Raw genomic sequence first — 57,671 nt, forward strand, 5'->3', positions numbered from 1 at the left:
CTAACTTAACGTCTGACATATCAAGCGTACCCGTTTCAACCGTGACGGTGATGTCTTCGCCCTTCGGCGTAATCGCAGCTAACTTGCCCACTGCTTCTACTATTCCTGTAAACATACTATTTCTTATCTAATTTCATTACGTTTTATGGTGGCGGTGATGCGAATGTCTACCCCAACCATACGAACGTCTGTAATGTTTAAATCTATGACGTCAGCCATAGCGCTTAACCCTAAAGCACCGATAAGCCCCCGACCATCGCTGCCCATGAGTTTTGGCGCAAGGTAAACAATGAGCTCATCTACAAGATTAGCCTTTATCATCGCACTCGCTAGCGTAGCTCCAGCTTCAACCCATAAGTGATTGATGTGGTGCTCATCCGAGATACGTTTTAATGTCGTTGATAAGTCAATTTGGTCAGCGCTGTCCAATAGAGGGATACAGTCTCCATCAGAGCGAACAATAACTCGTTCTCCATCGGTATGGAACAGCTTGAGCGCATCAGTTAAATGGTTCTGACGGTCTAAGATTACACGTACTGGTTGACGAAGCTCTTCTTGTAAATACTGCGCTTGAACACTATTAGGTAAGTCATCCCAGCGCACATTGAGTGATGCATTATCATCAATCACCGTTTTGCTAGTAGAAAGAATGCCACCACTTATCGCTCGATAACGCTGCACATCTTGGCGGGCCGCTGGGGAGGTGATCCATTGGCTCTGACCATTACTGAGTGCGCTTTGCCCATCCAAACTGGCTGCCATTTTTAATTGAACAAACGGCATGCCTGTACGCATGTACTTTATAAAACCAGGGTTAAGGGCAAGGGCATCTTGCTCTAACAAGCCGATTTGTACTTCAATTCCGGCATCACGTAACATCTGGATGCCGCGACCTGCAACTTTCGGGTTTGGGTCTACCATGGCGCAAACCACACGTGCCACTTTGGCTTTAATCAGCCCTTCGGCACATGGCGGTGTACGGCCGTAATGAGAGCAAGGTTCTAGCGTCACATAAGCGGTTGCACCAACTGCTTTTTCACCCGCCATGCGCATCGCGTGCACCTCGGCATGCGGCTCACCAGCACGATGGTGATAACCTTCACCGACAATTTCTTCATCACGAACGATGACACACCCTACATTTGGATTAGGGGCGGTGGTATAAATGCCACGTTTCGCTAACTTGATAGCTCGTGACATCATGGCGAAATCTAAATCAGAAAACGCTCTTTCAAGAGTGTGTTGAGTCATGAGCTACTCAGTCTTCTAGGCGGGCAATCTCTTCGCCAAACTCGCGAATATCTTCAAAGCTGCGGTAAACGGAAGCGAAACGAATGTAAGCCACCTTATCGAGCTCTTTGAGCTGGTCCATGACTAAATTACCAATCATTTCACTCGGAACCTCTCGCTCACCCGTCGCACGCAGTTGTGATTTGATCATACTGATCGCTAACTCTATAGAATCGGCACTCACTGGGCGTTTCTCTAAAGCGCGTTGAATACCGCCAACCATTTTATCTTCATCAAATGGTTCACGGTTGCCATTCGATTTGATCACTTTAGGCATCACTAACTCTGCGCTTTCAAACGTAGTGAAACGCTCGCTACACGCCAAGCACTGACGGCGACGTCGAACTTGATGGCCATCAGCCACTAAGCGGGAATCAATAACTTTGGTATCGTTCTCGGAACAAAAAGGACAATGCATATCACCTCCATATCTATACCAAAATAACCTCATGAGCAATCACGGATAACCACGCGTTCATGGTTATACGGACTCTATTAAAGCTATTTGGGTATAACGCTTTCAAACCGAAATAAAAGCTCATGTAGTGTAGCGGAATTGGTATGTTAGACAAAACAAAAAGGGGCGCAAAGGCCCCTTTTTCACTCAAGATCTCGTCGAATGTGTTAACTGCGTGCTAAGTAGTTCGCTTTACCAACCCACTTGTAGCTAGTTAGCTCTTCTAAGCCCATCGGACCGCGTGCATGTAGCTTTTGCGTAGATACTGCGACTTCTGCGCCAAGGCCAAATTGCGCACCGTCTGTAAAGCGCGTTGAAGCATTCACATAAACCGCCGCCGAACCGACAGAATTGATGAACAGCTCTGAGTTTTCCAAGCTATTGGTCATGATCGCATCTGAGTGGCTCGCGTTATGGACACGCATATGATCAATGGCATCTTTCACATCAGACACAACTTTTACACCAAGAGTGTAGCTCAACCATTCCGTATCAAAGTCACCTTCAACAGCATCGCGAATTTGTGTTGCTTGAGGCATCAGTGCTTTTGCCTTAGGCTCTGTCACGAAGGTCACTTTATCGTTCATGCGCTCTACGATCATTGGTAGGAATTGCGCTGCAATTTTTTCATGCACGAGCAGCGTATCTAATGAGTTACACGCAGATGGACGTTGAACTTTAGAGTTCTCAACCACATTCAGGGATTTCTCTAGATCAGCGGATTCGTCGACAAAGATATGACTGATACCAAAGCCACCAATAATCACCGGAATCGTGCTGTTTTCTTTACACATTTTGTGTAGGCCAGCACCACCGCGTGGAATGATCATGTCGACGTAATCGTCCAACTTAAGCAATTGAGAAACAAGCTCACGATCTGGTTTTTCAATGTACTGCACAGAAGCGGCTGGAAGGTTCGCCTTTGCGAGCGCAGACTGAATAACCTTCACTAATTCCATATTCGAGAAAAAGGTCTCTTTGCCACCACGTAAAATGCTTGCGTTGCCGGTTTTCAAGCACAACGCTGCGATATCAATGGTTACGTTTGGACGCGCTTCATAAATTACGCCCACGACACCAAGCGGCACGCGACGACGAGACAGTGACATCCCATTTTCCAGTACCTTACTGTCTATTTCGCTGCCTACAGGATCGTTCAAGCTAATGACGTTGCGAACATCATTCGCAATTGCAGTCAATCGTTCTTCATTAAGCAAAAGGCGATCGAGCAGCGCATCGGTTAAACCCGCTTCACGGCCAAGTTCGATGTCTTTAGCGTTTGCCGCCAAAATAGCAGCAGAGTTTGCTTCTAGCTCATCAGCAATGATGGCTAATGCTTGGTTTTTTTGCGCAGTTGACGCTGTCGCTAATTCGAAAGCTGCATCTTTAGCAGCTTTACCCATATTCGTTAAATCCACTTTGCTTCCCTCTAATTCTATTCCTGAATGACGACCAAATCATCGCGGTGAATCACCTCAGAGCCATAATCATGACCCAAAATAGAGATGATATCTTTACTGTGCTTACCCGTAATTTTAGTTAGGTCATCACTTGAGTAGGCGCTGATGCCACGAGCCACCAACTTACCGTGAGCGTTTGTTACACGCGCCACTTCGCCTCGTGCGAAGTCACCACTAACTTTGATGACCCCTTTAGCAAGTAGGCTACTGCCCTTGCCGACCACAGCATTGACTGCACCATCATCAATAATGATGTCGCCCGATGCCGCAGGTCCCGCTAGAATCCAGCGTTTACGGTTCTCTAAGGCTTCAGCGCAAGGTAGGAAGCGCGTGCCCTGAGGTTCAGCACTTAAAGAGTCAAAGATAACATTCGGCGCACTACCAGCAGCAATAATAACCTCTATACCTGCGCGGCGAGCGATGTCTGCGGCTTGCAGCTTCGTTGCCATACCACCAGTACCCAATGTTGTACCGCTTCCACCTGCGATTTTACGCAGCGTATCGTCGATGGTTTTTACTTCCTTGATAAGCTCTGCGTTCGGATCTCTACGAGGGTCAGCAGTAAACAGACCTTTTTGGTCCGTTAAAAGCAAGAGCTTATCTGCACCACATAAAATGCCTACCAAAGCGGAAAGGTTGTCGTTATCGCCAACTTTAATCTCGCTAGTCGCAACGGCATCATTTTCGTTTACGATAGGAACAATATCGTTCGCAACGAGCGCATTAATAGTGTCACGCGCGTTAAGGAATCGCTCACGATCTTCTAAATCGGCACGGGTTAGTAGCATTTGGCCGATCTTGATACCATAAATACCAAACAAAGACTCCCATGTTTGAATCAAGCGACTCTGCCCCACCGCGGCAAGTAACTGCTTACTCGCCATCTCGTTGGGCAATGCGGGGTAACCAAGATGCTCACGGCCTGCTGCAATCGCACCAGACGAAACCATTACGATTGAATGGCCTTGTTTTTTAAGCTCAGCACACTGGCGTGCTAACTCAACCATGTGTGCACGGTCGAGTGCCAGTGTGCCGCCTGTCAGCACACTTGTACCCAGTTTCACAACGACAGTTTGTGGTTGTGAAACAACTGCATTTTGTTGATTCGTTGTCATGATGTCTTCTGAAGTGAAAAACAAATAAAGAGAGGATGTTTTAACAATCAAATAGGGAATTAACAAGAGAAAAGGTGCGTTTTCGCACCTTTTTGTTTGGTATTAAATGAAAACAACCAAATTAAGCGAAATCGAAAGACTCCGTGTGATATTCGACTTCTAATTTGAAGTGTTCTTCTAAAGTATCAACCAGCTTTTGATGGAATGTGCTCTGCGTGAGATACACTTCCTCTACCACTTTTTTGGGAAGGGCTTCAGATACCCATTGCCCTTCTTTGTTGTACTTGCCAATATGATATTTAGCAGTAAAGCCTCCCTCGATGGATTCCAAATCCATCCACCAGCCCCAAAATTCACGCTTCTCAGGCGATTTTTTGTCGTCTACACATACAGATAAACAATCAAAATAATAGCGCCCTTCTTGCGATTGTGGTTCGCGCAGGTAAGGCCCTATCGCCTTCAACTTTGACATCAAGCGAAAGTGAGTCGGGCCCTGAGTCGTCTCTGACATATGAATCTCCGTTTTCATAGTTAAAAGTAAACACCCAAGAATGATTATTATTTTTAATTATCATGAGCTTATTTTTTGCTCAGATATATCACTTTTAACTAATTTAGGAGAATTGTCACCCTAATAATTCATCTTCTAGCCACTTTATGGCTAAATCGAGGGATTGCTCATATCCTTTTGTAATCGTTTTGGAACTGATTTTTTTCGCTCTGCCATACTGGCTAAACAGCGCGACGAGTTGGTTATCACTGTGTGGAGACACCGGATCGCCTTCAAGGCTCAAAGCTAAAATAGGTACTTTAGTTTTTCTACTGCTCAAGAAGCCCTGAACCTTCAATGACCAGGCCATCATCTGGCCCGCCATGCTATTAATATCAACCGCGCTTTTCCCTAAGCGAGAAGCCAACAGATCCAGATACATCTTCGGCATTTTTTGCAGCTTCTCAGGGGAAGTAAAAATATCATGTACGGGTGCGCCGAGGGCTACACAAGCTTTGATCTTCTCTTGCTCAACAAAAGAGAGTCGGATCATGGCATTACCACCAAAACGAAATCCAACTAACCCCACTTTGTGATGATCCACCCAAGGCAATGAATACAGCTCATTTAGTACCGCTTGGTGCAGACAGCTTGAGTTCTCAGTCAAAGGCCAGTGAGAACTGTGCCCCACCGAAGGCATGTCGACCGTCAACATTGCAATATCTCGCGGTGCAAGATGATTGCGGAACAAACGCCACATGTCGGTTTGTAACGTATCGAGACCAGCGCTCACCATCACCACAGGCAGTTGCTTGTCGGTTCTTGGCAAATGAAGGTTCGCGATGATTTTGCGATTTTGGTAAGGCACTTCAATTTGCTTGATGGTGTACTTGGTCTTCTCTGCGCCGTCAGAGTACGCTTTGTTTGCCAGCACTTGAGCCTGCAAGGCCAAATTATCATTCTTCAGATGTGGGTAGCCTGCGATACTAAAACACAAAGAAGCAGTGAAGAGTTCATCGGCGGCCTCCTCACCTTGCATTTCATTTGAACGCTTCTGATGCTCCATGCCGAGCTTAATCCACTCAAATGTCCAGTTGCCGTTGTGGTATCCCATTACGGTGTCTAACCAATCATCATTGGTTCGAGAGTGGGAAGAAGAAGCGATTTTAGAAAGCACACCTTCCATCTCTATCGGAGACAACCCTTGCCAAGCCCATTGCAAGCGGCGCAAATGACGATACCAAGCACGATCACCCTGCGCCTCTCGCTCATCAAGTATTTTTTGACTGGTCGGCATGTACTGGGTAAGCGCAGAGGTTTCTTTTGCTTGCTTATGTTTCACGAACAAAGTTTCGGAAAGATTTTTACTGACGTCTTCAGACATAGGAAGAACCTTAGGCTATTAGCATGAGTTGTTATGATAATAAAAAAAATGCCCCTATACAGGGGCATTTCTCAATATTCTTTAATAGCGTTTATTTTTGCTTGCGGTTTACAGGCTCAGCGTACTGGATTGACATATCCCAAGGTTGTTCAATCCAAGTGTCTTGCGCGATATCTACCACATAATCATCTAGCAACGCTTTGCCTGAAGGTTTTGCACACACAGCGATCATCTTCGCTTTTGGATACATCTCACGTAGTTTGCGCGCCGTATCACCACTGTCTACTAGGTCTTCAACGATTAGGTAACCTTCACCATCGCCTTCAGGTGCTTTTAGTACCGTCATATCGCGCTGATGATCATGGTCGTAGCTTGAAATACAGATTGTATCAACGTAACGAATACCCAGTTCACGAGCCAAGATAGCGCCAGGAACCAAACCACCGCGGCTTACCGCCCAAATCCCTTTCCATTGCTCAGCTGGCATTTGTTTTTCAGCCAGTTCACGGCAGTAAGTCTGCATTGCATCCCAAGTGATAATGAATTTTTTACTCATTGTAATAACCTAATAATTTGAAAATATGCATCCTCAAAATCTAGTGAACTCACTCAAAAGCGGAATGCTCACTGACCTCTCCAAAAACGTATGGAGATGAGGATTTCAAGCTGCGCAAACGATTATTCTACCGAAACACACCGCTAATACCAACGGTGATATCAAAATTCTCTGCCTATTCCGCAGAAAAACCGTCTTAAGTGAACAACGTGAAAAAAGAAAAAGCCAGCGTGAATAAATCCACACTGGCTTTTTGCTCGAGAAATTAACCGACGAGGTATTTGACGATGAAGATGGCAGACATCACCCACACACTCATCGACACTTCACGGCCCTTGCCGCTGAATAATTTGATCGCCGAGTACGCGATAAAGCCTAACGTAATACCCTCTGCAATCGAGAACGTTAACGGCATCACCAAACAAGTCACAACAACTGGTGATGCTTCCGTTAGGTCACGCCAATCAATGCTTACCAGCCCAGACAACATCAAAATCGCGACATAGAACAGAGCGCCGGATGTTGCATAAGCAGGGATCATACCTGCTAGTGGTGAAAACAATAGAGCAAGTAGGAAGAGCACACCAACAACCACTGCTGTTAGACCAGTACGACCACCAGCCGCCACACCAGAAACACTCTCAATGTAAGATGTGGTGTTTGAGGTACCAAGTAGTGCACCTACTGACGTTGCCGTTGAGTCTGCAAGTAACGCTTTGTTTAAACGCGGGATGTTGCCATTCTCATCCGTGAGGCCTGCTTTTTGAGAAACGCCAACTAGCGTACCTGCGGTATCAAACAAATCGACAAATAGGAAAGCAAACACAACGGAAATCATGCCAACTTCAAACAAACCAGAGAAATCCAGTTGCATGAAAGTGGGTGCAATGCTTGGTGGCGTTGACATAATGCCGCTCCACTGCACATCACCAAATAGAAGGCCAAGCGCTGTAACACCAAGAATGGCGATCATCACCGCACCTTTCACACCACGGTGAACAAGCGCGATAGTAAGGAAGAAACCAATCGCAGCCAATACAGATGGCAATGATGTGATGTCTCCCATAGAAACTAATGTCGCGGGGTTATCAACGACGATGCCTGCATTTTTTAATGCGATAAATGCTAAGAAAAGACCGATACCGGCTGAAATACCAGTTCGAAGAGAATGCGGGATCGAGTTAATAATCCACTCACGGATCTTAAATATACTCAAAAGAATAAACAGCAGGCCTGAAACAAACACCGCCGCTAACGCAACTTGCCACGTATAGCCCATTCCCAACACAACAGAGTAAGTGAAAAATGCGTTCAGCCCCATTCCTGGTGCTTGTGCAATTGGGTAGTTGGCAACAAATCCCATGATGAAACAGCCGATAGCGGCCGCAAGACAAGTTGCAACAAAAATGGCACCACGGTCCATACCGGTATCCGACAGGATCGCTGGGTTTACAAAAATAATGTAAGCCATGGTTAGGAAGGTGGTAACACCTGCAATGATCTCAGTGCGCACATTTGTGCCATTGTCACTGAGCTTAAAAAGCCTCTCGAGCATGATCGAATCCTGTAAAGGTAAAAAGTAAACGGTTGCGTAATCGATTGGCGGGAATTATAAAGTTATCAAATAGCAAATTCTAGATAGAATCTTCACTCTAATGCGATTTTTTTCTTTGGATATGAAACCCATTCGCTAATTCTTAAAAGCAAAACAGAAAATATATTCTTATAAAACAACAACTAATAATTATTGCTCAGAACCCAACAACAGAATAAAAACTGAACAATGTACTAAACTTTCAAATAGAAACTGGGCGTTTTAAGCGTCATATCTAGGTGGATTTGACGGGGAAGTCGATAAAACTGAAGAACAGAGAATAGAACCCAGCCTTGATGGCAGAAATGTGTCAGAAAGAAAAAGTGGAGATAAAAAAACGCCACCCAATTTGGGTGGCGGCGAATCATGTCAGCACTATCACTGAAAAAAAATTCCAATTTATAGGGGTGAACAAACTGTTCGAGTCACATGCGTTGACTTCACTTAGTAGCCAAAGCTTGTTGGGTATACAAAGTTGCCGGTGTAAACAGACTTGCTATTCCAGAACATTGTACTTGGTAAACCTTTCATAACTATCACCTTTTAAATCAATTAAACATTCGTTGATTTCTCGGTTCCTTGGAGGCGATAAAACGGACTCATCCTTTGAGCATTTCATTCTTCTCTCAGAAGCTGGTTACAAATATACCACCAAGAAATTTAATTACAAGTATTTTAGTGACTAGAATCACAAAAAATATATAAATTGACCTTCATCAAAGTTTAAATGTAATTAAATTACAGTTTTGTGAATTAAAAAATAAAGCCACTTTCAGAATGTATGATAAAGAACACATAGTGCCTGTTATTGTGTTCACAAACTGTGACAGTTCTGAGAGAAATCCTTGTGCACGCGACTACTCGTACTCCTTATCTGGTGGTATGCTAAACGGCAATTTGAAGGCCAAATCGTCTAGCATTTAATGCTATCTCGACAATATTTTTACGGTATATATTTGGCAAAGCACATCAAAAGGAGTCCTCCGTGTCTGAGTTCCATTCTGAGATCAGTACCTTATCACCTGCTCCACTTTGGCAGTTTTTCGATAAGATTTGTTCTATCCCTCACCCATCTAAACATGAAGAAGCATTAGCACAGTACATTATCAACTGGGCAACAGAGCAAGGCTTTGACGTTCGCCGTGATCCAACCGGTAACGTGTTCATCAAAAAGCCCGCGACACCTGGAATGGAAAATAAGAAAGCTGTTGTACTTCAAGCACACATCGACATGGTGCCGCAGAAAAACGAAGACACCGAACACGACTTCACCAAAGATCCAATCCAACCTTACATCGATGGCGAATGGGTAACGGCGAAAGGCACGACGCTTGGTGCAGATAACGGGATTGGTATGGCTTCTTGCCTTGCTGTATTGGCATCTAAAGACATTAAGCACGGCCCAATCGAAGTTCTGCTGACGATTGATGAAGAAGCAGGCATGACTGGCGCATTTGGTCTTGAGGCTGGTTGGTTAGAAGGTGAGATCCTTCTAAACACAGACTCTGAACAAGAAGGCGAAGTCTACATGGGTTGCGCCGGTGGTGTTGATGGCACCATGACTTTCGATATTTCTCGAGAAGCAACACCTGCAGGTTTCGTAACACGCCAACTGACGCTGAAAGGCCTAAAAGGTGGTCACTCAGGTTGTGACATTCACACAGGTCGCGGTAATGCCAACAAATTACTTGGTCGTTTCCTCGCCGGTCATGCGCAAGAGCTTGATTTACGTTTGGTAGAATTCCGTGGTGGTAGCTTACGTAATGCAATCCCTCGCGAAGCGTTTGTCACTGTCGCTCTTCCTGCTGAAAACCAAGACAAACTTTCAGAGTTGTTCGATCACTACACTGATCTGCTTAAAACTGAGCTGGGTAAAATCGAAACAGGTATCGTAACCTTTAATGAATTGCTTGCTAGTGACGCACAAGTATTTTCAATCGCCGATCAGCAACGCTTCATTGCCGCACTTAACGCTTGTCCAAATGGTGTCATGCGCATGAGCGACGAAATTGAAGGTGTGGTCGAAACGTCACTGAACGTTGGCGTGATCACTACTGAAGAAAATAAAGTGACAGTTTTGTGTCTGATTCGCTCTTTGATTGACTCTGGCCGCAGCCAAGTTGAGAGTATGCTACGTTCAATTGCTGAATTAGCAGGCGCACAAATTCAGTTCTCAGGTGCTTACCCTGGCTGGAAGCCAGATGCAGATTCCGAGATCATGGCAATTTTCCGTGATATGTATGAAGGCATTTACGGTCATAAGCCGAACATCATGGTCATCCATGCTGGTCTTGAGTGTGGCCTATTTAAAGAACCATACCCACACATGGATATGGTTTCTTTCGGTCCAACAATAAAATTCCCTCACTCACCAGATGAGAAAGTGAAGATTGATACTGTTCAGTTGTACTGGGATCAGATGGTAGCGCTTCTAGAGGCAATTCCAGAGAAAGCGTAATTCAATCACGAAATACAACAAAGGGTGCTTTACGGCACCCTTTTTTGTTTGGCTGGACCAATTTACACGCTATTTTGCGTATAAGCAGCTAGCTCATCCATTGAGGTTTGTGCAACGACCTCGCCATCAATGTAGTAAGTGACAAACTCACCATCGCGCACACCCATGAGTGTCGCCTTCTCGCCGTTATTGTAAGTAATATCCATTTGAACAGTATTCTCATCGATTTGCTGCATATGGCCCTGCTCAATAACACGGTTATTCGCTAACGGTGCAATTGGCGCCGTCGTTAACGATTTATCTAACTGGTGGTTTACATCAATGTAAGTATCCATCTTTGTATCGAAGATATGTGGCTTACCATTTAAAGGGTTCTTACCCGTCCAAAACTCTAGAGAGTTAAACACGATGTAGTCCGCTGCGATTGCGACACCATAAACAGGTGCTAAAAGCATGTTTAGACCACCTCGAGCGTAACGGTTATCTACAGCTTTCAAGTTAAACCCCATGACATAACCTGTCACGGCATTACTGCCAACGCAACCTGAAAGTGAAACTGCTACAGCAGTCAATGCACCAATTTTAGCAATTGCCTTTTTCATCAAAACCTCTAGTTAGAAATGTTAGACCTCAAATTCGGCGCGGATATTATCGGATAAAAAGTAGGGTTAAAAGTCCGTTTTTTTGTCCCTCATTATCAGTATTATTTTTAATACAGTCACATTTTTTAAGCCTATGATTGCTCTTCCTTCTGTACCTCTCGTTATGTATTAAACTGATAGAAAAGATCATATTGAAAACAAAAACTTCACACATGCTGAGGTTTCGCGCATGACGATTAAAGTAATTTGTCGTGTCCTTAATGAGAATGATTAGTGCGATTTTGCAGCAATTGTTACATTGCTGATAACGCATTTGACAGAGATGGTTTATGGCCAGAAGTAAAAAAAGCAAAGTGTTTGAGCTCTTAGGGCATCAAATACAACCAGGACAACGATTAGAGATCGAATTTGAAGCAGCGAAGCTATACACACATTCGCCTTTATCTATTCCCGTGGAAATCATCCATGGGAAACAAGAAGGGCCTGTGTTAATGGTGAATGCTGCTATCCATGGTGATGAGCTTAATGGCGTAGAAATCGTTCGTCAGATCATTAACCAACTGGATCCACAAAAACTGAAAGGCACTGTCATTGCAGTACCTATCGTTAACGTTTTTGGTTTCATCCATAAATCACGGTACTTGCCCGATCGACGAGATCTCAACCGTTGTTTTCCTGGCAGTGAAAAAGGCGCGCTTGCATCTCGAATGGCACACGGCTTCTTTAACAACATAGCCAAACGTTGTGACTACATTTTGGATCTGCACACTGGGGCCATTCACCGCACGAACTTGCCACAGATTCGCGCAAACTTAAGCAACCCAGAAACTCTGCGTATTGCTCAGGCGTTTGCGACGCCAGTGATTGTTGATTCAGCATTGCGTGATGGCTCTTTACGCAGTGAAGCAGAAAAATGTGATATCCCCGTGCTAACCTACGAGGCTGGCGAAGCATTGCGTTTTGATCCACTGTCAATCAGCGCTGGTGTACTCGGGGTTCGGCGTGTAATGCAAGCCATTGGCATGCTGCGCGCTAGCCGAAAAAAGCTGCCTGAGCCTATCATAGCGAAGTCCACCAGCTGGGTTCGTGCGTCAGGTAACGGTATTTTGCGTACTGTCGTTAATCTGGGAGACAAAGTGGAACAGGGTGAAACTCTCGCCTATATCAGCTCTCCTCTTGGACATGATGAGGTAGAGCTCAAAGCGCCAAAGCGTGGCTTGGTGATCGGTCAACAAACTTTGCCACTGGTTAATGAAGGCGATGCGATCTTCCACCTCGCTTACTTCAACCAAGGTGATGATTCGGTAGAACAAGCCGTTGAAAGTTACATTGAAGGACTGACCGAGTTCGATGTCGAGCCACTGACTACCGGACAGATCCCGTTAGAAACTCAGTAATTCCTACCAAGTAGGCGCCTGATTAGCTCAAAAGGAGCAACAGTGCTCGCACTATCTTGTTTAAAGCCAATAAGCTCAGCGTCCATGATGCTGGGCTTTTTGTTTTATGTACGCTAACGATACTTATCGTAGTTTCCACGAATGGATAAAAAACTTTACAATCCGTCGCAAAAACACATTTGATAATTAATCTCATTATCATTTATTAATCGTAATAATGTTCTTATAATCCGAGCTTCATAAAAACACTATAAATCATCAATATGAAACGATTAAAAAGTCATCCACTCAAAGTAAATCTCATTTCACTGGCTTTGCTCTTCCCTCTTTATTCATATGCCGAGACAGCGCCAAATGAAGAGCTTGAAGTCATAGGCGTTCGTTATGCCAAACCTATTACCATTGCTGAGCCTGCGCAAACCACCATTAATTGGTCAGAGATTGAAGAGCAACAGTACTCTAATTTTGCCTCAATGATCGATGCCGTTCCCGGTGCATCAATAGATGGTGGCGGTCGTTCTGGTGGCGAACGTATTAACATTCGTGGTTTTGATGATCCAAGCGATATCGCCGTCTTTGTCGATGGCGCTCCAATCGGCTTTCAACAATACCGCTACGGTACCTTCTTTTTTGATCCGTTCTTAATTGGCGAAGCAGAAATTATCAAGGGCGCGCACGACTATCGAGCACTCAACGGGAAGTTTGGTGGCTCCATTCGCATTAAAACCAAAAGTGTCGATGATCTCCTGTACGGCGAAAGAAACTTTGGTGCTCGCATCTCAAGTGCATACAACACCAACGGCGATGAGAACGCCTACACGCTAACACTCTATGGTAAAAACGATACTGGTTTTTATTTTCTAGCGAATGGCTCGGTAAAAGATTCTGATGACATTAAAGTCGGAGGTGGTGAAACGCTAGATTACTCAGGTTATGAGCAAGAAAACATGCTCGTAAAGGTCGGTTATGAAAATAACGATCACGAGTTTGAAATTAGCCATACTCGCTACAAAGATGAAGGTCGTAAACCTTGGGCTAACCGCCGCGGAAAAATGCCTAACATCACCGAATACAATATCAAGAAATACGGCTCATTAGAAAAAGCCCAATACGCTTACACCGTCGATAACAAATACACGGACAACACCACAACCATCTCTTACCACTACATGCCGACTAACCCGTATATTGATTTCAATATCAAAATGGCACGTTCCGAAAACGATCGTCATTGGGTTCGCCCTGACGTAGCATTCGAGAAAATGTTCGTTTCTGTTGGCAGTTACGGTCATGAGTCATGGCTGAGTTACGAGCGTGACTACGTTGATGTGTTTAACCAAGCGCAATTCGGAGACCACACTCTAGTCACTGGGCTTCAATATCAAAAAACCGATAGAGACTCGTTGGTATTCAACGCATCATACGACAGTAATGAAGCGAAAAACTACGGTTGGTACACCCCTTACTACGAACCATCTGGCACGCAGTCAATTTATGCCGCTTACATTGCTGATCACTATCAAGCAACAGACCGCCTAACAATCACACCTTCTCTGCGTTACGAATACATCAAGAGTGAAGGAAAAGGGAACGCAGCGCCGGATTATAATGATCCAGCTGCCGGACATAACTACGGTGAAACGACGCATAAAGGCTTTAGCCCACGTTTGGATATCGACTTTGATGCGAGCAATAATACGCGTTTAAACGCCTCCTACGCCTACGCTTTAAAAGCACCAACCGTTGATAACATCTACTCAGTGCAATATGCGCGAGCTACCGCTACGGCTACTGCTTTGAATCTGGACGTGTCTCGTATCCATGCTTATCAAGCAAGCGTTATCAACTTAACGGAAGGGCTGGTGAACTCTCGCGATAACCTCGCAACAGAGTTAACTATGTTCTATAACGATGTTAGCGACACAGTTGATATACGAACGGGCGAAAACCTCGACAAAAATACTACTGAGTTACAAAGCTGGAATACAAACCTAGATGGCTTTAAAAACTATGGCTTTGAGCTAATTTCACAATACCGGATTGAAGATTTCTACAGTAATTTCTCAGCAAGTTACATTCGCGGCAAAAACAAAGGTAGCCTATCTGACTCTACAGGTTCAGATGATGATCATCCTGATGTACCGCCATTAAACATTAATCTGGGTTTAGGTTACGAATGGATTCCTGGTTTACGTACGGGCTGGGAAGTCCGTTGGTATGATGCGCAAACCAAAACCAAGGCAAGCGGTAACAATTTAAAAGTGAAATCGCCAAGTGAGCAATACACGCTACAAAACGCTTACGTGGTTTGGGAAATACAACAAGTCGAAGGCTTGAGCGTTGGCGCGGTTGTGAAAAACTTAACCGATCGTTACTACGAAGCATACCTATCTAATGGCGTGCCTTCGCCTGGTCGCGAAGTCAAACTGCACCTCACTTATCAATACTAACCATACCTAAAAGATGCAGGGCAGACATTAACTGCCCTGTTATATCGTATCCAATGGCCATAATTGCACGCCGTTTTATTTATCAGTATTATCATTTCCTTTTGCTTGCATACACATTATGAACAATCTAAAAACACGGCTTCTTCTGATTTGCTTCTTCCCTGTAGGTAGCCTAGCGCAAGCTTCTGAGAACATTGCAGACTACTTACAAGAACAAAGCAAGCACCAAGTTTCAGAAGATTTTTACGCACAGCCAACAGCAAACAACCTGAATCTAGATGCAAAAACTAACTCTTTAACTTGGCACGAAGATGGTAAGCCGGATCACTGTCGTTACGCCAAGCAGCCCAAAGACGTCGCAACACATTTCGACTACGGTGAAGCAAACGATCTATCTGACGGCTTACAACACTTTGATTTACCGGAAAGACATTCTGCAAAGGTCAAATCGACACATCGCACTTATGCTAATAACCCTCACCTTCTTCCTGGCAATAAACAATTTGCAGCCCCTGAAGACGGCACGTTTAGCCTGTCCGTATCATCGGATTGTTTTTAGCCGATATAAATAAAAAATGCCCTGAGACAAAACTCAGGGCATTTTCACTATTTGTTTGATGGGTAACGTCACCATCTCACCGATTTAAACTTATTCTTCGTCAGTGTCTACTTCGGTTTCACGTGCTTTGCGGGCTTCTTCTTTACGAACTTTTGCCGCTAGTTGTTCTGCTTCACGCTCTTGACGTTGCGCTGCTTTACGCTCGTTACGAACCACTTGGTTTTGGATAAACCCAGCCAGTTCTTGTTCAGCCCAAGCTTGTGCTTTCTCTTCGCTGTCAAAGCCTGTTTCACGCTTTGATACTACAGTCTTACGAGATGTCACTTGGCGAGTGATTTCTGCGCTCCAGCCGTTACGTTTTTCAGTGACGCGGATAGCAAATTTTGGATTCTTAGACATTTCTTTCATTTCCTAAGGGATTTAGGGATCAATCAGGGATTCGGTCAACTTGATAACTCCATCTAAGCTGAGCTGTTTAACACCATCCCTTGGTAAGCGCGGTATTAGAGCATAAAAGTAATCTAAACGCTGCAAGTTTTTTACTCTAGATAATAGATGACAAAGAAGAGGCAGAACAAAGCAACGTTTCGCCAAGTCACTAGAAAGAGCGACGAAGAAAAAAGAGTGATAAGAAAAAAGAAAGCGCTGCTCTCTCAACCAACGCTTTACTTAAGCTAGATTAACCTTTGGTTAATTAACCGATATTCTTACGAGCATTTTGGAACATACGCATCCAAGCGCCATTTTCACCCCAACCTTCCGGAGCCCAAGAATTTGCAACTGTGCGGAATACGCGCTCTGGGTGAGGCATCATGATAGTTACGCGACCATCTGCTGTTGTTAAACCGGTAATCGCATTTGGCGAACCATTCGGGTTGTTCGGGTATTGTTGTGTTGGGTTACCGAGGTTATCCACGTAACGAACCGCAACCGTACCTGATGCTTCAATCGCTGCTAGGTGCTCTGCATCACGTACTTCTACACGCCCTTCTCCGTGGGAAACCGCGATTGGCATACGCGAACCAACCATGCCGTCGAAGAATACAGAATCAGATTTCTGAACTTCAACTAGACTAAAGCGCGCTTCAAAACGCTCAGATTCGTTGCGCACAAAACGTGGCCACAAGTCTGCACCTGGGATCAGCTCTTTCAGGTTTGATAGCATCTGACAACCGTTACATACACCTAAAGAGAACGTCTCTTCACGGTTGAAGAAGGCTTGGAACTGTTCACGAGCTTGTGCGTTAAACAGGATAGACTTAGCCCAACCTTCACCCGCACCTAGTACGTCGCCGTAAGAGAAGCCACCACAAGCTACTAGGCCATGGTATTCATCCAGTACCGCTTGGCCTGTTAGGATATCGCTCATATGGATGTCGGTTGCTTCAAAACCAGCTCGGTCAAACGCTGCTGCCATTTCGACGTGGGAGTTAACGCCCTGCTCACGTAGAATTGCCATCTTAGGTTTAGCACCTTTCGCAATGTACGGTGCTGCTACGTCTTCATTTACGTCGAAGCTGAGCTTAACGTTTAGACCAGGGTCAGAGTTGTCTTTCTTAGCTTCGTGCTCTTGGTCTGCACACGCTGGGTTATCACGTAGACCTTGCATCTTATGCGTTGTTTCAGCCCAGATAACGCGTAGTTCGGTACGTGAACGTTCAAGCACAACTGCATCACCAGAAGTGATAACAAAGTCGTCTGAAGCTTCAACAGAACCAATCACATGTGAGCATGCCTCTAAGCCGTTTGCCGCCAGAGTAGATAGAACTGAATCTAGATCATCATTCTTAACTTGAACAACCGCACCTAGCTCTTCGTTAAATAGAACGGCTAGCGCATCGTCACCCAGTTCTGCGATGTTCGCTTTTACGCCACAGTGACCCGCGAACGCCATCTCAGCCAGTGTAACAAACAGACCGCCGTCGCCTTTATCGTGGTAGGCCACTAACTTGTCATCACTTACTAACGCTTGCATTGCATCAAAGAAGCCTTTTAGCTGCTCTGCATTATCTACGTCAGCAGGTTTGTCACCCAGCTGTTTGTATACTTGTGCCAATGCTGTCGCACCTAAGCGGTTTTTGCCGTTACCCAAGTCAACAAGAACTAGAGAAGTATTTCCTTTGTCAGTGCGTAGTTGTGGAGTCACGGTCTTACGTACGTCTTCCACACGACCAAATGCCGTGATAACTAGCGACAGTGGAGATGTGACTTCTTTGCTCTCGCCGTTTTCTTCCCACTTGGTTTTCATCGACATGGAGTCTTTACCAACTGGGATAGTCAAACCTAAAGCAGGACACAATTCTTCACCAACCGCTTTCACTGCTTCGTAAAGACCCGCATCTTCACCTGGGTGACCCGCTGGAGACATCCAGTTCGCAGACAGTTTAATGTGTTTAATATCACCGATGTCTGTTGCCGCAATGTTCGTTAGTGACTCACCAACGGCTAGGCGAGCCGATGCTCCAAAGTCTAGTAATGCCACTGGCGTGCGCTCACCCATCGACATTGCTTCGCCATGGTAAGTGTCGTAGCTTGCCGCTGTTACTGCGCAGTTTGCTACTGGTACCTGCCAAGGACCAACCATTTGATCACGAGCAACCAGACCCGTTACTGTTCGGTCACCGATAGTAATTAGGAATGTTTTTTCTGCAACAGCAGGAAGACGAAGTACGCGATCCACCGCTTCATTAAGCTCAATACCATCACGAACAATGGCAGGGCTTTCCACTTTTAGTGTGGTTGCGTCACGGTGCATCTTCGGTGGCTTACCAAGCAGGATATCCATTGGCATATCGATTGGCGTATTGTCGAAGTGAGAATCTTCTAGCGTTAGATGACGCTCTTCTGTCGCCACACCCACCACTGCATACGGTGCGCGTTCACGCTTACAGATGGCGTCGAATGCTTCCATGTTTTCTGGCGCTACCGCTAGAACGTAACGTTCCTGTGATTCGTTACACCAGATTTCCAGTGGGCTCATGCCCGGCTCATCGTTTGGTACATCGCGTAATTGGAACTTACCGCCACGCTCACCGTCGTCGACAAGTTCAGGCAATGCGTTAGAGATACCGCCTGCACCCACATCGTGGATAAATGCGATTGGGTTATCGTCGCCTAACTGCCAACAACGGTCGATCACTTCCTGACAGCGACGTTCCATCTCTGGGTTTTCACGCTGTACCGAAGCGAAGTCCAGATCTTCTGCTGACTGACCAGATGCCATGGAAGATGCCGCACCACCACCAAGACCGATGTTCATTGCCGGACCACCAAGTACGATTAGGCTCGCACCTACAGGGATCTCTTTCTTCTGTACGTGTTCATCGCGGATGTTACCCATACCACCAGCAATCATGATTGGTTTGTGGTAACCACGAATTTCTTCACCCGCATGAGAAGTGACTTTTTCTTCGTAAGTACGGAAGTAACCCAATAGATTTGGACGACCAAATTCGTTGTTGAATGCCGCGCCGCCAAGAGGACCTTCAAGCATGATGTCTAACGCATTCACAATACGACCCGGCTTGCCGAAGTCGGTTTCCCATGGCTGTTCAAAACCAGGAATACGTAAGTTAGAGGTTGTAAAACCAACCAGACCCGCTTTTGGCTTACCGCCGATACCCGTCGCGCCTTCGTCACGAATTTCACCGCCTGAGCCAGTCGATGCGCCCGGCCACGGAGAGATTGCCGTTGGGTGGTTGTGCGTTTCTACCTTCATCAAGATGTGCGTATCTTCATGGTGGTACGTGTATTGACGAGATTTAGGGTCAGGGAAGAAACGCCCCGCTTTAGAACCTGTCATAACGGCTGCGTTGTCTTTGTATGCAGACAGCACATAGTCAGGTGTCGTTTCAAAAGTGTTTTTGATCATTTTGAACAAAGACTTAGGTTGATCTACCCCGTCGATAGTCCAATCTGCGTTAAAAATTTTGTGGCGACAATGCTCTGAGTTCGCCTGAGCAAACATCATCAATTCAATGTCGTTTGGGTTACGCCCAAGCTTAGTAAAGTTCTCTACCAAGTAATCAATTTCATCTTCTGCGAGTGCCAAGCCAAGGGAAACGTTTGCCTCTTCAAGCGCAAGACGACCGCCAGCTAAGATATCAACATGTGCGACAGGCTTAGGCTCTGCAACAGTAAATAATGCTGATGCGGCTTCAAATTCTGTGAATACTGTTTCCATCATACGGTCGTGAATTAACGCTTTAACAGCGTCAGCTTGAGCTTCTGATAGAACAACTGAAGATTCGACATAATAAGCCGTACCACGCTCTAGACGTTTCACTTTATCCAGACCACAGTTAACAGCGATATCGGTAGATTTAGAAGACCAAGGCGAGATAGTGCCAGGACGAGGCGTGACAAGAAGTAGAAGACCTTCAGGCTCATGCTCTTCGATGGTTGGGCCGTAAGTTAGTAACTTTTCAAGTTTTTCTAACTCTTGGTCATCAAGGTCTGACTTTAGATCGGCAAAGTGCATAAACTCGGCATAAATGCCAGTTACAGGCAGATCTTGTTCACGACAAAGTTCCAGTAGTTTATTAACACGAAACTCAGAAAGAGCTGGGGAGCCACGCAAAATTCTCATGTGCTTAGGTCTCTTATGCAATTGATTAAGGTGATATTGGAATAAATTCAGACACTTAAAATAAGCCCTGTCGAACCTATGCCGATTCCACCTCGTCATTGCGAGCGCATTATATAGTAATTGTTTTTGTGATGTAACACCAAAAGCAACCGTTTGCGTCATTTTTTTTGTCAAATTTGAATTACAACTAAAATGTCGATAAAACACACAATGTCACGTTATAAGTGTGTGATTCACTTTGCCCCATGAGCTCGCTTTGATATAAAGGCAAATAGAAATTTTCCAAGATGTACCTATTAATGCAAATAAGTCACTTCAACCGGCTCAAGCGCAGTGCTCTAATTTTAGTTTCTGTTCTTTTACTCTCTGCTTGCCAGATTGAGTCGGAGCCCAAAAGTGAATTTGAAAAAATTCAAGAACGTGGTGTGCTTCGTGTTGGCACGCTAAACAATCAGCTTTCCTACTACATAGGTCCCGATGGTCCCGCAGGGTTGGATTACGAATTGGCGCGTCAGTTTGCGGAGCAGCTCGGCGTCAAACTCGAGATTAAACCAGCCTTTCGCCAAGCTGAGCTTTTTCCTGCTCTTAAGAAAGGAGATATCGATATCATCGCTACGGGTTTAAATCAAACGTCACAAGCAGTCAAACGATTTAGACCAGGCCCTGCCTATTATTATGTAAGCCAACAAGTGGTATATAAAAAAGGGCAACTTCGACCACGTGATATCGAACAACTCATTGAATACCAAGCCTCGAAAGACGACGAGTCCGACGAAGATACAAATGCAGGCGCTCAAACATTAAAGATCGTTGAACAATCGCAATATGTTCCGACCCTAACAGCGTTAAAGAAGCAGTATCCAGAACTTCAGTTTGAAATTGTTGGTGATGCTGACACGAGAGACTTACTCAAATACGTATCGAAGGGTGAGTTACGTTTTACTGTGACTGATTCGGTGGAACTTTCCCTAGCTCAACGCCTTTACCCCGATCTTGCGCTCGCGTTCGAACTTACAGAAGATCAACCTGTGTCTTGGTTTACTCGACGTTCTGAAGACGAAAGCTTGTATGCAATGCTGATAGAGTTTTTCGGTAACATCAAACAATCAGGAGAACTGTCCACCCTCGAAGAAAAGTACATTGGTCATATTGAAGCATTTGACTACGTTGATACTCGCGCATTCATTCGAGCTCTGGATGACAAATTGCCTAAATGGGCACCTTTATTCCAAAAATACAGCGAAGAGTTCGACTGGCGATTAATTGCAGCATTGGCTTATCAAGAGTCACATTGGAAACCAACAGCAAAATCGCCAACGGGTGTTAGGGGGATGATGATGCTTACTCTGCCAACAGCGAAAAGCGTCGGGGTAACAAACCGTTTAGACCCTGAGCAATCTGTTCGTGGTGGTGTCGAGTACTTACGTCGCATTGTAGGTCGCGTGCCTGATAGCATCAACGAGCATGAAAAAATATGGTTTGCGTTAGCTTCATACAATATTGGTTACGGCCACATGATGGACGCACGACGACTCACCAAAGCACAAGGTGGCGATCCGAACGCTTGGGCCGATGTAAAAGATAGGCTGCCTTTACTGCGTCAGAAGCGCTATTACAGCCAAACTCGCTATGGGTACGCCAGAGGCGATGAAGCGCGTAATTACGTAGAAAATATTCGACGTTACTACCAATCCATCATTGGTCATGTCAGCCAACAGCCAGCGATTGATGAGAATAGCGATGACTTGCAAGTGATTCCGCCGCTCAACCCCGACATTTTGATATCGGGCGCAGTAGAGACCGTCGTAGAACAAGTCTCTGGCGCTTCTGACGTCACGGTTGAAGAAGACACCGAACAAGAAAGCATTGAAGAATAAACCCGCGGTAAACTAAAAAATGACGAGCCTATGAAGCTCGTCATTTTTGTTGAGTCCTAACGAAAACTTATCTAGACTCCAATATTCTGAGTGACACCAACCACACTCAACCATTTCTTTGGTTGGTCGCCTTTTCTTCATCGTTAGTAAAACTGATTGCTTTGTAACAGATTACTTTACAACCACATGGTTTAGCTCACTTGATGAAGCGGCGCTTTCGGCTACACTCTGCCGAAATAACGTCACTCCTATTATTAAGCATCGTATTGAAATTGTTTGCTGGCTCTGTGCAATGCAGAAGTCAAATGAAGAACGTTTAAACCATACAATGTTTAGTGCGATTATCGAGCCTATTGCCAAGCATCGATGAGCCGCACTTTACTGGTAAAAGTCTTGTCTGCAGGAGGTTTTGAATATGAGAAGACGTAGAGTGCAGTCAAAGCGTTTAAATAACACAGTAGCTGCTATCCGACGTAAACGTAAACTGACATGTATGAAAAAGAAAGTAAGTTCACGTAATCGTGTTTTTGTACATTTAGTCAATCACTAGTGCGTCCAAGCAAACATCTACCACGTTGTAGGTGTTTGCTAGCCCTCACTACTCCTACTACCTTGTTCGCTCTCTCCATTTTCTAATGCTTTTTGTGCTTGCTTCTTCGCTTTAATTTCCTTTCGGCGGCGCTTAAAAAACGCTTGTAGCTGAGTACGGCACTCATCTTCTAGCAGCCCCTTTTCAATTAAGGCGTAATGGTAAGCGGCTTGACTTTCAAACAAATTAAGCACTGTTCCTGCTGCTCCAGCTTTTAAATCTGGCGCTCCAAAAACAACCCGCTTAACGCGGCTATGCAATAAGGCTCCGGCACACATTGGGCATGGCTCAAGTGTTACATATAACGTCGTATCCAGAAGGCGGTAATTTTCTAGCTTTTGGCCTGCTTTACGCAGCGTTTGGATCTCAGCATGTGCGGTAGCGTCATTAGTACCAATAGAGCGATTCCACCCCTCAGCGATAATTTCACCATCTTTGACAAGCACTGCGCCAACAGGTACTTCCCCCTCAGCTTCTGCTTGCTCAGCAAGCTCCATCGCTCTGCGCATAAACAATTCATCTTGAGGGGAAAACGGATGGTTAGACAAAGGAGGCTCCAAAGAAACAAAAAACGATTGAAGTCAGGAATTTTATCACCAACTTCGGTTTCACTACAGCAACACATCACGGGACAAAGTCTGCAACTCCAAAAAACTAGTTACAAGACCTATCGATGTTCGTTTTACGAGAACAAAAAAACGCAGATCGAAGACCTGCGCTTTTTGGCTGCCAATTAGCGGCTTTCACACCCTACACGTTTTTACATTGTGTAAGTGTAAGGAGCTTGAATGCCTAGCGGGATACCTACCATCCAATAAGCAACTAGGAAGATAGACCAACCGATCAGCATTGCGATCGAGAATGGCATCATTAGTGACGCAAGCGTACCGATACCAGCCGACTTCACATAACGCTGACAGTAAACCACAACAAGAGGGAAAAATACCATTAGAGGCGAAATGATGTTCGATACAGAGTCACCCACACGGTAAGCCGCCTGAGACAGCTCAGGCGAGATACCAACCGCCATTAGCATTGGCACTAGGATTGGACCAATTAAAGCCCATTTTGCCGATGCCGAACCAATAAGTAGGTTTACAGACGCGGTTAGAAGGATCATACCGATGATGGTCACTTCTCCTGGTAGGTTCATCGCTTTTAAGCCTTCTGCGCCATACAACGCTAGCATCGTACCGATGTTTGACTGAGCAAATGCAGATAGGAACTGAGCACAGAAGAACGACATAACAATGTATGCGCCCATGGTTGACATAGTATCAGCCATCGCTTTGATAATGTCGTTGCTGGTCTTGAACGTTCCAGACACTTTACCGTAAACGTAACCAGGAATGATAAACAGAATAAAGATCAACGGCACGATAGACTTCATTATCGGTGCTGAGAAGGCAGTAATTTCACCTTCAGGCGAGCGAAGTGCTGATGTTTCTGGAATTAACGCTGCAACAAGTAAAGCAATACCCGCCATCATTGCCCAACCTGCATAACGGAATGCTTTTGATTCCAGTTCAGTAAATGAACCTAGGTTTGGCGCGGTTTCCGCATCATCATCAATTGGCATTTTTGATAAACGAGGCTCGATGATTTTCTCTGTCACGTACCAACCAATCCCCACAATAATGATAGAGGATAGGCCAGTGAAGAAGATGTTCGCTAATGGGTTAACCACATATTCAGGATCAAGAACCTGCGCCGCAGTTTGCGTAAAGCCAGCCAATAGCGGATCGATACCTGAAGGGATAAAGTTTGCAGAGAAGCCACCAGATACACCTGCAAATGCTGCCGCAATACCTGCTAAAGGGTGACGACCTGCCGCATGGAAGATAATACCGCCAAGAGGAATAACCAGAACATAGCCTGCATCTGCCGCAGTATGCGATACAATGGCAACCAAAATAAGCATTGGAGTAAGAAGCTTAGCTGGCGTGAAGTTCAGCATCTTCTTAAGACCCGTCGTAATAAAGCCCGAAGAATCTGCAACACCCACACCTAGCATTGCGACAAGTACGATACCCAGTGGCGCAAAGCCAGTAAACGTCGTCACCATGTTAGCAAGGAAACTTGCTAGCGCTTCGCCCGTAAGTAAGTTGGTGATACTAAGAGCTTCGCCCGTTCGAGGGTTTGGAAGATCGAATGATACATTCGACAAAAGTGCTGACGCCGCCCAAGTAATGATCAATGCCCAGAAGAACAAAATCGCAGGATCAGGAATTTTGTTACCTGTCCTCTCGATAAAGTTTAAAAAGCGCTCCATCCCGCTCGGCTTCGATGATGGTGCCTTATTTACAGCTTGGTTACTCATGGTAACTCCATAGTGAATGATGTTGGTGCCAAGGCCTATTTGAATAATTATAACGACCTACTATCCAACGAGTATTCTAGTAAACACCAATGGAGAAAGCACAAGGTTCTAGATTTTTTTCATAATTGGAGACATATTTTGCAAAAACACCACTTCAATTAAACATAATAAAAACAGTAGCACATCAACTCGATTAACAGTTCAAAAACCATTTATTAACCGTGACAAATCCGGTATCAAACAGGAATTACACCCGCATTTGTCTCAGCCCATGTATGCAATTGAACTTAGTTTTCGAATTCACTGTATTGTGAGATCATCGTTTTAAGCTGAACTGATCGCGTCTCGCCGATTCTATCCTTCCAGATAGAGGTAATGGTGATAGTTTTCAGTGTTCCTGAAACCGTGGCAGCTGGAACTTCCCACTCGACGACATAAGATCCAGCAACAGAAGAGCCTGTTGCAATAGAAGCAAAATTTGCAGGTGTGATGGTAGACATCGCCGCAGAAGCACCACGCGTCCGGAACCATTCGAGCTGGTTTTCTGCTAGACGCAGTGCTTCAATACTTTTTATGGCATATTCGGATTCGCGTTCTAGATATACGTTTAGCTTAGTTAAACCTAGAGCCCCAACACCGATAAGCAGAAAAGAAATTAGAACTTCAAGAAGGTTAAAACCTTTTTGTTTAGAGATCATTCCAGGAGCCCTTCTTCCAGCGGAAATTAATAATCGGATCAACGACCTCATCGATGTTATCTCGGTTGTAAGCAAAATTTAGAGAGTTAACAAAATAAGCACTGTAACCTGGACTATCTAAGACTTGTCCCCCCGAAAAACTAAATGAGCCACGCTGCAGGTAAACGACTTTATCTAGAGCAAGCGTGGGAAAGTTAGCCGCATCCCCAAAATGATCTTTGGCCTCGAACAAGTTCCAATGTGTATCTAAATCTGTAAGTGAATTAGTCGTAAGTTGATAGAGCATACCAGGGAATGTCATTGAACCATGTACAGCAAAAATACCATCTTGAACCACAAGTAATATTGGAGCTTCTCCAGTAGCGGCAAAAGCTTCATTAAGATAATCAATGCCTCCTTTGATTAGTATCCCATCAGAATCATTCTCATACTCTCCAGAGCTATTCTTTTTAGAGGAAGTAAACTCACAGGACCCCGTAACCCAAATATGAGTTTTCCCTGCTGAAATTTGCTCCCCAACTTTCTTTCCACAATCAGTAACGACTTGGTTAGTTGAGTCGTCGTAATCAATCGTAGTAAACCCCCAGCCTGATTTCACCGAGTTCCAGTCACTGCGTTGCTCTCTAAAAATGTCGTAAAATGGCTCTAGGTCTGCATCTTGAATAAAGTCCTCTCCGTAATCTGAGTCAGAAGAGGTCACACTCATATGTTCCGATTTACAATCTATATTGTTGTGAACAAAATCAGCATAAGGGGCAGAACCATGTATAACCCCTTGGTTTGTCGCTCCAGCACGTGAGTGAAATGCATTCTTATAGCGAATAGCAACACACTCCCACCCACTTCCTACAAATTCGCCAGGATCTGGTGTTGAAAATGCGGAGCTGCCATTAACGTATAAATCTGTACTACTTTTTAGTGCTCCGGACGCTCTTCCTCTTGAAAGGACAAGTTGTTTTTCAACGGTCCGGCTGGAGTTTGGAGCTGGTTTGCTTAACAGCTTGTTGTCGGTTTCCAATGCTAATTGATGTAAACCTAAAGGTGTTTCACATCGGCTTGAAATTAGTGAAGTTGCAGAAGAAATATCACCGGTACTTTGAACTAAAGAATAGAAACACTCCAATCCCCCTTCTGCAAGCCAATGTTCTTGTCGTGCTTCAATTTGATTATTGGCACGCTTGATCTGATAAAAAAGAGACTTGTAGCTACCAAGCGACATCATTAATGCCGCAACTAGCAATACACCCACAACTAATAACGCAGCTGCACCTTGTTGTTTCTTCATTACTGCCAGTTCCTTTGCATCGCAGTAAACGACTGCTGCGTGCGAATATCTGTCACGTCTTTCAATTCGGTTCCCAATGTAATGATCACCAGTGCACTTTTTGCATCAGTGCTTTCTAGCAAATCACTAGTCAGGTCAAATCGATTAACGTGAATAACTTTTTTATCAAAGAGAGTGTTACATGAGCCTGTGCCTGCAAGGTTGACCACGTCATTAACATCCCATATCGTTATTTGCTTTTTTTCACACACAAATAGCGACTCTGGCGTATTAACTCGTTGCTCATAAGCCACGTTTTTATATAAAGGAGCAGAGCCAGAAACACCTATGTAATAGGCGTAAGCAATTAGCCCTCTATCAACATCATCAAGAGTGTAAATTGTGTTCGCTGAGCCCGAGATTTTTATAGAATGACCATTGTTACCGTCAAAACCAGCACGCTGAATGTCGCTCTTGAGCATCTGCACGACACTTTCAGAATTCTGTAACAACATTAACTCTTTCGAACGCTCCATTATCACTCGTTGACCACTCACATAGATTGACCCCACTGTCGCAAGAGAAATAAGCCCAAGCACAGATGCGATCATAAACTCAATAAGGCTCGCCCCTTTTTGTTTAAACATAGCCATCCTTAAGAGCAAGTTGAATAACCGTAATATTCTGTGCCGCTGTTATCACTACATACTCTTACGCGGGCTGATAAAGTATGAGAAATGAGTTTTAAGGCTTTTGATGATTCACCAACAGGATGAAACTTCAAGTTTCCTGATGATGGTCGACCATGGACATCGTCGAAGCTGATTTGATCGGAAGCATAGCTCGGGGTAACGACAATACCGTAATACGGCTTACCTGATAAAGAGAACAACACAGTCCCAGCTCCCTCAGCTCCGTTATCTGTCAAATCAATACGCCAGTTTCCGTCACTGGATGAGCTCCCAGACATGATGATGTGTGCCCAAAGTCTTTCACGCCGTAATACTGCTTCAGACTTACCTTCAATAACAAAGCCATGCAATTCATTAGCTAAGCGCTGCATTTTGTTGGTTTCAAAGACATTCTTGAAAGATGGTGCAGCTGTAGCCAATAAAGCACTCAGTACAGCAACAGTAATAAGAAGCTCCAACAACGTAAACCCGCGAGGCATTTCCCAAATTCCTATGTAAACGGCAAAAGGGCCGTAATTCATCTTGCACAGATGCTATCACCTGCCAAAAATAGGCGGAAAAGTGAAAAGGAAACTACTCGTGATGATTCGAATTTCTCGTTGTAACGGCTACAAAAAAGGATTGAGAGGGATGACATTGATCGAATTACTGGTAGCTGTAGTGATTGTCGGGATCATTGCTGCAGTCGCATACCCCTCTTACACTAATCATGTAATCAAGTCTCATAGGACGGTTGCCTTGAGCGATCTTAGTCGAATTCAGCTAGAGCTAGAGACATCTTATGATGGTGGGTACGACTGGAGTCATATTCTCTCTGGAGGCACATGCACTCTATGTGACTCAGACACAAATAGATTTTCTTTCGATATTGCGAGCTCTGCAAGTACGGCCTATACCATTACAGCAACAGCAAAATCGTCTCTGGGACAAGACGACGACGAGTGCTTGACTGGTTCTAAAACGATTACTTTAACGTCAACAAATGTCGAAGAACCAAGTGATTGCTGGAATTAGGAAGAACACCGAGATGCAAAAAGGCCTGCATTTTAGCAGGCCTTTGTATGTGTGCTTTTCGCTAACGTCTTAGCTGGTTAAATCATCAAAGAACTTTTTCACACCGTTGAAAAAGCCTTCTGATTTAGGCTTGTGCTTTGTCGCCGCTTCACCACCACAAGACTCTTCAAACTCTTTGAGCAGTTCTTTTTGGCGTGAGCTTAGATTTACTGGTGTTTCGACAACCAACTTCACAATAAGATCACCAACACCGCCACCGCGAACGCCTTTCACACCTTTACCACGCATACGGAACATACGACCTGTTTGCGTTTCTGAAGGCACTTTTAGGCTTACGCGACCATCTAGGGTTGGTACTTCAACTTCACCACCTAGAGCTGCCATCGCAAAGCTTACTGGCACTTCACAGTATAGGTTGTTGCCATCACGCTCGAAGATATGGTGCTCTTTCACGTGCACTTGTACATACAAGTCGCCAGCAGGCGCCCCCATTTCTCCCGCTTCACCTTCGCCAGATAGGCGAATACGATCGCCAGTATCAACACCTGCCGGGATCTTAACGTTAAGTGTTTTTGTTTTCTGCTTACGACCTTGACCATGACACTCATTACAAGGGTCTTTAATGATTTTACCTTTGCCGTGACAGGTAGGACAGGTTTGTTGCACTGCGAAGAAGCCCTGGCGCATCTGTACTTGACCATGACCATGACAGGTACCACATGTTTCAGCAGATGAACCTTTCTTCGCGCCACTACCATCACAGGTATCACAGTGTACTAGTGTCGGTACTTCGATCTCCTTCGTTACACCACGAACCGCTTCTTCTAGCGTCAATTCCATGTTGTAACGTAGGTCAGCACCTCGCTGGGCACGGTGGCCACCACCGCCACGACGACCACCACCAAAGATGTCACCGAATACATCGCCAAAGATGTCGCCGAAATCAGCACCGCCGCCGCCAAAGCCGCCGCCACCGAAACCACCGCCGCCTTGTTCAAAAGCAGCATGACCGTATTGGTCGTACGCCGCTTTCTTTTGAGGGTCGGTCAGAACTTCGTACGCTTCTTTTACTTCTTTAAACTTGTCCGCCGCAGAATCATCACCCTGGTTTCGGTCTGGGTGGAATTTCATCGCTAGACGCTTATACGCCTTTTTGATATCGCGCTCTGAGGCATCACGGCTTACGCCTAATACTTCGTAAAAATCACGTTTTGACATGTTCTTCGTCACCAGTTAATTACTACAAACGGCATCGATTCACCGCTTGGTGTTTGTATCGTTCTAGGTAAGTGCACTTGTCTGCAACATACTTAACTAGAAAGACAGCGTTTACAAACAGACGGGCGTAAGAGTTGCCCCAAACGCCCGCACACGAAGTCTTATCGACCCCAGATGGCTATGCAACCATCTGGTTAAGAAATATTATTTCTTGTCGTCTTTAACTTCTTCGAACTCAGCATCTACAACGTCGTCTTCTTTAGACTGTGCACCTGCGTCAGCACCTTGTGCTTGCTGCGCTTGAGCTTGTTGTTGAGCGATTTCCATCAGCTTTTGAGAAGCAGTCATTAGTGCTTGAACTCTAGCATCGATAGCTTCTTTGTCTTCGCCTTTACGTGCTGTTTCTAGCTCAGAAATTGCTGCTTCAATCTTCTCTTTCTCTTCTGCAGGTAGCGCTTCACCAGCTTCTTCTACTTGCTTACGAGTACCGTGAATCATTTGGTCAGCTTGGTTACGTGCAGTCGCTAGCTCTTCGAACTTCTTGTCCGCTTCTTTGTTAGCTTCTGCTTCTTGAACCATTTTCTCGATGTCTTCATCGCTTAGACCGCCAGAAGCTTGGATAGTGATCTTCTGCTCTTTACCAGTCTGCTTGTCTTTCGCAGACACGTGTAGGATACCATCCGCATCAAGGTCAAAAGTAACCTCGATTTGTGGCATACCACGTGGTGCAGGCTGGATGCCTTCTAGGTTAAATTGGCCTAGAGACTTGTTGTACATCGCTTGCTTACGCTCACCTTGTAGAACGTGGATAGTTACCGCGCTCTGGTTGTCTTCCGCTGTAGAGAAAACTTGGTTCGCTTTAGTTGGGATAGTTGTGTTCTTCTCAACTAACTTAGTCATCACGCCACCCATTGTCTCGATACCTAGAGACAGTGGAGTTACGTCTAGTAGTAGTACGTCTTTAACGTCACCAGCAAGTACACCACCTTGAACTGCAGCACCCATTGCTACTGCTTCGTCAGGGTTTACGTCACGGCGCGCTTCTTTACCAAAGAACTCAGCAACTTTCGCTTGAACCATTGGCATACGAGTCTGACCACCAACTAGGATTACGTCAGTGATGTCGTTTACTGATAGGTCAGCGTCAGCTAGAGCTACTTTTAATGGCTCAAGAGAGCGTTGTACTAGGTCTTCAACTAGAGATTCTAGTTTTGCACGAGTCACTTTAATGTTCATGTGCTTAGGACCAGTTGCATCTGCAGTAACGTAAGGTAGGTTTACGTCTGTTTGAGAAGTAGAAGAAAGCTCGATTTTCGCTTTCTCTGCTGCTTCTTTAACACGCTGCATTGCTAGTGGGTCGTTTTTAAGGTTGATGCCTTGCTCTTTGTTGAACTCATCAACCAAGTAGTTGATTAGACGGTTATCAAAGTCTTCACCACCTAGGTGAGTATCACCGTTAGTTGCTAGAACTTCGAATGTTTTCTCGCCTTCAACTTCATCGATTTCGATGATTGAAATATCGAATGTACCACCACCAAGGTCGTATACCGCGATAGTGCGATCGCCGCCTTTCTTATCTAGACCGTAAGCTAGTGCAGCTGCCGTTGGTTCGTTGATGATACGTTTAACTTCTAGACCTGCGATACGGCCAGCATCTTTTGTCGCTTGACGCTGAGCATCGTTAAAGTAAGCAGGTACTGTGATAACTGCGCCAGTTACTTCCTCACCAAGGAAGTCTTCAGCAGTTTTCTTCATTTTCTTAAGAACTTCAGCAGAAACCTGAGGAGCTGCCATTTTTTGGCCTTTCGCTTCTACCCAAGCATCACCGTTGTCAGCCTTAACGATTTTGTAAGGCATGATTTCGATGTCACGCTGAACTTCTTCGTCTTCAAAACGACGACCGATTAGACGCTTAATTGCAAATAGCGTGTTTTCTGGGTTAGTTACTGCTTGACGTTTCGCTGGTTGACCTACTAGCGTCTCACCGTCAGTGTAAGCAATAACCGATGCAGTAGTACGTTCGCCCTCTGCGTTTTCAATTACACGTGGTTTGTCGCCGTCTAATACAGCAACACATGAGTTAGTAGTACCTAAGTCAATACCAATGATTTTACCCATCTGGCTATCTCCGAATAAATTCTATTTTCGTTTGGTTATAACCCCAATGTGGGGGGAGGAGAATCGGGTTTCAACCCTTGCTCACAAACAAAAATAATCAATGTTTGCTTCTCTATGCCACATAGATAAGGGCGGCAAAATGCTTTTCAAGGGCAGAATTAAAAAAAAGCGTCTTTTTTCGAAATTTATGTGTTTCTTTCTGATTAGTTGGGAACTCGTCACACTGCTGTAGCGCAACAAAACGTCATTTCCCAGATAAATTTATTTATGTCCGACTCTTCCTAAATAAAAAACGAGCTCATAAGAGCTCGCTTCAATATTAGGGTTAAAATAAATGATTCAAGGTATTAGGCGTTCGCTTGAGCAGGCTCAGCATCAACACCTTCTTCTTTACCTATCTCACCTTCTGTTTTTGCAACAATGGTGTTCACTGCCGTGTCGCCGACAACGTTAGATGATGTACAGAACATATCATTAATACGGTCGACCGCTGCAATGATTGCTAAACCTTCAGGTGGTAAACCTAGTTGGTGAAGCAAAACGCCTACCATTACCACGCCGCCCCCAGGAACGCCGCCAGCACCAATAGATAACAGAAGAATAGTTAAGCCAAGTGTGAAGATGTCTGCGGTGTTAATTGGCTGGCCAAAAGCGTTCGCAACAAACATCGTTGCTAGAGCAATATAGATAGACACACCAGACATATTCATCGTTGCGCCCAGTGGAACACCGAAGCCAGCAACCGATTTAGAGACCTGAAGCTTTTCTGTCAGTGTGCGCATCGTTACCGGGATAGTCGCGTTTGAGCTCGCGGTAGATAGAGAGAAAAGAATCTGCTCACGAGTTGCACGTAGGAAAGTCTTTGGAGAAGTTCCTGTCGCAATACTCACTGCCATTGGGTAGAAGAAGAAGATCCAGAACACCAACATCGCAACCACCAAAGCCACGTAACCGGCAACGGACATTAATGTATTGGCGTTTAGCGTTGCACCTAGTTGAATCATTAGTGCGAACACACCATATGGTGCAAGACTCATCACTAATCCAACCAATTTCATCATGATTTCATTTGCCATTTTGAATGTGCGAATAGCTGGGCCACCACGAGAATCCAAAGCTTGAATTGCAAGCCCCGTCAAAATTGCCATAAAGATGATTTGCAGCATGTCGCCGCTAGCAAACGCTTGTACAGGGTTGCTAGGAACAATGTTAACAACTAAAGAGAAAATGTCCGGCGTCTCTGTCGTTGTCAGCTGCACAGCCTCAGATACCGTTCCTGCTAGATTAGCGCCCGCTCCTGGCTGGAAGATCAAGCCGACAGTCAAAGCCGCCGTAATCGCAATGATGGTGTTAAGAATGTAAAGGGTAAAAGTTTTTCCACCAAGACGACCAAATGCACTGATATCTTTCAAGTCAACAATGCCGCATACGATTGAAACGTAAACTAAAGGAACAACAAGCAATTTGATCAGTGAGACGAACATGCCGCCAACACCTTCTGCTGCTCCAAGTAGGTATGTATCAAAAATCGCAATACCGCTAAATAAGTACTGAATTGCTGTCCCCAGCACAAGGCCGGCAAACAAGCCTATAAAAATCTTACTAGAAAGCGATTTATCCATTATAAATCTCCGATATGTTGTGTTTGCTATTTACATTTTTGTAGTTATATATGCTTACTTTTAAAGCATTAGTCGCAAATCATACACACCGAAGTTACAAAATAAAGTGATAATTTACATTTTTGTTAAAGAAATTGTTTTAGAAAAAATGACTATATTTACATTCCTATGCAGAACAAACATTCACACAACGAATGATTACAATCACTTATAGCCCTTCCCATTAATAAACACGCAGCGAGATGAGAGAAAATCTCCTATAGGAAAATAATTAACCAATAGGAAAAAATATGAAGGGGATCAAATTTTCATTTATCGATATACAACGAAGTTCGATGCAGTCATTTATGTTTAAAACAAAAAAGCGCCCATCAAAAATGATGGGCGCTTTTATACTTAAAAAACAGGTAGTTAAAGTTACTTAGCAACCATTACCATTGCCGGACGAATCACACGGCCGTTTAGTTCGTAACCTTTTTGCATAACAAACATAACAGTGTTTGATTCATGATCAGGGCTCTCCTGAATCGACATCGCTTGATGGAACTCTGGATTGAATGCTTCACCTTCAGGGTTGATTGCTTTCAAGCCAAATTTCGCTACAACGTCTACAAACGTTTTATGTGTTAGTTCAACGCCTTCTAGGAACGGCTTCACAGTTTCATTCTCTGTATCTGCCGCTTGAATTGCACGCTCTAGGTTATCAATAACAGGAAGCAGCTCTTCTGCAAACTTGTTCAACGCAAACTTACGTGCTTTATCGATCTCTTGCTCAGTGCGACGACGCATGTTTTCTACTTCAGCTTTAGAACGCAACACCGCATCTTGTTGCTCTTTTACTTTTGCCTCGCTAGACAATAGTGCCGCTTCTAGTTGAGCAATCTTAGCGTCTGTCTCATCACCAAGCTCTTCAAGCTCAGCTTCAACTTCTTGTGCTTCAGCTTCTACTTTTTCAGCCTCTTCGATGATTTGATCAAGCTCTTCTTCTGTAACTTTGTTTTCTTCGTTGCTCATGATATCTCCAGAATTCAACATAATGCCCTTAAAGCCATGCGCGTTTTTGCGGGCTTTAACCACATAAAAATTCGCATATTTAGGTGACTTGCCATTATTATGGGGATGAAGATTCCTGATTCAAGCCTCTTTAATGCGGAAATGCTATGAAAAATCCATGTAACGTGATCGCGATTATCGGAAAACCAAGAGATCAACAAGCAATTCAAACTCATAAAGAGTTGTACCAATGGTTGACCTCTGAGGGCTATAAAGTATTCATTGACGATCGCCTTGCCGCAATACTGGATGATATCCCACAGAGTCAGTTTGCTAGCTTAGTTGAACTAGGAAAAAATGCCGATCTAGCCATTGTGGTTGGTGGCGATGGCAACATGCTAGGTGCAGCAAGAATTTTATCCCGATTTGATGTACCAGTTATAGGCGTGAACCGTGGAAATCTGGGCTTCTTAACTGACTTGAACCCAGACGACTTCCAAGCGTCTCTGCAAGCGGTACTCGACGGTGAGTATATTGAAGAGGAGCGTTTTCTTTTAGAGGCGGAAGTACACCGCCACGGACAAATAAAGAGTCATAACGCTGCGCTAAACGAAGCCGTACTTCACCCAGGGCAAATTGCCCATATGATTGAATTTGAAGTGTACATAGATGAAAGCTTCGCCTTCTCTTTACGGGCCGACGGTTTGATTGTCTCCACTCCGACTGGCTCGACGGCATATTCACTTTCTGGCGGCGGCCCAATTCTTTCTCCTAGCTTGAATGCCATTTCACTCGTGCCAATGTTCCCGCATACATTGTCGAGTCGACCTTTGGTGGTTGATGGAAAACGTCGAATTAAATTGGTGGTATCACCAGAAAACCGTGGAACACAAGAAGTTAGCTGTGATGGACAAGTCTCACTTCCAGTTACCCCTGGCGACGAAATTCACATCTATCAAAGTCCAAATGTACTAAAGCTCATCCATCCAAAAGACTACAGCTACTATCACGTCTTACGGAATAAGCTTGGCTGGTCTAGTAAATTGTTCTAACACTTGTTACTCAGGGTAATAACTTCAATAAAAAAGCCAGCAGCTCAATTGCTACTGGCTTTTGGCTTTCTTAGACAAGAAATAGACACAAAGTAGTGAGGCGACACGATATTTGTCATCATTAAAGAGAAGCTTATAAATTTTGATCCTGTGGGCAAACTTTACACAAAAGATAGAAAAGCAAATTCAATGATCTATGTCCGGTGATATTCTCACCATGAATAGAGTATTAAATCTATTTCATACAATCAATAAAGGACATATTATGAAGAAAACCATCATTCTGTCTGTTCTCAGTACATTAGCACTTATTGGCTGCCAATCAGAGGAAACGCAAGTCAACAGTGTGTCCAATGCAAAAGCGGAAGATATCACTAAGACGAAACGGGCCCTAGCTCAACAATTGAGTGAGAATTATGCTGCCATTGAACCCATGCTGAGAAGAGATATTACTCCGCAACAGACTAACGTGTCTGTATCAGCATTTGTTAAGCAAAACCCTAACTCAGAGTTCAGCCGCCAGCTTGTACAAGCTGACACTCAAATTCGTAGCTGGAAAGGTATTTCTGAATACTCTGATCAGTTGTTAGAAGTTCGCTTGGCAAATGAAGCCATGATAACAGCATGGCAAAGTGGCGAGGTCGAGCCATTATTTGCATTTGAACCAAGTGGTGATGATGAGAATTGGCAATACATCGAAGCATTTGATGTTTATGGCAACATCCATCAACTCGATGTTTACCAGCTCCCTGAGGTACCTGTACTTGTCGTTGATAACAATAGCTCTGCAGAGCTAAAAGCAGGCTTGCAAGCTATGCAAGCTGAGATGAAAAAACTCGGTCAACCAGCTTTAGTTCAACCATATATTGCTGATGAACAACGCCAAAATACACCGCTATTGTCAAGTAGCGCAGTGGGCGAAGCGGCTCCAATTCAAACCACGCAGTTGAAAAAGATCCGTCTAGCCGATGACAAAGAACCTTGGATCTCTGGCAAGGCAGAAATCTACGCTATCGTAACGGGCGTCAATCCAAGTCGTGATGAACCTACTCTCGATTTGGTGGAGCTTCCATACTTAGACTACGATAACCAAGATTACTATCCAAATCAGATCATTATTCACTGGTCTCGCTACCGCTGGGGGGCGGCAGACATTGTGCTCATGGAGCAAGATGACGGCACAGACTATAAACAATTGGCAAAACTCCTTGTTCAAGTTGCCGAAGAAGTATTGAAAGCGATTCCAGATCCAGAAGTTCAGGCTTACGCGATTATTCCGCAAATCACGAACAAGATCATCGACACTATCCCCGATGGTGTACTCACGAATGATGATGACTTCGTCGACGTTTACTACACTCTAATGCAAGACACTTCATACGTGGATCACCCAGGTGCAGGTGTGAATGCAGTCGTCACACTAGAACCACTAACGATTAACCCAACTCGTCCGTAACCTGTTCAATTTTAATGAGTCGTTGTAATCACATCGGCTCATTTTTCCCACTTCATCACAAAAAAACAGCCTACAAAGAAAATTTTCCTTACCTGACTTTACTGTATAAAGAAACAGTATATACTGTTCTCTTATACAGTGTTGTTCAGTTATACAGGTAAATAAAATGCTGGCTCATCTAAGTGTTAATAATTTTGCGATTGTTAAGTCTTTACAACTCGAGCTTTCTAAGGGCATGACCACCATTACAGGTGAAACAGGCGCGGGTAAATCCATTGCTATCGATGCTTTAGGGCTCTGCTTAGGCGGACGAGCCGATGCCGGCATGGTGCGACAAGGTGAAGAGAAAACCGAAGTTAGCGCCGCTTTTTTATTGGACAACAACTTACATGCAACACGTTGGTTAGAAGATAACGATCTGCTAGATGGCAGTGAGTGTATTTTGCGTCGTATTATCACAAAAGAAGGCCGCTCAAGAGCCTTCATTAATGGCAGCCCTGTTCCACTATCACAACTCAAATCTCTAGGGCAGCTACTTATCAATATCCATGGGCAGCACGCTCATCATCAATTGATGAAAAGTGAGCACCAAATGGCCATGCTCGACCAATATGCTGGGCATTTAAACCTACTAAAAAGCACACGAAGTGCTTACCAGCATTGGCGTCAGGCGGATAATAACCTCAAGCAGCTAAAAGAAAATAGCCAGCAAAACCAGGCGCAAAAACAGTTGCTTGAATACCAAATCAAAGAACTGAATGAGTTATCGCTAGGTGAAGAAGAATTTGCAGAGCTCGAGCAAGAGCATAAACGACTATCCAACAGTGGTGAACTCGCCACTACCTGTCAGCAAGCCATCGAACTTATTTACGAAGGTGAAGAAGTCAATGCGCTTGGTATTTTGCAATCGGCCAATCACTCCCTAATTCAATTAGCCGAATTAGATGAAAAGCTATCTGATCTACCTAACATGCTGTCAGAAGCGATGATTCAACTTGAAGAAACGAAGAATGAATTACGCAGCTACTTAGATGGCATCGATGTTGATCCAGCTCGTATGGCTTATGTAGAAGAACGTTTTTCTAAAGTGATGTCTGTAGCTCGTAAACACCACGTAATGCCAGAAGAACTCTACCAGCATCATCAAGATCTTCTGGCCCAAGTAGAAGCGTTAGATTGCTCCGATGAACGTTTAGATGAACTTGCTCAAGAAGTAGAACACAAGTACCAAAGCTTTCTAACACAAGCAGAAAAACTGCACAAATCACGCAGCCGTTACGCAAAAGAACTGAACAAACTGATCACACAAAGCATGCACGAATTGAGCATGGAGAAAGCAGTATTCAGTATCGAAGTTAGCAATGACAACACGCACCCATCGCCGCTTGGCATGGACAGCGTGTGCTTCTTAGTATCGACCAACCCGGGACAACCATTGCAACCTATAGCAAAAGTTGCGTCAGGCGGTGAGCTATCACGTATCTCTCTAGCTATCCAAGTGATCACCGCTCAGAAAGTAGATACACCAAGTTTAATCTTCGATGAAGTGGACGTAGGTATTAGTGGCCCAACAGCTGCCGTAGTGGGCAAAATGCTACGCAAGCTTGGCGAATCTACTCAAGTATTGTGTGTCACTCACCTCCCTCAAGTTGCCGGATGCGGCCATCAACAAATGTTTGTTGCTAAGCAAACCAAAGCAGGCCAAACCGAAACCCAAATGCACGCATTAGATGAACAACAACGTGTGGCAGAATTAGCTCGCTTACTTGGTGGTAGTCAAATAACCGACTCAACGTTGGCAAACGCAAAAGAACTGCTTATCGCCGCTTAATAAATCGACAAGGGATGAGATATGGATATCAGAGCAATACACAAAACCAACTGCTTAGATCTCATCCCTATTTTTATTGAGTTAGAACATGACTACTTCAAAGAAAAAGCTTCATCAAAACACGATCTGGTCCATTATCTAAAGAGCCAAGTCTTCTCTGAACATTCTGGTGTTAATATCATTGCGGTTTACGATAATGATGACGTCGTAGGCTTTGCATCTTATACCGTCATGCTCCCTGCCCCAAAACTCTCAGGACAGATGTACTTAAAAGATCTGTTCGTATCTTCGAAGGTTCGAGGAAAAGGGGTTGGTCTCAAGTTAATGAAGTATCTGGCATCTTTGGCGATCAAGTGTGGATGCCAAAGGTTGGACTGGACAGCTGAAAGTAGTAACCCTACCGCAGGTCAGTTTTACCGCTCAATTGGTGCAACACTAATTCATGAAAAAGAGTATTATCGTTTTTCAGGTGATGCATTACGCGAATTCGCCAAAACCGACTAACGAGTCACTAGGCTTGGCTCACCGCTGAAAGCGTCCATCACCCTACCTCCGATTGAAATGTGCTCTTCGTCACCTAACTAATACGTCATGTGGTGACATTTACCGCCTAATATCGGTGAATAAATGCAACTCAACTCAAAATTCGTTGTCAGATTGTCTACCATACGACGCATAGCTTTTTACATCTGCGTCGAGCTTGTTTATTATCAGCGCAGTATTTTAAAGGTTACTAAGAAATTATTATGCAATTAAAGAAGTGGTTAGTTGCCGTACCATTAGCAATGACATTGCTGACAGGATGTTCGGTATTGGAAAGACTGGTTTATCGTATTGATATCAACCAAGGCAACTATGTAGAACAAAGTGCGGTTGATAAATTAAAGTTTGGGATGACTAAAGCACAGGTTCGCTTCGTATTAGGGTCGCCAATGCTTATTGAAAACGGCTATCCAAACACTTGGTATTACATCTATCATCATACTCCTGGCCATGGCGAACCAGTACAGAAAGATCTGATTGTAAACTTTAATGACCAAGGCACACTCGCAGACATCAGTGGTGACTTTCCAAAAAGTGACGCATTTTACGAGCAAATTCAGTAAACTGACTTTTGCAAAAAAAACCTCCCGTTTGGGAGGTTTTTTATTATATAGAAATCACGTTAGTCAAACTTTGAGTAACTCACATGAGCTATTGGGTTAATATTAATCCTGCTTATTTTTACGTACAGAACTAGGCTTGCCACCGGTGACTGGGTCTGCACTCCCCTCGGTTTTAGCCTGCTCCGCCCGCTTACGGCGAATCTCTTTCGGATCGGCAAGTAACGGACGATAAATCTCTATTCGATCTCGATCTCGAACGGTCGCATCCAACTTCACGTTACGACTAAACACACCCACTTTGTTCTTGGACAAATCAATTTCAGGGTACAACTCCAATACACCGGATTGTCTAATGATCTCTTCTACCGTTGCGTGATTATTTACCACTAAGTTAAATACACGCTGTTCATGAGGAAGAGCATAGACAACCTCAACGTGAATCATATCTGACTCAATACTCATAACACTCGTAGACCTGTTTTGCGCGTTTAGTAAATGCATTTACCATATTACTAGTAAGCTCGTTAAAAATCTTACCGAAGGCCATCTCAATCATTTTACTTGAGAATTCAAACTCAAGCTTTAGTTCAACCTTGCAAGCTTGCTCATCTAGCGCGGTAAAAATCCAACCACCACGCAACGTCTTAAACGGGCCATCCACCAAGTTCATCATAATTGCCTGACCGGGGATCAACTCATTTGAAGTCGTAAACGTTTTGCTGATTCCAGCCTTCGCCACATCGACAGAAGCCACCATACCATTCCCCGAAGACTCAATGATTCTAGAGCCCGAGCAACCGGGCAGAAATTCAGGGTATTTAGCAACATCATTAACCAGATTGAACATCTGTTCGGCGCTAAAAGACACAAGCGCAGAACGGCTGACTTGCTTCATACATACTCCTATCGATACATGTACAGATTTAAAGCTACTCGCCAATTTTACTTTTATTCCACGATTGCGCAAATAAAAGGATTTCCTATCCGATATCCAACCCGTATAATGACGCTATTATGGCAAAGAAAAAAACGAAACAAAAAGCGGGTAGCAATACTATCGCGCTGAATAAAAAAGCTCGCCACGAGTATTTCATCGATGATGAAATCGAAGCTGGCTTGGAGCTCCAAGGTTGGGAAGTGAAAGCCCTTCGCCAAGGTAAAGCCAATATTTCTGAAAGTTACGTATTTATGCGTGACGGTGAAGCCTTTGTGAGTGGCATGACAATCACTCCTTTAAATCAGGCATCGACACACGTTGTGGCGAACCCTACACGTGTGCGTAAACTACTAATGAGTCGTCGTGAGCTGGATAACCTATTCGGACGTGTAAACCGTGAAGGTATGACATTAACGGCCCTCTCACTGTACTGGTCTCGCTCTTGGGTGAAACTAAAAATTGGCGTAGCAAAAGGTAAAAAGCTGCACGATAAACGTACGGATCTAAAAGAAAAAGACTGGGCAAGAGAAAAAGCACGCGTAATGAAGAGCGCGCTGCGTTAATCTTGACCACTTAAACGCATAGTACTGGACAGCCAATGCTTTTCTGTTACTATGCGAATATTACCTGGGGCTGATTTAGGATTCGACGGGAATTCAGAAGTCTGAGGTGCATGCCGAGGTGCGGTAGGCCTCGTTAACAAACCGCAAAAAAATAGTCGCAAACGACGAAAACTACGCACTAGCAGCTTAATAACCTGCTAAGAGCTCTCTCGCCCTAGCTTCCGCACGTAAGACGGGGAACAACGAGGGATCAAACCCAAACGCGCTAGCCCGGATTCTCCCGCCTGAGAGATGAACGGCGAATTTTAACTCAGGCTAGTCATTCATTAGCGTGTCGGTTCGCAGGTGGGTGGCGAAATTAAAGATCGACTAAGCATGTAGTACCAATGATGAACGGTTTTCGGACGCGGGTTCAACTCCCGCCAGCTCCACCAATCACTAGTAACGGGACGTCTCAGGACGTCCCGTTTTCTTTTCTAATCCCTTGTCCCATCTAGCTTTAAGTGGTTCAGGCCGTCTCATCAAGATTCACTTAATCTCAGTCATTTAGTAACATTCTGCGTAACACTAACCAATAACAACACAAAGTGGTGTTACATCAGAAAGGAACTATTAAAATGGCTAAGCAAATCAAGCCTTTATCACCAACTCAAGTAACCAAAGCTAAGCCCTTAGAGAAAGAATATTCGCTTGCCGATGGCAACGGTCTGTACTTACGTATAAAGCCCAATGGCGCAAAACTTTGGATTTTCAACTACATCCACCCAACAACTAAAAAACGTAAGAACATCAGCCTTGGTGCATTTCCCGACATAACTCTCGCGTCCGCGAGAGAAAAAACAAGAGAGATGCGCCAACAGGTCGCTGAAGGTATTGATCCAAAAACTCACAGGGATAACCAACTCATTACCGCACAGATAGCTCAGTCATCAACTCTTAAATCAGTTGCCGAAGAATGGTTTGAAGTAAAAAAGCATGACGTTTCGGAAGACTATGCCAACGATATCTGGCGATCTCTGGAGCTACATATCTTTCCCAACCTCGGTAACATGCCGATAAGTGAGCTAACTGCCCCAATTGTAATTCAAGTCTTACGACCTGTAGAAGCAAAGGGCGCATTAGAGACAGTTAAACGAGTATGTCAGCGAGTAAATGAAGTAATGAACTACGCGGTGAATTGCGGAAAAATTCAGTCCAACCCATTATTCGGGATAAAGCATGCATTTAAAAAGTCGAAAGCTGATCACATGAGTACTATCAGCCCAGACGAACTTCATACTCTTATGCAAGCGATGTCGTTAGCCAATATCAAGCTTGCCACCCGCTGCGCTTTTGAATTCCAACTCCACACCCTGACCCGTCCTGTTGAGTGTGCTGCCGCTGAATGGAGTGAAATTGATTTCGAAAACAAACTTTGGGTCATTAGCAAAGATAAAATGAAAATGAAGCGCGACCACAAAATCCCTCTTTCAGACGCTTCGATTCAACTTTTAAACTTTATGAAGCCCATCTCCTACGGACAACGCTATGTATTCCCCAGTTCAAAGTCAGTAGACCAGCACATGAACAGTCAGAGCGTCAACGCAGCTCTAAAACGTGCAGGAATGAAAGGAAAGCTAGTAAGTCACGGTATGCGTTCCATTGGCAGTACAGCGCTCAACGAACAGGGCTTCAACAAAGATGCTATTGAGCTGTGTCTAGCACACGTAGACAAGAACACGATTCGTGACATCTACAACAATGCTGAGTACCTTCAGGAGCGTCGTAAGATAATGGAATGGTGGAGCAACTTCATACTTGATGCTTCTAAAAACACCAATACCATTGCTAAGAAAAAGGGATAAAGCAATGAGTCAAGTATATGATGACCTCTCGTATAAAGATTCTGCACTCTACAAATTTGTACATAAACACAGGGAACGAATTCTTAAAGACAGGACAAAAACTCCTGAAAATACAGCTCTCTTTCTTCTCTATCTTGGATTTAGCCTAATCGAATCTGCGCCTAGTGAAAGAGTTTATACAGAATTGCAGTATTTAATCGATGACACATTTGCAGCTGCCCTAGATATTTTATGTTCAGAAAACGCCGAAGAAATTAACCAAATAATGCGAGACTACTCAGATCAGTTAGGCTTAACAAAGAGCAAAAAGCCTAAAAAGATTGATGATGAGGATATTTATCGGATGGTTTTGCTAGGTAAAGAAATTTTTCCTGAAAAATCTTTAGAAAAGATCTATGAAAAAATCGCAAATGTGACAAAGATCACTAAGCTTTCTAAAAGCCAAGTCAAGAAAAAATACTACTCTTTTATCCAACTGAACAAAGAACAAACAGAGCTAACTCTTTACAAAGCGCGAAACAAATCAAAAAGGGAGGTCCATCAAAACATGATAAGAATTTTCGAGTTTGACATTACATTTTTATCATCTTACAAGGAATTTTTCCTTGACATGGTTTCGTGCTTTGATGAAGTAGTTGAACATTCCCATCTTCATTACTCAGGTTTCCCATCAAAAGAAACACCAAGTTCGATACAATCTTTAATGAATTTTGATAACCATCTGAAATTATACAAAAAATCCGATTACCCATGGATAGATAGATTATCAGATATCGTTTCTTTTGAAAGAGATAATGAGTTTAAACGTTACAGAGATAACCTACGGAAGTACTACTCATCTCAGTCCATAAACAAACTGCCTAGTTTGTCATATTCTGATGATCTTGAAGCGGAAGCCGTATTTTCCAACTTCTTTTCATCAGCAAAACCTTTAAAATCAAATAGATAAGTAGAAACACTCTCTAAATCAACAACTGGTCAAAAACCCCCCTCTGTTTTTGACCAGTAACTTGTCATAACTTCAATTTCGTCGCTGGCCAGCGGTCTTTAACACAAACGAAAAATTAAAAAATAACAAAGGTGTTAGTTATGACTGAACAACAAATCAAAATCGTACGTAAATCTGACGTTCTACAACGCGTACCCTTCTCAAGAGCGACTCTCCACCGCAAAATTAACGATGGAACATTCCCACCTTCAATTCCCCTTGGTGCAAACTCTGTTGGTTTCTTGTCTCATGAGGTCGATGCAATTATCGCAGCCATGGCACTAGGCAAAGATCTACAGCAAACTGTTTCTCATCTTGTTGAGCAAAGACAGTCTCTTTTCGACAACAGTCTCTATGCATTAGCCGCATAACTAAAAACTCTCACTAAGCACAAATAAATCAATTGTTTACTGCATGCTTTAGCATGCTGGTAAAAGTGCAGAGTTCTTTAGTTATATATATTACTTAGAAACTTTGCACTTTTACGTTCTACTAGGAATAAGAATAAATGAACGTTATCGCGCAATCTCAAGCCTCAGAACATACACTGGTTCGTTCAACAGAGTCCTGCTCAGTCGCCATTCTTAACGGCGAGTCTCTAAGCTTCGATCATGACAAGTACAGGGTCGTTGCTGTTCGCAACGACAAAAACAACCTGGCTGAAGTTATCCGCTATTACCGTGATGCTGGCTTCAATAACATCAAGTTAATCATTGATTCAAAAAAGCTCCCTGCTCAAGCTGTAGATTTCATGATGATTAATTATCGCGACGCTAGGTGTGATCTTTATGATTTAGCATCAAAGCGACTCTACAGTCTGAAAGACTACAACGATACAATCCAGTATCTATCTCTTTGCTATCAGTTGACGAATTGCGGCATGCGGGGTGACGAAATCATTGACTGGCTAGCTAAAAAACTAGTCCGTACAATTCCTCTGATCTGTTCCGATGCTAAATCATGCTTGAGAACTTACCGTTTCTATCTTCACAAAGACAATAATTTCCTTAGTAAAGTTTTAGATTGCCTTGAACTACAGCTACACCACTATCATTCATCAGTTCAAGATTTTATGAAGCTTAGAACGCCGACGAAAACAATCCGTACTTCAACTCTCGACTGTCCAGAAGTGTGTGAAGCGCTAGCCAATGAGCGAACCCTTGCGATTAAATCTGCAACAGGGACTGGTAAAACGAAACACGTCTTTGGCCCTATTACTCAGCTAGCTGAGCAAAACAATAAATCCGTGGTATATCTTTCTCACCTGATGGCTTTAGTAGAACAATACTGCATTCAAAATCATGCGGTCAGCTATACCACTCAAAACTTAACTCAGCTTGAACAGTCGAAAGCGATGGGATTAGTCGTCAATAGTGTGTGGAAAGCACATATCCAAGCATATTGCCACAATGCTGATACCTTGATTATTGATGAGTTTGAGAAAGTAATTTCAACTGTCGTGTGTTCGGAGCATTCACTACAAATGCCTAAACAACGCGTCTTTCATTGCTTGTCTGAGATTATTCGCTCCATTCCACAAGTCATTGTGGGCGATGCTGATCTTTCCGATATTAGTTTAGGCTTCTTGAAGGATTTACGAGGTGACGTGACTTTAATCCAGTGCGACAAAAATCCATATCTGGGAATTGAAGCAGTTATCACAGATAAAAATCAGTATCTTTATAGTCAGGATGAACTCAAGTCTAAATTGTTGGAGGACAAGGTGTTTCTCTTTGACTCGCTAGTGACACTTCGAGGAGTAGTTAAACAACTTGGTTATGAGGACAAACAAGGTTTAGATAGTGAGACTGCGGCTCTAAACGACGGTGTGCTAGTCATTCACGGGGAGAATAAAGGAATGGACGCACAACGTGCTTTTCTGGCTAACCCGAATGAAGAAATCTCCAAATACAAAGCGATTATCGCTTCTCCCTGTCTAGGGTCAGGCTTCTCAATCGTCAAAAACTTTGCCAATAGAGTTGTCGTATTCTGTGACAAAACACTAAATCCATTTGAACTAGTTAACTTCGCACGTCGATTCCGTAAAGCAAAGGAGATTTGTTTCACCGTAGATGCCCATCAAGACTTCTTCTGCCGCCCGACAAGGGCAAGAGTCTACAATGCGAATATTCACTCAGCGCCAACAGACCACCTAGAGATTGCATTCGGTAACGTGAAATCACAGTTCACCGCACCTCTGGGGCTACATCTATGGCTAACATTGAAGGAACTCGGCTTTCATGTTGATCCGCTACCATCCTCAGTGTACTCACAGAGCTGTGGGTCTAAAACGAACAAGCAATATTTAAAAGCTTACAGAGAGGCGTTGGTCAACGCCATTATGCAATCTGTCGATTTAACCCAGCATGACGTGAAGCGGCTTATGATGGCTGATAAGCGCACAGCCAGTGACAACGCAGCCATCTCGAAGCATACAATTAAAAGCTACTATCATTTGACTGAAGTCACAAAAGAAGATGTCGAATTTCATTTCCTGTTTTCTAAGAACAGAAAGCTCTTCGACAAGCTATTTTCTGTTCCAGCGCCAAACGAAGATAACAGCAAGTACTCAACATATCGCCGCTTGGCGAATTTAATCAATGAGGGTCTGTTCAACGGACACCAGCTTAATTCTCAATCACCTTCTATCATGATCCATAGGGAGCAGATTTTGGGGTTTGTTAATCTGATGATCGAAAATCGGGAATTAGTCAATTGGACACTGCACAAAGATACTCACATCCCACTATCACTCAACGAAAACAGCACGACAAATAAAAAGATGCTGTATTTTGGGCAACTCATGAAGTCTCTGGGTTTTGAAATCGGTAGATTTAGCGGAACAACAAATAAAGCGAAAATCTCTCTGACTCAAAGGGCGCGTAGCTACACTAGATTAAGTACCGAGTCTCTAGATATCGTTGCTTAACTGACTTCCCGTTATGCTATTGCATAACGGGATAACTATTTCCACGAATAGCATCTGGTATTTCATGCATACCGTTACCCACTTCACTGATAAGTCAGTATCTTTTCTGCTTTTATGCATCCTTTGGTATAGTCATGAAATGCATTTGTACTGAGCTGGCTAATCGCATGGAATCGACAATCAATAAATCAAAGCTATCTGAAACCGACATCATCACGAAATTCATTCTTCCTGCTATCAAAGATGCAGGATGGGATGATATGTCTCAAATCCGTCAAGAAGTTAAACTGCGTGACGGTAAGGTCATTGTTCGTGGTCAGGCAGCGGCGAGGAAAAAGGTTAAGTCTGCGGACATCGTCCTTTACCATAAACCGAGCATGCCTCTAGCCGTTGTCGAAGCAAAAGCGAATAAGCATGAAATCGGCAAAGGTATGCAACAAGGTCTAGATTACGCCAGCCTACTTGAAGTCCCTTTTGTCTTTGCCTCAAATGGCGACGGTTTTATCTTCCACGACAAAACCAACCCAGCTCAACTCGAAACTGAAATTCGACTTGAAGATTTTCCGACACCTCAGCAACTATGGGACAAGTACTGCGTTTGGAAAGGATACAAAGCCGAGCACCTTCCAGTCATTACTCAAGATTACCATGATGACGGTAGCGGAAAGTCTCCGCGCTACTATCAGCTACAAGCGATAAACAAAACCGTGGAAGCGGTCGCAGCAGGACAAAACCGTGTACTCTTGGTTATGGCAACAGGTACGGGCAAAACTTACACTGCTTTCCAGATTATTTGGCGACTATGGAAGTCCCGAGCCAAAAAACGCATCCTATTTCTAGCGGACAGAAACATTCTGGTCGATCAAACTAAGACCAACGACTTCCAGCCGTTTGGCACCGCTATGACCAAAGTCACTGGTCGAACAGTCGATCCCGCTTACGAAATCCATCTAGCTTTGTATCAAGCTCTAACTGGCCCAGAAGAGCACCAAAAAGCATACAAACAGGTCGATCCTGATTTCTTTGACCTTATTGTCGTTGACGAGTGCCATCGTGGCAGTGCCGCTGAGGACAGCGCATGGCGCGAGATTCTTGAGTATTTCGGTTCTGCGACTCAAATAGGGCTAACCGCGACACCAAAAGAAACCGATATCGTGTCTAACACCGAGTACTTTGGCGATGCCATTTATACCTACTCTCTAAAACAAGGAATTGAAGACGGTTTCTTAGCCCCATACAAAGTTGTGCGTGTGGATATCGATGTAGATTTACAAGGTTGGCGACCAACCAAAAGGCAAGTCGATAAACATGGTGAAGTTATCGAAGACAGGATCTATAACCAGAAAGACTTCGACAGAACTATGGTCATTGATGAGCGCACAGAACTTGTTGCACAGACCATCACCAGCTACCTAAAGCGCACCGATCCGATGGCTAAAACCATTGTGTTCTGTAATGACATTGACCATGCGGAACGTATGCGCCGAGCACTAATCAACTGCAACCCTGAGCAAGTTGCTAAAAATGAAAAATACGTAATGAAAATTACAGGTGATGATGAAATCGGTAAAGCTCAGCTTGATAACTTCATCAACCCCAAAAAGGATTACCCTGTTATCGCGACCACCTCAGAACTCATGACAACAGGTGTCGATGCAAAAACTTGCAAACTGGTTGTTCTTGACCAAGGCATTCAGTCGATGACTAAGTTTAAGCAGATCATCGGTCGTGGTACTCGTATTGATGATCGTTACGGAAAGCTATGGTTTACTATCCTCGACTTTAAAAAAGCGACTGAACTGTTCGCTGATGAGCGCTTTGATGGTGTCCCTGAGCGAGTTAAAGAGACAAAACCAGAAGACTTCGATACCGATAATGGACTCGATGAGATTATCGATGGTGAGGATGAACTTGAACAAGATGATCCATTTGAAGGGGAAGATATCGACCCTGAAAGCATCCAAGAACCAGAAGCTCCATACGACTCAGGTTCATCTCCTTCTGACGGTAGTGATGCCGATGATGATTGGCAGGATGAAAACCGAGTTAGAAAGTTCCATGTCAACGATGTAACGGTTAAGGCCATTGCCGAACGTGTTCAATACTACGATGCCGACGGAAAACTCGTAACCGAATCGTTCAAAGACTATACCCGCAAGACGATGGCAAAACAGTTCACGTCGATGGATGACTTTGTTAAGCGCTGGCAAGATGCCGATAAAAAGCAAGCAATCATCGATGAACTGGCAGAAGAAGGCATCATCTGGGAAGCATTAGAGCTGGAAGTCGGCAAAGATCTCGACCCATTCGACATGATTTGTCATGTCGTGTATGACCAACCAGCACTCACCAGAAAAGAACGCGCTGACAACGTCAAAAAACGCAACTACTTCACTAAGTACGGTGAAACGGCTCAGCAGGTGTTGAGCAACTTACTGGACAAGTACGCAGACGAAGGCGTTCAAGAGATTGAGAATATTCATGTACTCAAAGTTAAGCCTTTTGACGAGATGGGACGCCCTGCTGAAATCGTCAAAAAGTGCTTTGGCGGAAAAGAGCAATACTTAGAAGCGATTTCTGAATTGGAAGCTGAGATTTATCAATCAGCCTAATCACCATTTAAACCAAGCTAGAGTTTCTTTAGCTTGGTTAACGACCTCACGTCACAATGCATATCTATATTTTTGGTAACCTAAATTCAGGCAAAACAACCTTAAGCAAACAAATACAAGGACGTTTGCCTGATTTCATTTATTTATCATTAGATGAGTATCGAATTCGCTTTGGCGATGGAACCGAGCAAGGTGAGCAACTCGCTTGTGAGCATTTCCTTGCTGCGGTTAAACAACAGGAAAACGCGATTGTTGAATTTATAGGATACGGTCAAACGGCTAGCCTTCTTACCAATCAATTAGATAGGAAAACAGGCATATTAGTCTGTTGCACTAGAGATATTGTGCAGAGCATCAATGCAATTGATGACGAGAAATACTCAGAAATCCCTTACCCATCATCCTACAAAAAACTGCAAGCTGTTGATGAAACTATTAGATTTTTGAAAGATAAAACCATACCGACGGAACTAGAAACTCACTGGCAAAGACAAATTTGGCAGTCTTACTGTTTTGACTTCTCCGATAACTTTGATGCCTTCTGGACGGCCTTCCCATTATCTCAACACACTTGGGTCAGTAAGCTGAATAAAGTATTGAGCACAGATACAAGCGTACCTACAGCTCTACTTTACGGAAGCTTGGGGGCTAATCAGTTAACAAAGCGCTCTGATATCGATTTATTTATTCAGTCATCGATTTCGGTTCAGGGTTGGCATGAAAGACTCCTCAGATTGTTCGGTGAACAATTGGCTCATACCGATATTTTGGGGTCGAAAATCACTCTTAGAACACAAGACCGTTTGCTTATAGAAATCGTTGTAGGCCAATCGCTGTCTGACATTTCTCTTTATTATCGTGAGTCACAAATCTACAACGTTCACTTCACTATTTTAAAGGGTGATCTTGGCCTTGCAGAACAATTAGACGCCGTTACCAAAACACATACAAGCGAGCGAAAGCAAGCCAAAGAGTTGGCCGCTCAGGTTTACTTTTTATTTTGCTCCTTACCGAACCTTATCGCTAACAACGACAGTTACAAGTACCACTTTCACTGCTCTATCATCCAGCACTATTGTGTTCAGCTAGAACATTTACTGCTAAGTGAGTTTAAACACAACTACCTTCCCAAACATGCCGCTACAACATTGATTGATTTCCCATGGCAAGTATTTAACTGCTCAGCAACTCATATCAGCACAGCGCAATATACTGAGCTTTATCAGTACCTCATCACACTGTTCGAACGGCTTAGAAATAAACAACTGATTAAAAGTAATGGCTATTTCTCTGTGGAGAGTCGCTTTCTCCACGAGGTCCCTAGTGAAGATAACAAGGCTTAAAAATTGAAACATCATCAAATAAAAACAATCAACTACCAACTGTGGCTAGTGCTGATTCTGACAAGCTTAATACCATTAATCTACTCAACTACACGAATCCATTTCTTGGGCAGCATCCCTAGCCCATGGACTTTTAGCATTGCAGCACAAGTTGCATGGCTAAATGTAGGATATGAAGTCCTCAGCGAAGCATTACTTATCCCTCTAGCATTTATTCTAGGCAGAGTTATTCATAGTAATGAAGCTTTTCGTGAACGAGCCAGTCTATCTCTTTTGGTTACCTTAATTTGCTACTTTGTGGTGACCTTAATGGTATTGTGGCTAGCCCCGAATTTTGTAGATGCTATGCAGCAACAGGCTGAATTATTGACCCAAACGATCCAATACATTCGATTGGAATCTGCCGCTATTTTGCTCTCTAGCTTCTATGCTTTTTTGTCTTTGGTTCTAGTCCTAAGAAATGAACGAAAGGCGCTGTATGGTCTCCTAATAGTACAAATGCTCATGACTGTCCTTTGTGACAGCGTCTTCGTCAGTCAACTACCTTACTCCCTTCAGTTAGGAGTGAATGGTATTGCTCTGAGTAATATCGTAGTCAATAGTCTTCTCGCGCTGTTTGCCCTGATTTATTTATCGAAATCAGGGATCACTCTGAGCTTCAAGTTTTCTAAAGGAGATCAATCGCAATGGCTCAAAGAATGGGCAAAAATTGGATGGAAGTCAGGGCTTGAGTCACTCGTGCGAAATACTGCCTTTATTGTCATGATTCTTCAGCTGATTAACCAAGTACAACAAGCGGGAACGTTCTGGGTTGCTAATCAATTTATTTGGGGCTGGCTACTACTTCCCGTTTTGACATTAGGACAACTGGTTAAGCAAGATGCTGCGACAAACAATGGGTTAACATCTGAGCGAGTCAATAGCTACCTATGGATAACGTTAGGAATCATTGCTGTTTGGATACTCACCGCACCGCTTTGGAACAGCTTTATAGCCAATGTCATGGGGATAGAGAACCCAGAATCAATCACCAGTCTAGTTTGGCTAATGGTTGGGTTCTATGTCATTTTCAGTTTAAACAATGTCATAGACAGTTACTTTTATGGTATTGGACGCACGGATTTGATGCTATATCAATCACTTATCGTAAACACCTTGTTTTACGGTTGTGCTTTTGTGCTTTATCAAATCGGTATCTTTGTACCTACGCTTGAACGAATCGCCATAATGTTCGGCTTGGGCATTACTGCTGATGCACTCATCACTTGGGTGTTGTACCTTGCCTTACGGAGCAAAATGAGCATGAATCAACAACCAGTAAGCCATTAATTAATTTATATATTTATCATAGATGTAAATGCCCACTAACCTCCACCGTTATTGGGCATCACCTCTCCCCTTTTCAGTACTCATAATGACGTAGAAATGCTATAATCAGCCCCAATTTTTCAGTCAGTTAGTAGTAGAACTCCATGTCAATCAGTTCAGTTATCAAGTCTATTCAAGACATCATGCGTAAAGATGCAGGTGTTGATGGTGACGCGCAGCGTCTAGGCCAAATGTCATGGCTTTTATTCCTTAAAGTGTTTGATGCTCAAGAGGAAGAACTAGAGTTCGAGTTAGATGATTACCGCGAACCCATCCCTGCCAAGTACCTATGGCGCAACTGGGCGGCAGATAACCAAGGCATTACGGGTGATGAACTGCTGGAATTCATCAATGATGACCTATTCCCGACGTTAAAAAACCTAACCGCACCGAAAGACACCAACCCACGCGGTTTTGTGGTGAAAGAAGCTTTTAGTGATGCCTTCAACTACATGAAAAATGGCACACTGCTGCGCCAGGTGATTAACAAGCTCAACGAGATCGACTTTACTGACTCTAAAGAACGCCACCTGTTTGGTGATATCTACGAGCAAATCCTACGCGACCTACAAAGCGCAGGTAATGCGGGTGAGTTCTATACCCCTCGCGCTGTGACTCGCTTTATCGTCAATCGTCTTGACCCTAAACTGGGTGAGCAAATTATGGATCCCGCCTGCGGCACGGGTGGATTCCTGGCTTGCTCTTTCGATCACGTCAAAGAAAACTACGTGACCAGCACAGCCGACCACCAAACGCTGCAAAAGCAAATCCATGGTGTAGAGAAGAAACAACTGCCACATTTGCTGTGTATCACCAATATGATGCTCCACGGCATCGAAGTCCCTGTGCAGATTAAGCACGGCAACACGCTTAACAAGCCGCTTTCAAACTGGGACAGCAATATCAATGTGATTGCGACTAACCCACCGTTTGGCGGCACAGAAGAGGACGGGATTGAAAAGAACTTCCCTGCCGAAATGCAAACTCGTGAAACCGCCGATCTGTTCTTGCAGCTTATTGTCGAAGTATTGGATAAAGATGGCCGCGCAGGTGTGGTGCTGCCTGATGGCACCTTGTTTGGTGAAGGTGTAAAAACCAAAATCAAAAAGATGCTGACAGAAGAGTGTAACCTGCACACGATTGTTCGCTTACCTAATGGCGTGTTCAACCCATACACTGGTATTAAGACCAACATTCTGTTCTTTACCAAAGGCCAACCGACCAAAGAAGTGTGGTTCTATGAGCACCCTTATCCAAAAGGCGTGAAGAACTACAGCAAAACCAAACCAATGAAGTTTGAAGAGTTCCAGCAAGAGATCGATTGGTGGGGCAACGAGGCCGATGGATTCTCTAGCCGCATCGAGACCAAGCAAGCTTGGAAAGTATCGATTGAGGATATTATCGAGCGCAATTTTAACCTTGATATTAAAAACCCGTATCAGGACGAAGTAGTCAGCCATGATCCTGAAGAGTTACTGGCGAGCTATCATCAACAACAGCAAGAAATTAACGCACTACGTGACCAACTGAAAGGCATTCTTGGTGATGCGCTTAGCTCTACCACTCAAGGTAAAATGCAAGGTGGAGAGTAATAATGGCAGTCGAAAACCTGATTACCGAGCATATTGATATCTGGACTTCAGCAGTAAAAACCAAATCGTCCTCTGGACGTGGCAACAGTAAGAAGCTAGAGCTATATGGCGTTAAAAAGCTGCGTGAACTGATTTTAGAACTGGCAGTTCGCGGCAAACTCGTTCCTCAAGATCCTAATGATGAGCCTGCTTCAGTATTACTTGAGCGTATTGCGCAAGAAAAGGCTCAATTGGTAAAAGAAAAGAAGCTTAAAAAGCCAAAGAAACTCCCCAATATAAGCGATGAAGAAAAGCCTTTTGACTTGCCAAATGGATGGTCGTGGATCCGCTTAAATGAATATGGTGAATGGGGTTCAGGCTCCACACCTAAAAGAAGCAATAGTGGGTACTATGATGGAGGGATACCTTGGTTTAAATCTGGAGAGTTAAAAGCGGATTATATTTCGGAATCAGAGGAAACTATCACCGAACTGGCTTTGTCAGAAACTTCTGTTAGATATAACAATGTTGGTGATGTTCTAGTAGCAATGTATGGAGCAACAATTGGCAAGACTGCAATACTCTCCGTTCGAGCTACTACAAACCAAGCAGTGTGTGCTTGTACACCATTTACTGGCTTAAGTAACACATATCTTTTAACTCTTCTTAAGGCTTATAAAGCTAGATTGATTGGCATGGGAGCAGGCGGAGCACAGCCAAACATCTCAAGAGAAAAGATCATTAACACAGTTATCGCATTGCCATCTACCGCAGAACAACACCGAATCGTCGCCAAAGTCGATGAGCTAATGGCGCTTTGCGACCAGCTTGAGCAACAAACCGAAGCCAGCATTGAAGCGCATCAAGTGCTGGTAACGACTCTGTTGGACACACTCACCAACTCTGCCGATGCTAACGAGTTAATGCAAAACTGGGCGCGAATCAGTGAGCATTTCGATACCTTATTCACGACTGAAGAGAGTATCGACCAACTTAAGCAAACCATTCTACAACTTGCCGTGATGGGTAAGTTGGTTCCGCAAGATCCAAGCGATGAACCAGCTTCTGAGTTACTGAAAAGAATTGCGGAAGATGGCGATAGTCCTAAAAAAGTAAGGTTAACTAAGCCCATATCTGAATCTGAAGAGCCATTGACTCTACCAACTGGCTGGGTTTTCACAAGATTGGAGTCGATTATCCAGATATCCTCGGGTAAAAACTTAACCGCAAAAAAAATGGATTCCAATGGAACGATTCCTGTTTATGGAGGGAACGGTGTTACTGGTTATCACAGCGAAAACAATGTATCAGAACCAACTATTGTTATAGGTCGTGTTGGATTTTACTGTGGTTCAGTCCACTTGACACCGAAAAAAGCATGGGTAACTGATAATGCTTTTGTGACAAAGTTTTCTCATTCTAACTTGAACTTAGAATTTTTATTTTGGTTGTTGAAGGCCACTAATCTGAATGAAAATGATAGTGCAACGGCTCAACCTGTAATTTCTGGAAGAAAAGTTTATCCTATAGTCGTTGGATTACCCCCTTTGAATGAGCAAGCGCGTATTGTTGCTAAATTAAATGAGTTGATGGCTATGTGCGACTTTTTAAAGCAAAGTTTCAGTGAACATACTTCAAATCAACTATTGCTAACGAATACTATTGTCGAACAAGCAGTATAACCATGAGCCTATACAATATCGCCAATAAAAACCTCACCGCACTGACACCAACCACTTTTGCAGCCGAAGGGCTGCAAGAACGGCACGATTTACAAGAAGCGCTGAAAGGCTGTATTGATTCCATCGCACCTGATTGTTTGGTGATATCAGAAGAGTTTTCAGACTGGGAAGACAGCCGTCGCCGTATTGACCTGTTAGCCATCGATAAAAATGCCAACTTAGTGGTCATTGAGCTTAAACGGGATGAAATCGGTGCGCATATGGAGCTGCAAGCGCTACGCTATGCAGCAATGATCTCTACCATGACGTTCGATAAAGCATGTGACTACTATGCCCAGTACCTGAAGAAAGAAGGCCAAAAGATTGATGCCCGCGAAGCCATTCTGGAGTTTGTCGATCTTGATGAAAACAGCTTGGATGACTTTGGTAACGATGTTCGAATCGTTTTAGCCTCAGCAGATTTCGGTAAAGAACTCACCACTTCTGTATTGTGGCTGCGTGACAAAGGCATCGATATCAGTTGTGTGCGCCTCACGCCCTATCGCTACAAAGAAGATGTACTGATCAATGCCGAACAGATCATCCCTGTACCCGAGGTAGAAGAGTACCAGGTGAAGTTCCGCGAGAAGCGTGCCGAGCAGCGCACAAGCGTTCAAAAAGGCGATAAAGATTACTCAGAGTATCGCTATAACGGCCATACCTATAAAAAGCGTCACCTCGCGCTAGCGTTAGTCACGGACTGGATCGAGAAGCATCAGCCGCAAAGCCTGAATGATGTGCTCAACGCATTTAACGAACCAGTAAGACGACGCATTGCCATCCTAGCGGATGATATCCCTCAAGGTAGAATTAGCCGTTTCCACAGCGATGAGGACGCGCTGATTACGCTGCCTAACGACGAGGTGATAGCCATCACCAACCAGTGGAGCCTCAGCAATATCACTCGATTGATTCACTTTGCAGAGCAAAGTGGCATGGTTGTAGAAAAAGCAGACTGATTCAGCTACCCAAAGTCGCGAGTAACAAGCTTTGAGTAGAACATCGTTCTCCTCGAAGCATTTTTTATTTGTTAATCAAATACGCAATCTTTAGGTTTTGATAATTTAAGCGAGAACAGTGTTCTCGCAGTATCAATAGCAAGCTCACCAATACCGTTTGTAACACTCGCGACTCAGAGAACATTGTTCTGAGTTGAGAATCTCACTGCTATAGTGATCTATAAAATCAGGGGTTGAATAAAGTCTTGAGTCAATACAACTTTGTGCTAAATAAGCTCATAGTATAATCATATTAATTACGAGCCACCCACTTGAAAAATATAGTTTTTATTATACATAAAAAACTTTTGAGTCAAGTTGAAAAAACTCTTGATTAAGAAAAAACAATTTTTTATATTAAATCACGTAACAAGAAGCAGAGCTTCTATCTAGAAAGTGGCTTAAAGATATATTTAAACTAATATTACTTAACCTTTAAAAGTAAAAGTAATTTCTTCCACCTCACTGGTGGCTTAAAGAAAAATTAGTTTTAATACAAGTAAATGTATCACTATTTTATCCGCTAATAGATAGTTACTTCCGCGTC

46 protein-coding genes and 1 other RNA gene (1 of these 47 only partly in view) are annotated in these 57,671 nt (G+C 43.9%); 23 read left to right on the forward strand and 24 right to left on the reverse strand.

The genetic code is table 11. The features are described 5' to 3' along the window. The 9 genes from R7E47_RS13655 to R7E47_RS13695 form a co-directional block, all read right to left on the reverse strand. Window positions 1-115 carry the 5' end (the start) of a riboflavin synthase gene (locus tag R7E47_RS13655; protein ID WP_005383626.1) on the reverse strand. 539 nt of this gene lie to the left of the window's left edge, so 115 of the gene's 654 nt are visible here — the first part of the coding sequence; it begins with the start codon at window positions 113-115; its stop codon lies beyond the left edge, outside the window. Window positions 116-123: 8 nt separating this feature from the next. After that, entirely contained in the window at window positions 124-1,251 is a 1,128-nt protein-coding gene (gene ribD, locus R7E47_RS13660) for a bifunctional diaminohydroxyphosphoribosylaminopyrimidine deaminase/5-amino-6-(5-phosphoribosylamino)uracil reductase RibD (protein ID WP_017635684.1), read from the reverse strand. Between the two features lie 7 nt (window positions 1,252-1,258). Next, on the reverse strand, window positions 1,259-1,708 hold the full coding sequence (nrdR, locus tag R7E47_RS13665) for a transcriptional regulator NrdR (protein WP_005381578.1): 450 nt from the start codon (window positions 1,706-1,708) through the stop codon (window positions 1,259-1,261). 206 nt (window positions 1,709-1,914) lie between these two features. Then, window positions 1,915-3,165, reverse strand: a complete 1,251-nt coding sequence (locus R7E47_RS13670; RefSeq protein ID WP_017635685.1) for a glutamate-5-semialdehyde dehydrogenase — start codon at window positions 3,163-3,165, stop codon at window positions 1,915-1,917. Between the two features lie 17 nt (window positions 3,166-3,182). After that, the gene (gene proB / locus R7E47_RS13675; protein WP_017820604.1) at window positions 3,183-4,322 is read right to left on the reverse strand and encodes a glutamate 5-kinase; all 1,140 of its coding nucleotides are present in this window, start codon (window positions 4,320-4,322) and stop codon (window positions 3,183-3,185) included. Window positions 4,323-4,443: 121 nt separating this feature from the next. Beyond that, window positions 4,444-4,833 (reverse strand): sigma factor-binding protein Crl, encoded by a 390-nt coding sequence (crl, locus tag R7E47_RS13680; protein WP_005381584.1) that lies wholly within the window; start codon window positions 4,831-4,833, stop codon window positions 4,444-4,446. Window positions 4,834-4,948: 115 nt separating this feature from the next. After that, complete coding sequence (frsA, locus tag R7E47_RS13685) at window positions 4,949-6,196, reverse strand: esterase FrsA (protein WP_005391416.1); 1,248 nt, start codon at window positions 6,194-6,196, stop codon at window positions 4,949-4,951. A gap of 91 nt (window positions 6,197-6,287) precedes the next feature. Beyond that, on the reverse strand, window positions 6,288-6,752 hold the full coding sequence (tet(34), locus tag R7E47_RS13690; RefSeq protein WP_005391418.1) for an oxytetracycline resistance phosphoribosyltransferase domain-containing protein Tet(34): 465 nt from the start codon (window positions 6,750-6,752) through the stop codon (window positions 6,288-6,290). 265 nt (window positions 6,753-7,017) lie between these two features. Next, entirely contained in the window at window positions 7,018-8,307 is a 1,290-nt protein-coding gene (locus R7E47_RS13695) for an NCS2 family permease (protein ID WP_006741838.1), read from the reverse strand. 1,024 nt (window positions 8,308-9,331) lie between these two features. On the opposite strand from R7E47_RS13695, the gene R7E47_RS13700 reads away from it, so the two are divergent. Further along, complete coding sequence (locus R7E47_RS13700; protein ID WP_145532397.1) at window positions 9,332-10,804, forward strand: aminoacyl-histidine dipeptidase; 1,473 nt, start codon at window positions 9,332-9,334, stop codon at window positions 10,802-10,804. Window positions 10,805-10,866: 62 nt separating this feature from the next. Here R7E47_RS13700 and R7E47_RS13705 read toward each other — a convergent pair whose 3' ends face one another. Then, a complete protein-coding gene (locus tag R7E47_RS13705) occupies window positions 10,867-11,406 on the reverse strand; it encodes a DUF3332 domain-containing protein (RefSeq protein WP_318084393.1) in 540 nt (179 codons plus the stop codon). A gap of 329 nt (window positions 11,407-11,735) precedes the next feature. Between R7E47_RS13705 and R7E47_RS13710 the strand changes: the two genes are divergently transcribed. The 3 genes from R7E47_RS13710 (at window position 11,736) to R7E47_RS13720 (ending at window position 15,812) form a co-directional block, all read left to right on the forward strand. After that, window positions 11,736-12,803: a succinylglutamate desuccinylase/aspartoacylase family protein gene (locus R7E47_RS13710; protein ID WP_005391426.1), complete on the forward strand. Its 1,068-nt coding sequence runs from the start codon at window positions 11,736-11,738 to the stop codon at window positions 12,801-12,803. A gap of 263 nt (window positions 12,804-13,066) precedes the next feature. After that, the gene (locus R7E47_RS13715; protein ID WP_017635690.1) at window positions 13,067-15,253 is read left to right on the forward strand and encodes a TonB-dependent receptor domain-containing protein; all 2,187 of its coding nucleotides are present in this window, start codon (window positions 13,067-13,069) and stop codon (window positions 15,251-15,253) included. Window positions 15,254-15,371: 118 nt separating this feature from the next. Continuing rightward, window positions 15,372-15,812, forward strand: a complete 441-nt coding sequence (locus R7E47_RS13720) for a hypothetical protein (protein WP_005381599.1) — start codon at window positions 15,372-15,374, stop codon at window positions 15,810-15,812. A 90-nt stretch (window positions 15,813-15,902) separates the two neighbouring features. On the opposite strand, the gene R7E47_RS13725 is transcribed toward R7E47_RS13720, so the two are convergent. Together R7E47_RS13725 and purL are read right to left on the reverse strand one after the other, a co-directional pair. Next, window positions 15,903-16,211 carry a DUF3622 domain-containing protein gene (locus R7E47_RS13725; protein ID WP_025998700.1) on the reverse strand — a complete coding sequence of 103 codons (309 nt, stop codon included), beginning with the start codon at window positions 16,209-16,211 and terminating at the stop codon, window positions 15,903-15,905. 295 nt (window positions 16,212-16,506) lie between these two features. Next, window positions 16,507-20,400, reverse strand: a complete 3,894-nt coding sequence (gene purL, locus R7E47_RS13730) for a phosphoribosylformylglycinamidine synthase (protein ID WP_318084396.1) — start codon at window positions 20,398-20,400, stop codon at window positions 16,507-16,509. A gap of 299 nt (window positions 20,401-20,699) precedes the next feature. Between purL and mltF the strand changes: the two genes are divergently transcribed. Continuing rightward, the gene (mltF, locus tag R7E47_RS13735; RefSeq protein WP_025998701.1) at window positions 20,700-22,277 is read left to right on the forward strand and encodes a membrane-bound lytic murein transglycosylase MltF; all 1,578 of its coding nucleotides are present in this window, start codon (window positions 20,700-20,702) and stop codon (window positions 22,275-22,277) included. A 588-nt stretch (window positions 22,278-22,865) separates the two neighbouring features. Here mltF and tadA read toward each other — a convergent pair. The 6 genes from tadA to R7E47_RS13765 all read right to left on the reverse strand — a co-directional run bounded on the left by tadA (window position 22,866) and on the right by R7E47_RS13765 (window position 28,319). Then, complete coding sequence (tadA, locus tag R7E47_RS13740; protein ID WP_082240141.1) at window positions 22,866-23,414, reverse strand: tRNA adenosine(34) deaminase TadA; 549 nt, start codon at window positions 23,412-23,414, stop codon at window positions 22,866-22,868. Between the two features lie 212 nt (window positions 23,415-23,626). Continuing rightward, the gene (locus tag R7E47_RS13745) at window positions 23,627-25,186 is read right to left on the reverse strand and encodes an AbgT family transporter (protein ID WP_017820592.1); all 1,560 of its coding nucleotides are present in this window, start codon (window positions 25,184-25,186) and stop codon (window positions 23,627-23,629) included. A gap of 287 nt (window positions 25,187-25,473) precedes the next feature. Next, window positions 25,474-25,884, reverse strand: coding sequence for a prepilin-type N-terminal cleavage/methylation domain-containing protein (locus tag R7E47_RS13750; RefSeq protein WP_054579040.1), 411 nt, complete (start codon window positions 25,882-25,884; stop codon window positions 25,474-25,476). Beyond that, window positions 25,874-27,169, reverse strand: coding sequence for a hypothetical protein (locus R7E47_RS13755; protein WP_054579039.1), 1,296 nt, complete (start codon window positions 27,167-27,169; stop codon window positions 25,874-25,876). Before R7E47_RS13755 ends, R7E47_RS13750 begins: the two co-directional genes overlap by 11 nt. Next, the gene (locus R7E47_RS13760) at window positions 27,169-27,795 is read right to left on the reverse strand and encodes a PilW family protein (RefSeq protein ID WP_258484085.1); all 627 of its coding nucleotides are present in this window, start codon (window positions 27,793-27,795) and stop codon (window positions 27,169-27,171) included. Before R7E47_RS13760 ends, R7E47_RS13755 begins: the two co-directional genes overlap by 1 nt. Window positions 27,796-27,803: 8 nt before the next feature. Beyond that, window positions 27,804-28,319 carry a GspH/FimT family pseudopilin gene (locus tag R7E47_RS13765; RefSeq protein ID WP_033905824.1) on the reverse strand — a complete coding sequence of 172 codons (516 nt, stop codon included), beginning with the start codon at window positions 28,317-28,319 and terminating at the stop codon, window positions 27,804-27,806. A 103-nt stretch (window positions 28,320-28,422) separates the two neighbouring features. Here R7E47_RS13765 and R7E47_RS13770 point away from each other — a divergent pair, with 103 nt between their 5' ends. After that, window positions 28,423-28,854: a type IV pilin protein gene (locus R7E47_RS13770; protein ID WP_054579037.1), complete on the forward strand. Its 432-nt coding sequence runs from the start codon at window positions 28,423-28,425 to the stop codon at window positions 28,852-28,854. Between the two features lie 69 nt (window positions 28,855-28,923). Here the strand turns inward: R7E47_RS13770 and dnaJ are convergent, their stop codons facing one another. From dnaJ to grpE, 4 genes are all read right to left on the reverse strand, one after another. Continuing rightward, on the reverse strand, window positions 28,924-30,072 hold the full coding sequence (gene dnaJ / locus R7E47_RS13775) for a molecular chaperone DnaJ (RefSeq protein WP_005381620.1): 1,149 nt from the start codon (window positions 30,070-30,072) through the stop codon (window positions 28,924-28,926). 204 nt (window positions 30,073-30,276) lie between these two features. Then, a complete protein-coding gene (gene dnaK, locus R7E47_RS13780) occupies window positions 30,277-32,190 on the reverse strand; it encodes a molecular chaperone DnaK (RefSeq protein WP_258484084.1) in 1,914 nt (637 codons plus the stop codon). A 347-nt stretch (window positions 32,191-32,537) separates the two neighbouring features. Continuing rightward, window positions 32,538-33,812 carry a dicarboxylate/amino acid:cation symporter gene (locus tag R7E47_RS13785; RefSeq protein WP_005381625.1) on the reverse strand — a complete coding sequence of 425 codons (1,275 nt, stop codon included), beginning with the start codon at window positions 33,810-33,812 and terminating at the stop codon, window positions 32,538-32,540. 417 nt (window positions 33,813-34,229) lie between these two features. Then, window positions 34,230-34,826, reverse strand: a complete 597-nt coding sequence (gene grpE, locus R7E47_RS13790) for a nucleotide exchange factor GrpE (RefSeq protein WP_021034134.1) — start codon at window positions 34,824-34,826, stop codon at window positions 34,230-34,232. A 146-nt stretch (window positions 34,827-34,972) separates the two neighbouring features. On the opposite strand from grpE, the gene nadK reads away from it, so the two are divergent. The 5 genes from nadK to bamE all read left to right on the forward strand — a co-directional run bounded on the left by nadK (window position 34,973) and on the right by bamE (window position 40,250). After that, complete coding sequence (nadK, locus tag R7E47_RS13795; protein ID WP_005381631.1) at window positions 34,973-35,857, forward strand: NAD(+) kinase; 885 nt, start codon at window positions 34,973-34,975, stop codon at window positions 35,855-35,857. A gap of 265 nt (window positions 35,858-36,122) precedes the next feature. After that, window positions 36,123-37,313: a DUF3103 domain-containing protein gene (locus R7E47_RS13800; protein WP_005383752.1), complete on the forward strand. Its 1,191-nt coding sequence runs from the start codon at window positions 36,123-36,125 to the stop codon at window positions 37,311-37,313. 166 nt (window positions 37,314-37,479) lie between these two features. After that, complete coding sequence (gene recN / locus R7E47_RS13805; protein WP_258484083.1) at window positions 37,480-39,144, forward strand: DNA repair protein RecN; 1,665 nt, start codon at window positions 37,480-37,482, stop codon at window positions 39,142-39,144. Window positions 39,145-39,165: 21 nt separating this feature from the next. Then, on the forward strand, window positions 39,166-39,648 hold the full coding sequence (locus tag R7E47_RS13810) for a GNAT family N-acetyltransferase (protein WP_258484082.1): 483 nt from the start codon (window positions 39,166-39,168) through the stop codon (window positions 39,646-39,648). Between the two features lie 242 nt (window positions 39,649-39,890). Continuing rightward, window positions 39,891-40,250, forward strand: a complete 360-nt coding sequence (gene bamE / locus R7E47_RS13815; protein ID WP_017820585.1) for an outer membrane protein assembly factor BamE — start codon at window positions 39,891-39,893, stop codon at window positions 40,248-40,250. A 102-nt stretch (window positions 40,251-40,352) separates the two neighbouring features. On the opposite strand, the gene R7E47_RS13820 is transcribed toward bamE, so the two are convergent. Next, window positions 40,353-40,712, reverse strand: coding sequence for an RnfH family protein (locus tag R7E47_RS13820; protein WP_025768875.1), 360 nt, complete (start codon window positions 40,710-40,712; stop codon window positions 40,353-40,355). After that, window positions 40,702-41,145, reverse strand: a complete 444-nt coding sequence (locus tag R7E47_RS13825) for an SRPBCC family protein (protein ID WP_005381641.1) — start codon at window positions 41,143-41,145, stop codon at window positions 40,702-40,704. Before R7E47_RS13825 ends, R7E47_RS13820 begins: the two co-directional genes overlap by 11 nt. A gap of 119 nt (window positions 41,146-41,264) precedes the next feature. Here R7E47_RS13825 and smpB point away from each other — a divergent pair, with 119 nt between their 5' ends. The 12 genes from smpB to R7E47_RS13885 all read left to right on the forward strand — a co-directional run bounded on the left by smpB (window position 41,265) and on the right by R7E47_RS13885 (window position 57,085). Continuing rightward, complete coding sequence (smpB, locus tag R7E47_RS13830) at window positions 41,265-41,750, forward strand: SsrA-binding protein SmpB (protein ID WP_005381642.1); 486 nt, start codon at window positions 41,265-41,267, stop codon at window positions 41,748-41,750. Window positions 41,751-41,816: 66 nt separating this feature from the next. After that, window positions 41,817-42,184: a transfer-messenger RNA gene (gene ssrA, locus R7E47_RS13835) on the forward strand. 183 nt (window positions 42,185-42,367) lie between these two features. Beyond that, entirely contained in the window at window positions 42,368-43,594 is a 1,227-nt protein-coding gene (locus R7E47_RS13840) for an integrase domain-containing protein (RefSeq protein ID WP_123016591.1), read from the forward strand. A 4-nt stretch (window positions 43,595-43,598) separates the two neighbouring features. After that, entirely contained in the window at window positions 43,599-44,543 is a 945-nt protein-coding gene (locus R7E47_RS13845) for a hypothetical protein (protein ID WP_123016592.1), read from the forward strand. 140 nt (window positions 44,544-44,683) lie between these two features. Continuing rightward, window positions 44,684-44,953 (forward strand): helix-turn-helix transcriptional regulator, encoded by a 270-nt coding sequence (locus tag R7E47_RS13850; RefSeq protein WP_020431431.1) that lies wholly within the window; start codon window positions 44,684-44,686, stop codon window positions 44,951-44,953. A 137-nt stretch (window positions 44,954-45,090) separates the two neighbouring features. After that, window positions 45,091-47,511: a DEAD/DEAH box helicase gene (locus tag R7E47_RS13855; protein ID WP_123016593.1), complete on the forward strand. Its 2,421-nt coding sequence runs from the start codon at window positions 45,091-45,093 to the stop codon at window positions 47,509-47,511. 167 nt (window positions 47,512-47,678) lie between these two features. Continuing rightward, on the forward strand, window positions 47,679-50,123 hold the full coding sequence (gene hsdR / locus R7E47_RS13860; RefSeq protein ID WP_318084408.1) for an EcoAI/FtnUII family type I restriction enzme subunit R: 2,445 nt from the start codon (window positions 47,679-47,681) through the stop codon (window positions 50,121-50,123). A 56-nt stretch (window positions 50,124-50,179) separates the two neighbouring features. After that, entirely contained in the window at window positions 50,180-51,466 is a 1,287-nt protein-coding gene (locus tag R7E47_RS13865) for a hypothetical protein (protein WP_318084410.1), read from the forward strand. 3 nt (window positions 51,467-51,469) lie between these two features. Continuing rightward, window positions 51,470-52,795 carry an MATE family Na+-driven efflux transporter gene (locus R7E47_RS13870; RefSeq protein WP_318084412.1) on the forward strand — a complete coding sequence of 442 codons (1,326 nt, stop codon included), beginning with the start codon at window positions 51,470-51,472 and terminating at the stop codon, window positions 52,793-52,795. Window positions 52,796-52,938: 143 nt separating this feature from the next. Continuing rightward, window positions 52,939-54,426 (forward strand): N-6 DNA methylase, encoded by a 1,488-nt coding sequence (locus R7E47_RS13875; RefSeq protein WP_123016596.1) that lies wholly within the window; start codon window positions 52,939-52,941, stop codon window positions 54,424-54,426. A gap of 2 nt (window positions 54,427-54,428) precedes the next feature. After that, the gene (locus R7E47_RS13880; protein ID WP_318084415.1) at window positions 54,429-56,087 is read left to right on the forward strand and encodes a restriction endonuclease subunit S; all 1,659 of its coding nucleotides are present in this window, start codon (window positions 54,429-54,431) and stop codon (window positions 56,085-56,087) included. Window positions 56,088-56,089: 2 nt separating this feature from the next. After that, window positions 56,090-57,085: a hypothetical protein gene (locus R7E47_RS13885; RefSeq protein WP_282156680.1), complete on the forward strand. Its 996-nt coding sequence runs from the start codon at window positions 56,090-56,092 to the stop codon at window positions 57,083-57,085. The last annotated feature ends 586 nt before the right edge of the window (window positions 57,086-57,671 follow it).

It is taken from the genome of Vibrio sp. Vb1026 (genome assembly GCF_033338745.1).
GTDB classification, from domain to species: domain Bacteria; phylum Pseudomonadota; class Gammaproteobacteria; order Enterobacterales; family Vibrionaceae; genus Vibrio; species Vibrio alginolyticus.

Bases quoted from the DNA above. Each gene is read 5' to 3' on its own strand.
- ribD (WP_017635684.1), bottom strand. From the start codon at position 1,251: ATGACTCAACACACTCTTGAAAGAGCGTTTTCTGATTTAGATTTCGCC.
- nrdR (WP_005381578.1), bottom strand. From the start codon at position 1,708: ATGCATTGTCCTTTTTGTTCCGAGAACGATACCAAAGTTATTGATTCC.
- proB (WP_017820604.1), bottom strand. From the start codon at position 4,322: ATGACAACGAATCAACAAAATGCAGTTGTTTCACAACCACAAACTGTC.
- crl (WP_005381584.1), bottom strand. From the start codon at position 4,833: ATGTCAGAGACGACTCAGGGCCCGACTCACTTTCGCTTGATGTCAAAG.
- frsA (WP_005391416.1), bottom strand. From the start codon at position 6,196: ATGTCTGAAGACGTCAGTAAAAATCTTTCCGAAACTTTGTTCGTGAAA.
- R7E47_RS13695 (WP_006741838.1), bottom strand. From the start codon at position 8,307: ATGCTCGAGAGGCTTTTTAAGCTCAGTGACAATGGCACAAATGTGCGC.
- R7E47_RS13705 (WP_318084393.1), bottom strand. From the start codon at position 11,406: ATGAAAAAGGCAATTGCTAAAATTGGTGCATTGACTGCTGTAGCAGTT.
- R7E47_RS13710 (WP_005391426.1), top strand. From the start codon at position 11,736: ATGGCCAGAAGTAAAAAAAGCAAAGTGTTTGAGCTCTTAGGGCATCAA.
- R7E47_RS13715 (WP_017635690.1), top strand. From the start codon at position 13,067: ATGAAACGATTAAAAAGTCATCCACTCAAAGTAAATCTCATTTCACTG.
- R7E47_RS13720 (WP_005381599.1), top strand. From the start codon at position 15,372: ATGAACAATCTAAAAACACGGCTTCTTCTGATTTGCTTCTTCCCTGTA.
- R7E47_RS13725 (WP_025998700.1), bottom strand. From the start codon at position 16,211: ATGTCTAAGAATCCAAAATTTGCTATCCGCGTCACTGAAAAACGTAAC.
- purL (WP_318084396.1), bottom strand. From the start codon at position 20,400: ATGAGAATTTTGCGTGGCTCCCCAGCTCTTTCTGAGTTTCGTGTTAAT.
- mltF (WP_025998701.1), top strand. From the start codon at position 20,700: ATGCAAATAAGTCACTTCAACCGGCTCAAGCGCAGTGCTCTAATTTTA.
- R7E47_RS13745 (WP_017820592.1), bottom strand. From the start codon at position 25,186: ATGAGTAACCAAGCTGTAAATAAGGCACCATCATCGAAGCCGAGCGGG.
- R7E47_RS13750 (WP_054579040.1), bottom strand. From the start codon at position 25,884: ATGATCTCTAAACAAAAAGGTTTTAACCTTCTTGAAGTTCTAATTTCT.
- R7E47_RS13755 (WP_054579039.1), bottom strand. From the start codon at position 27,169: ATGAAGAAACAACAAGGTGCAGCTGCGTTATTAGTTGTGGGTGTATTG.
- R7E47_RS13760 (WP_258484085.1), bottom strand. From the start codon at position 27,795: ATGTTTAAACAAAAAGGGGCGAGCCTTATTGAGTTTATGATCGCATCT.
- R7E47_RS13765 (WP_033905824.1), bottom strand. From the start codon at position 28,319: ATGCCTCGCGGGTTTACGTTGTTGGAGCTTCTTATTACTGTTGCTGTA.
- R7E47_RS13770 (WP_054579037.1), top strand. From the start codon at position 28,423: ATGATTCGAATTTCTCGTTGTAACGGCTACAAAAAAGGATTGAGAGGG.
- dnaJ (WP_005381620.1), bottom strand. From the start codon at position 30,072: ATGTCAAAACGTGATTTTTACGAAGTATTAGGCGTAAGCCGTGATGCC.
- dnaK (WP_258484084.1), bottom strand. From the start codon at position 32,190: ATGGGTAAAATCATTGGTATTGACTTAGGTACTACTAACTCATGTGTT.
- R7E47_RS13785 (WP_005381625.1), bottom strand. From the start codon at position 33,812: ATGGATAAATCGCTTTCTAGTAAGATTTTTATAGGCTTGTTTGCCGGC.
- grpE (WP_021034134.1), bottom strand. From the start codon at position 34,826: ATGAGCAACGAAGAAAACAAAGTTACAGAAGAAGAGCTTGATCAAATC.
- nadK (WP_005381631.1), top strand. From the start codon at position 34,973: ATGAAAAATCCATGTAACGTGATCGCGATTATCGGAAAACCAAGAGAT.
- R7E47_RS13800 (WP_005383752.1), top strand. From the start codon at position 36,123: ATGAAGAAAACCATCATTCTGTCTGTTCTCAGTACATTAGCACTTATT.
- recN (WP_258484083.1), top strand. From the start codon at position 37,480: ATGCTGGCTCATCTAAGTGTTAATAATTTTGCGATTGTTAAGTCTTTA.
- R7E47_RS13810 (WP_258484082.1), top strand. From the start codon at position 39,166: ATGGATATCAGAGCAATACACAAAACCAACTGCTTAGATCTCATCCCT.
- bamE (WP_017820585.1), top strand. From the start codon at position 39,891: ATGCAATTAAAGAAGTGGTTAGTTGCCGTACCATTAGCAATGACATTG.
- R7E47_RS13820 (WP_025768875.1), bottom strand. From the start codon at position 40,712: ATGAGTATTGAGTCAGATATGATTCACGTTGAGGTTGTCTATGCTCTT.
- R7E47_RS13825 (WP_005381641.1), bottom strand. From the start codon at position 41,145: ATGAAGCAAGTCAGCCGTTCTGCGCTTGTGTCTTTTAGCGCCGAACAG.
- smpB (WP_005381642.1), top strand. From the start codon at position 41,265: ATGGCAAAGAAAAAAACGAAACAAAAAGCGGGTAGCAATACTATCGCG.
- R7E47_RS13840 (WP_123016591.1), top strand. From the start codon at position 42,368: ATGGCTAAGCAAATCAAGCCTTTATCACCAACTCAAGTAACCAAAGCT.
- R7E47_RS13845 (WP_123016592.1), top strand. From the start codon at position 43,599: ATGAGTCAAGTATATGATGACCTCTCGTATAAAGATTCTGCACTCTAC.
- R7E47_RS13850 (WP_020431431.1), top strand. From the start codon at position 44,684: ATGACTGAACAACAAATCAAAATCGTACGTAAATCTGACGTTCTACAA.
- R7E47_RS13855 (WP_123016593.1), top strand. From the start codon at position 45,091: ATGAACGTTATCGCGCAATCTCAAGCCTCAGAACATACACTGGTTCGT.
- hsdR (WP_318084408.1), top strand. From the start codon at position 47,679: ATGGAATCGACAATCAATAAATCAAAGCTATCTGAAACCGACATCATC.
- R7E47_RS13865 (WP_318084410.1), top strand. From the start codon at position 50,180: ATGCATATCTATATTTTTGGTAACCTAAATTCAGGCAAAACAACCTTA.
- R7E47_RS13875 (WP_123016596.1), top strand. From the start codon at position 52,939: ATGTCAATCAGTTCAGTTATCAAGTCTATTCAAGACATCATGCGTAAA.
- R7E47_RS13880 (WP_318084415.1), top strand. From the start codon at position 54,429: ATGGCAGTCGAAAACCTGATTACCGAGCATATTGATATCTGGACTTCA.
- R7E47_RS13885 (WP_282156680.1), top strand. From the start codon at position 56,090: ATGAGCCTATACAATATCGCCAATAAAAACCTCACCGCACTGACACCA.